Genomic DNA, 55,024 nt, shown 5'->3' with positions numbered 1-55,024 from the left:
GGGGGGTTGTTTTTTGGGGGGGGGGGGGGGGGGGGGGGGGGGGGGGGGGGGGGGGGGCCGCCGCGGGCGCCCCCCCCCCCCCAACCCCCCCACCCCATCCCGCCCCATACCCCCAACCCCCCTAGTACCCAGCCGTAAAGCGCGCCCTCCGGTGCCTCGGTCGCTCCACCTCATCCATCAGCGCCACCGCCAAGTCCTCCATCGAAATCGCCGAGTTGCCCTCCGCGTCGACCAGGAGTTCATCCGTCCCGACGCGGAACTTGCCCGTGCGGACGCCCGGTTCGAGTACGGCCGACGGGCTCAGGTACGTCCAGTCGACCTTCGTCTCCGCCGTTCGCACCGCGTCGTACTGGGCGTTGGACGCCTCCGCGATGTGCCGCCAGGCCGACGGGACGTACGCGGGATCGTCGATCGCGAGGATGCCCTCGCCGCCCGGGGCGAGCAGGCTGCCCGCCCCGCCCACTATCAGCAGTCGTACGCCGTCGATGCCGGCCAGGCCCGCCAGCAGCGACCTGCTGATGGCCGCGTGTTCGGGTTCGCGGCCCGGCGCCGGTCTGGTCGCGTTGACCACGACGTCCTGGCCCGCGCTCAACTCGGCCACCCGCTGCGGGTCCTGGGCGTTTCCGGTGACGTGGGCCGCGTCCGGGTGCAGTTCGGTGAAGCGGGCGGCGTCTCGGACGACCGCGGTGACCTCGTGGCCTCGGGTGAGGGCCTCTGCGACTACTCGGCTGCCGACGTTTCCGGCCGCTCCGAAGACGGTGATGCGCATGGGATCAGCTCCAAACAAGGTGGTGGGGTGATGTCAATGAGGGAGTAGTCGGTCAGGCGCGGCGCGATGAACGGCCCCGGCCGCTCTGGCCGAGCAGCACGCTCGCCACCACCAGGACCAGGCCGCCCACCTGCCACGGCGTCAGGGTCTGGCCCAGGAGCAGCAGGCCGGCGAGCGTCGCGACGACCGGGTTCGTCAGGCCGAGGAACGACACCGACGACGCGGGGAGCCGCTCGATGCCGCGGAACCACAGGGCGTACGCGATGGCCGTGCCGATGATGCCGAGGTAGGCGTATCCGGCGATGTTGGTGCCCGTGAGGTGGCCGGGCAGGCCCTCGAAGGAGAGGGCGATGGGGGCCAGGACCAGACCGCCCGCGGTCAGCTGCCAGCCGGTGAGGGCGAGCAGCGAGACACCCTCCGGGCGTCCCCAGCGCTTGCTCAGTACGACCGCCAGTGCCATCAGCGTGGTGGCGACCAGCATGGCCGCGATGCCCGCGAGGTCGAAGGCGGCGCTGCCGCGCAGCACGAGGAGCGCGACGCCTGCGACGCCGACGAGCCCGGCGATCAACGTACGGCGTGTGGGGCGCACCTTGAGTACGCCGATCCCGAAGCCGGCGACGAGCAGCGGCATGACCGCGCTGATCGTCGAGGCCACGCCGCCGGGGAGGTGGTAGGCGCCGAAGAAGAGGAGGGGGAAGAACGCCCCGAAGTTGAGGATGCCGAGCACCGCCGCCTTCCACCACCAGTCGCCGCTCGGGAGCCGGCGGGTCAGCGCGAGCAGGATCAGGCCGGCGGGGAGCGCGCGCAGGGCCGCGGCGAGCAACGGGCGGTCGGGGGGCAGCAGCTCGGTGGTGGTGACGTAGGTGGTGCCCCAGGTCGCGGGGCCGATGGCGGCCAGCGCGGCGATGCCGGCGGCGGCCTTGGCGGAGGTGCGGGGGCGGCCGGGCGTCTCCGGGGCGGCGGTGGTGCCGGCGACCCGGCGTGCCGTGCTGCTGATGGTGGACGTGGTGCTGGACATGGCGTGTTCCCCCTCGATGCGATTCCGCTGAACGCTGTTATTCTTAACGTTGAGATAAATATGCACCCCAGGGTCTACGAACGTCAAGTATCTGAACGTTGAGATAGTTGAGATGCCGGTTCGGGCGCTGGGACGAGGGAGGAGAACAGCCATGGCTGAGCAAGGGCCGGCGCCCGTCGAGGGCAGCGCCGAGGGCAGTGCCAAGGGCAGTGCCAAGGGCAGTGCCAAGGGCAGTGCCAAGGTCAGCGCCAAGGTCAGCGCCAAGGACAGTGCCGACGCCATCGACGAGCTCCGCGGTCAGTGGCGGCGCGAGCGTCCGGACCTGGATCTCGCCGCGCTGGACGCGATGGCCCTGGTCGGTCGCGTCAAGCGCGCCGATCATCTGCTGAGCAAGGGCATGAAACGGGTCTTCGTCGAGTACGGGCTGGAGTTCGCCGAGTTCGATGTTCTCGCGACCCTCCGCCGCGTGGGCGCACCGCACGAGCTGACCGCGGGCGGTCTCATCAAGACCGCGATGGTGACCTCCGGCGCCATCACCAACCGCCTCGACAAGCTGGAGCGCAAGGGTCTCATCGAGCGCAGGCCGGACCCCGCGGACCGCCGCGCCATCCGCGTCCGCCTCACCGACGCGGGGCTCGAACTCGTCGACCGCGCGGTCGTCGACCACATCGCCAACGAGGAGCGGATGCTGGCCGCTCTGACACCGGCCGACCGCGCGGCTCTTGACGGGGCGCTGCGGCGGCTCCTCGTCTCCCTGGGGGACACGCACCTGGGGTGAGCTCCGCACGGGCCCTCACCGACCGCCCCACCCCCACGTGAGAGCAAAGTTCCCCAGGGGTCACCGCGCGGCACAGGGCTGAAATGCGTTCTTCCTAGCTTCGGGTCATCAGCCGCTAGCTGTGGGAGATGCGGAGGCCTGACATGTCATGGATCCAGCGGTGGGACCCGGAGGACGAGGAGTTCTGGGCGCGGGGAGGGGAGCGGGTTGCCCGGCGGAATCTGGTGTTCTCGATTCTCTCCGAGCACATCGGGTTCTCCATCTGGACCCTCTGGTCCGTCATGGTGCTCTTCATGGGGCCCGAGTACGGGATCGACCCCGCCGGAAAGTTCTTCCTGGTGTCGATGGCGACGCTGGTGGGGGCCGTCGTCCGGGTTCCCTACACCTTCGCCGTCGCCCGCTTCGGCGGGCGCAACTGGACCATCATCGCGGCGAGCATGCTGCTCGTCCCGACCGTCGCCGCCTTCGTGGTCATGGAGCCCGGCACCTCCTACACCACCTTCATGCTGTGCGCCCTGCTCACCGGCGTCGGCGGCGGCAACTTCGCCTCCAGCATGACCAACATCAACTCCTTCTTCCCGCTCAGGAAGAAGGGATGGGCGCTCGGGCTCAACGCCGGTGGCGGCAACATCGGTGTGCCCGTCGTGCAGCTTGCCGGGCTCGCGGTCATCGGCGCCGGGGGCGGGCCCCGGGTGCTGCTCGGCGTCTACATCCCGCTCATCTTCGTCTCCGCCCTCTGCGCCGCCCTCTTCATGGACAACCTCGCCACCGTGAAGAACGACACCGGCGCCGCCAAGGAAGCCGTACGCGATCCGCACACCTGGATCATGGCCCTGCTGTACGTGGGGACCTTCGGGTCGTTCATCGGGTACAGCTTTGCCTTTGGGCTCGTGCTGCAGACCCAGTTCGGGCGTACGCCGTTGCAGGCCGCGTCCATCACCTTCATCGGGCCGCTCCTCGGCTCCCTCATCCGGCCCGTCGGCGGGCGGCTCGCCGACCGGCTCGGCGGGGCCCGCATCACCCTGTGGAACTTCGTCGGCATGGGCGTCGCCACGAGTGTCGTCGTCCTTGCCTCCGTGCGGGAATCCCTCGCCCTGTTCACCGTCGCCTTCATCGCGTTGTTCGTGCTCACGGGGCTCGGCAATGGGTCCACGTACAAGATGATTCCCGGGATCTTTCAGGCCAAGGCCGTGCAGATGGGGCTTGAGGGGGAGGCTGCCGCGGCTTACGGGCGGCGGCTCTCCGGGGCCTCCATGGGGCTCATCGGTGCCGTCGGCGCGCTCGGCGGGCTCGGCATCAACCTCGCCTTCCGGCAGTCCTTCCAGACCGTGGGGTCGGGGACCGGGGCCTTCATCGCCTTCCTCGCCTTCTACGCCGTGTGCTTCGTCGTCACCTGGGCCGTATACCTTCGGCGGCCCGCCGCGCCGGCCGCCGCGGAACCGGCCACCGAGGCAAAGCCCCAGCTCACGTACGCGGAAGTCTGAGCGGGGCGGCGCGAGAATCGGCGTAACACGTACGACATCATCGTGATCCGGGGCTGACACGGAGGCTTGGCAGTCTCGTTCAACCCCGGACCACACCACGGGGTACGCCGGACCGGACGCCGGCGCAGCACTAGCGGGACGAGAGCAGCCATGCACGCGAGCCAGCAGAACGGCCCCCTCGCCGGATTCACCGTCGGCGTCACCGCCGCCCGGCGCGCCGACGAGCTCGGCGCGCTGCTCCAGCGGCGCGGCGCGACCGTCCTGCACGCACCCGCGCTGCGGATCGTGCCGCTCGCCGACGACAGCGAACTGCTCTCCGCCACCAAGGAGTTGATCGACCACGCGCCCGACGTCGTGGTCGCCACCACCGCCATCGGATTCAGGGGGTGGGTCGCCGCCGCCGACGGGTGGGGGTACGGCGAGGCGCTGCTGCGATGTCTTCGGGGAGTCGAGCTGCTGGCCCGCGGGCCCAAGGTCAAAGGGGCCATCCGGGCCGCCGGGCTCACCGAGGAGTGGTCGCCGTCCTCCGAGTCCATGGCGGAGGTGCTCGACCGGCTGCTCGGGGAAGGCGTCGACGGCAAGCGCATCGCGCTCCAGCTGCACGGCGAGCCGCTGCCCGGCTTCGTCGAGTCGCTGCGGGCCGGGGGCGCGGAGGTCGTCGGTGTGCCCGTCTACCGGTGGATGCCGCCAGAGGACCTCGGCCCGGTCGACCGGCTCCTCGACGCCACCGTCGCCCGCGGCGTCGACGCCCTGACCTTCACCAGCGCGCCTGCCGCCGCCTCCCTCCTCGCCCGCGCCGAGGAGCGCGGCATGGCGATCGACCTCTTCGCCGCCCTCCGGCACGACGTCCTCGCCGCCTGCGTCGGACCGGTCACCGCGCTGCCGCTCCAGGCGCGCGGGGTCGACACCGTGCAGCCCGAGCGCTTCCGGCTCGGCCCCCTGGTCCAGGTGCTCTGCCAGGAGCTGCCCGCCCGCGCCCGTACGCTGCCCGTCGCCGGGCACCGCGTGGAGATACGGGGGCACGCGGTGCTGGTCGACGACGAGCTGCGGCCCGTGCCGCCGGCCGGGATGGCCCTGCTCCGGGCCCTGTCCCGCAGGCCCGGCTGGGTGGTCTCCCGCGCCGAACTGCTGCGGGCGCTGCCCGGCGCCGGACGCGACGAGCACGCGGTGGAAACGGCAATGGCCAGGCTGCGTACGGCACTTGGCGCACCGAAGCTGATCCAGACGGTGGTCAAGCGGGGCTACCGGCTGGCCTTGGATCCGGCCGCCGGGGCCAAGTACGCGGAGTGAGCGGGCCGTTCGCCCCGGCCCAGCAGTACCAGCGCCCGCGCCAGCAGGCCGACCGCGACCGTGGACAGCACCGCCCGCACCACGTTCCAGGCCAGCCACGCGTCCTCGAACTTCTCGCGCACGGCGGCCGGATCGGCGATCTTCGCCGGGTCGCCCGCGTCCGCGAGCTCGTCGTTCAGCGGTACGTTCACGACCGAGGTCAGCGCGAAGGCCAGGAGATACGCGACGAGCGCCGCGAGCACCCAGCGGTACGGGGCCGTCCCGCGCAGCTGCCACGCCGAGACCGCCGTCAGGATCAGCGCCCCGAAGAAGCTCGCGAAGAAGACCGGGTTGTTGAACGCGTCGTTGATGTCCTGCATCACCTCGATGTAGACGCGGTCGTCGCTGCGTGCGAGGCCCGGCATCACGCCGCAGGCGAAGATGTAGAACGCTCCGGAGATCAGGCCCATGGTCACGGTGGCCGCCGTCAGCACGGCACCGGTGGTGCGCTGTCCCCGCTTGTCGGTCACTCGGTTGTCCCTCATGTGATCGAGTCAACCGGGTGGACCGGCGCCGGACCATGGTTACGAAGCGCGCCCCCATAAGCGGGCGTCTCAGCCGCGCCCGTGCCCAGGGGTTCCCCGCCCGCCCTCGGCGAGGCACTGTAAGGGGGAGCACTCACCGGTAACCCCACAAGGCGGTGACAGGCGCATGGCGTTGGCCACGGATCACCCGGCCACGTACGAGCTGCGATTCGACTCCGGGCGGAGCTGCCTGGATCTCGTGGCGACGACCCATCCCGTGGAACGGCTCGACTCCGTGGACCGGCTGCGCGCCTGGCTCGCGGGTACCGGGCTCGTCCCGGACCGAACGGCGCTGCCGGGAGCGGGTCCCGGCTGGCTGGTCGGGTTCCGTGAACTGCGAGACCACATAGGGCAGTTGGTGCGCGGGGAACTGGAGGGGCGGTCCGCGGACGGCGCGCTCGCCCGGGTCAACGCGTTCGCCGCGGCGGCCCCGCCCGCTTCCCGGGCGATCCGCCGCCCCGACGGCACCCTCGTCCGCGTCCTCAACGGCGACCCCGGCTGCGCGGCGCTCCTCGCGGCCGTCGCCCGCGACGCCGTCGACCTGCTCACCGACCCGGCGGCACGCGCCCTCCTGCGCCAGTGCGAGGGCGACAACTGCCCCATCGTGTACCTGGACACGTCCCGCGGGCGCCGCCGCCGCTGGTGCTCCAGCGAGGTCTGCGGCAACCGCGAGCGGGTGGCCAGACACCGGCGCAGGGCGGCACTCGCCCGGGCGTGAACGGCCCTCGCCGGCCGTGATCCGAAAACTTCCGGGCGCGCTTGAACGCCCTCACCGTTCCGTACGTACATCCCCGGTGAGCGAGTCAAGAAGAGCCCGACGAAGTGCGGACACCGGAGGCAGACGTGCGCAAGGATTCCGCCGTGGCCGATGAGCGCCCGCAGGAACGCCCGCACCGACATCGCCTGGTCCAACGCGGCGGACCCGACGAGGAGTTGATGCGCGCGCTCTACCGCGAGCACGCGGGTCCACTTCTCGCCTATGTGCTCCGGCTTGTGGCGGGAGACCGGCAGCGCGCCGAAGATGTCGTACAGGAAACGCTCATCCGTGCCTGGAAGAACGCCGGTCAGCTCAACCGAGCTACCGGTTCGGTACGCCCCTGGCTGGTGACGGTCGCCCGGCGCATCGTCATCGACGGCCACCGCAGCCGGCAGGCCCGGCCGCAGGAGGTCGATCCGTCACCGCTGGAGGTCATCCCCGCGGAGGACGAGATCGACAAGGCGCTGTGGCTGATGACTCTCTCGGACGCGCTCGACGACCTGACCCCCGCGCACCGCGAGGTCCTCGTCGAGACCTATTTCAAGGGGCGTACGGTCAATGAGGCGGCCGAGACATTGGGTATACCCAGCGGGACGGTGCGCTCGCGGGTGTTCTACGCGCTGCGCTCGATGAAGCTGGCGCTGGAGGAGCGGGGGGTGACGGCATGAACGAGTTCCCGTACGAGTCGGCGGGCGGGCACAGTACGCCCGACGTGCACGAGACCGTCGGCGCCTACGCCCTCGGCATCCTGGACCCGGCGGAGGCGACCGCCTTCGAGGCGCATCTGGCCGGCTGCGAGTACTGCGCGCGGCAGCTGGAGGAGTTCTCCGGCATGGAGCCGATGCTGGCCGCGCTCGCCGACTTCCCCGGCGCCCGCGGCGTACGCCCCGTACCGGAGATCGGCGAACAGCTCGCCGCGAGGCCGAGCCCGCGGCTCGCGGAGCGCCTGGTGGACGAGGTCGCGGTCAAGCGCGCCCACAAGCGCAGGCGCGGCATGTACCTGGTCGCCGCGGCGGCCGCGCTGATCGTCGGCGGTCCGCTCACGGTCCTCGCGGTGAGCGACGACGACGGCGGCGGCACGAAGGACGTGGCGGGCGAACCGCATCCGACCAGCCCCGCCGAGGACGCCTTCTTCAACCACATGGACGACAAGATCCGGGCCACCGACCCCAGGACCAAGGTCAGCGCCACGGTCGGCACGGAGAAGAAGGCCTGGGGCACGCACACGGTCCTTGAGCTGAAGAACGTGAAGGGCCCGCTCAAGTGCTCCCTGGTCGCGGTCGGCAAGGACGGCGAGAAGGAGACGGTGACCACCTGGTCCGTCCCGAAGTGGGGCTACGGCATCGAGGACAGCCCGAACAAGTGGGCCCGTAACCCCCTGTACGTCCACGGGGGCGCCGCGATGGACCGGAACGACATCGACCACTTCGAGGTCACCACCTCCGACGGCGACCGTCTCGTGGAGGTGGACGCGTAGGAGTCGTGCAGGAGAAGTGCACATAGGGGCCCCCTTTCGCGTACGGTAGACGGCTGCTCGACAGGGCAGCTGCACGCAGGAAAGGGGCCTCGGTGGCCGACGTACGCGACCGCGAGATCAGCGTCGAACAGGAACATCTCGACCAGGTCTACCGGCGTCTCGAGGAGAAGATCCACGAGGCCGAGTTCCTGATGAACGACGCGGCCAAGCGCTCCCAGGTCGGTACGCCGGGCGCGCTGGCCGAGCGGGACGCGCAGGTCTTCCGCGCGGGCGTCCATCTCAACCGCCTGAACAACGAGTTCGAGGACTTCCTCTTCGGGCGCATCGACCTGCTGCTCGGCAAGGACGGCAAGAAGGGCCCGGACGGCGCGTACACGTCGGTCGAGCCGGCGGAGGACGCGGTCGGCGCGGACAACACCGCCGATATCGCCGAGACCCTGCACATCGGGCGGATCGGTGTCCTCGACGCGGACTACTCCCCGCTCGTCATCGACTGGCGGGCCCCGGCCGCCGCGCCCTTCTACCGCTCGACGCCGGTCGACCCCGGTCGTGTCGTACGCCGTCGGGTCATCCGCTCCAAGGGCCGCAAGGTACTCGGCGTCGAGGACGACCTGATGCGCCCCGAGCTGACGGCGTCCCTGAACGGCGAGACGCTGCCGGTCATCGGCGACGGCGCCCTGATGGCGGCCCTCGGCCAGGCCCGCAGCCACACGATGCGGGACATCGTGGCGTCCATCCAGGCCGAGCAGGACATGGTGATCCGGGCGCCCGCAGCCTCGGTGACGTACGTCGAGGGCGGGCCCGGCACCGGAAAGACCGCGGTCGCGCTGCACCGCGCGGCCTACCTCCTCTACCAGGACCGCCGCCGGTACGCGGGCGGCATCCTGATCGTCTCGCCGACCCCGCTCCTGGTGGCGTACACGGAAGGCGTCCTGCCCTCGCTCGGCGAGGAGGGCCAGGTCGCGATCCGCGCGGTGGGCTCCCTGGCCGACGAGGCGGCGGGCGAGGAGGCCACGGTCTACGACTCCCCGGCGGTGGCGCGGGTCAAGGGCTCGTCGCGGATGCTGAATGTGCTGCGGAAAGCGGCGCGGGGAGCGCTGGAGAGCGCTCCCGCCGCGGCCGGCCCCACCCCGCAGGCCGCCCCGGCCGACGCGGAGCAGCTCACCTTCGGGGAGGAGGAAGCAGAGGTCCAGGCCCCCGCCGCGACCCCCACCCGGCTCCGCGTCGTCGCCTTCGGCCGCCGCCTGGAGCTGGAATCCGACCAGCTCAAGCGGATCCGCCGCGCCGCACTCGGCGGCACGGCCCCCGTGAACCTGCTGCGCCCCCGCGCGAGGAAGCTCCTCCTGGACGCCCTGTGGTCCCAGTCCGGCGCCGCGGGCCGGCACAGCGACCCCGAACTCGCCGCCGAACTCCGCTCCTCCTTCGACGACGACATCACCTCCGAGGACGACTTCATCCGCTTCCTCGACGCCTGGTGGCCCGAGCTGACCCCGCGCGGCGTGCTCTCGGCGATGGCCGACGAGAGGCGTCTTGGCCGCTGGGCCCGCCGCGTCCTGAACCCCGGCGAGGTCCGCAAGGTCGCCCGCTCGCTCAAGCGCGACGCCCTCTCCGTGCACGACGTGGCGCTCCTCGACGAGCTGCAGGCGATCCTCGGTACGCCGCACAGGCCCCGCAAGAAGAAGGACCTGGACCCGTTGGACCTGCTGACCGGCCTCGACGAGCTGATGCCGCAGCGCGAGGAGTCCCAGCGGGAGCGCGCCGAGCGGCTCGCGGCGGAGCGCACCGAGTACGCGCACGTCATCGTCGACGAGGCGCAGGACCTCACCCCGATGCAGTGGCGCATGGTGGGCCGCCGCGGCCGGCACGCCACCTGGACGGTCGTCGGCGACCCCGCGCAGTCCTCCTGGTCCGACCCGGACGAGGCGGCGGCGGCCCGCGACGAGGCCCTCGGCACCCGCCCGCGCCGCCGCTTCACCCTCACGGTCAACTACCGCAACCCCGCCGAGATCGCCGAACTCGCCGCCAAGGTGCTCGCCCTGGCGATGCCGGGCTCCGAGTCGCCGTCAGCCGTCCGGTCCACTGGTGTCGAGCCACGTTTCGCGACAGCGAACAATGGACACAGCGCCGTCGTACGTGACGGGGATCTCGGCGCCTCCGTGCGCGCCGAGGCTGCGCGCCTGCTCGACCAGGTCGACGGCACGGTGGGCGTCGTCGTGGCGATGGGCCGCCGCGAACAGGCGGCCCGCTGGCTGGCCGGGCTCGGCGAACGGGTGGTCGCGCTGGGCAGCCTGGAGGCCAAGGGCCTGGAGTACGACGCGACGGTCGTCGTCTCTCCGGCGGAGATCGCGGACGAGTCCCCGGCCGGTCTGCGGGTCCTGTACGTGGCGCTGACGCGGGCGACCCAGCAGCTCACGGTGTTGTCCGGCGAGCGAGACGAGCCGGACGCGGCGGGGGTGCCCGACCTGCTGCGGGACTGACGTCCGGCTGATCCCCGGCTGGTCCGGGACTCGCACCGCGGCTGATCCGCGAAGTTCTTTCCGGGACGGGAATTGCCTTGCGGGGATCGTTTGTTACCTTGGACGTGGCACCGGCTCGATCCAAGCCCCCGGGCCCAACCTTCGTCGCTACGAGCGACCACTTGCCGCGAGGCGAGCATGGCGGGTCGGTGTCATGAACGTAGGAGAGGTCCTCGTCACCCAGTGACGAGGACCTCTTTCCGTTTTCCGTTTTCCCCGCCCGCCCCTCTACCGGCACCCCGTAACTTCTCGTATGGTGGAAACAAGTTTCCGAAAACCTCGTGAACGAAACGTTCGCAATCCGGGGCGGCTACCACGTACTTACGGGTAGGTGCGACGATCGGACGGCAAGAGCTACACGGTGAAAGCAGAGGAAGTCGGCCATGGCAACGGCGCCCAGCGTCTCCTACTCGAACACGGTCCGGTTGGAGGTGCCCGCGAGCGGCACGGCGGTCTCCCAGATCACCACGGCCGTCGAGTCCCACGGAGGCTCGGTGACCGGCCTCGACGTCACGGCTTCCGGGCATGAGGCACTCCGGATCGACGTCACGATCGCCGCGACCTCCACCACGCACGCGGACGAGATCGTCGAGCAGCTGCGCACCATCGAGGGCGTGAACGTCGGCAAGGTCTCCGACCGTACGTTCCTGATGCACCTCGGCGGCAAGATCGAGATGGCGTCGAAGCACCCCATCCGCAACCGTGACGACCTGTCCATGGTCTACACCCCGGGCGTGGCCCGCGTGTGCATGGCGATCGCCGAGAACCCCGAGGACGCCCGCCGCCTCACCATCAAGCGCAACTCCGTTGCGGTCGTAACGGACGGTTCAGCTGTTCTTGGCCTGGGGAACATCGGCCCGAAGGCCGCGCTCCCGGTCATGGAGGGCAAGGCGGCCCTCTTCAAGCGCTTCGCCGGCATCGACGCCTGGCCGCTCTGCCTGGACACCCAGGACACCGACGCGATCGTCGAGATCGTCAAGGCCATCGCCCCCGGCTTCGCGGGCATCAACCTGGAGGACATCTCGGCGCCCCGCTGCTTCGAGATCGAGGCCCGCCTGCGCGAGGCCCTGGACATCCCCGTCTTCCACGACGACCAGCACGGCACCGCGATCGTCGTGCTCGCCGCGCTGACCAACGCGCTGCGCGTGGTGGGCAAGGGAATCGGCGACGTACGGGTCGTGATGTCCGGCGCCGGCGCGGCCGGTACGGCCATCCTCAAGCTGCTGCTCGCGGCGGGCGTCAAGCACGCCGTCGTGGCCGACATCCACGGCGTCGTGCACGCCGACCGCGAGGACCTCGTGGACGCCGCGGTGGACTCGCCGCTGCGCTGGATCGCCGACAACACCAACCCCGAGGGCGCCCGCGGCACCCTCAAGGAAGCGGTCGTCGGCGCCGACGTCTTCATCGGCGTATCGGCTCCGAACGTGCTGGGCGGCGACGATGTCGCGGCCATGGCGGACGGCGCCATCGTGTTCGCGCTCGCGAACCCGGACCCCGAGGTGGACCCCGCAATCGCCCGCCAGACGGCGGCAGTTGTGGCCACCGGCCGCTCGGACTTCCCGAACCAGATCAACAACGTCCTGGTCTTCCCGGGCGTGTTCCGCGGACTGCTCGACGCCCAGTCGCGGACCGTGAACACGGAGATGATGCTGGCCGCGGCCGGCGCCCTCGCGGACGTCGTCGCCGAGGACGAGCTCAACCCGAACTACATCATCCCCAGCGTCTTCAACGACAAGGTCGCGGGTGCCGTCGCCGGCGCCGTGCGCACCGCGGCGAAGGCGGCGGGGGCGGCTGTGACGGGAGCCACGGCCCAGTAGTACGGCGCGTCGTGGAACGCAGGGCCCGTGCCCGCCCTCTAGGGTGGCGGGCACGCGAGCCTTCCAGGCCCTGCGGTCCGCTGCCGGGAGCGGACGGAGCGTCACCAATTCGAGGCAGTGGCGCTTTTCGTGTGACTCCCATGGGTGCCGGATTGGCTTTCCCGCCGCAGGTGGGGGCAGGATGCCTTTCTGGGCGCGAGGGTCTGACGACGGACCCGGGCCCGGGTCCCGACCAGGACCCTGGCAGCATCGGCTTCGCTGTGCCCAACATGCGGCTCCGCCGCGTGGCACGCCTCAACGGCAAGAAGAACACGGGAGTACAAACATGAACCGCAGTGAGCTGGTGGCCGCGCTGGCCGACCGCGCCGAGGTGACCCGCAAGGACGCCGACGCCGTGCTGGCCGCGTTCGCCGAGACCGTCGGCGAGATCGTTGCCAAGGGCGACGAGAAGGTCACCATCCCCGGCTTCCTGACCTTCGAGCGCACCCACCGTGCCGCTCGCACCGCCCGGAACCCGCAGACCGGCGAGCCGATCAACATCCCGGCCGGCTTCAGCGTCAAGGTTTCCGCCGGCTCCAAGCTGAAGGAAGCCGCCAAGGGCAAGTAAGCCTCAGGCAGCACGCAGAAGGGGCGGCCACCCGGTTCGGGTGGCCGCCCCTTCTGCGTACCGAGAAGCCCTACAGCTTCGCGCGCCCCGGCAGCTCGACCTTCGCGCCGAGCTCCACGAGCTTGTCCATGAAGTTCTCGTAGCCGCGGTTGATCAGGTCGATGCCGTGCACGCGGGACGTGCCCTGCGCCGCCAGGGCCGCGATCAGGTACGAGAAGCCGCCGCGCAGGTCGGGGATGACCAGATCGGCGCCCTGCAGCTTCGTGGGGCCGCTGACGACCGCCGAGTGCAGGAAGTTGCGCTGGCCGAAGCGGCAGTCGGAGCCGCCCAGGCACTCGCGGTAGAGCTGGATGTGCGCGCCCATCTGGTTGAGCGCGGAGGTGAAGCCGAGGCGGGACTCGTAGACCGTCTCGTGGACGATGGAGAGGCCCGCGGCCTGCGTCAGGGCCACGACCAGGGGCTGCTGCCAGTCGGTCTGGAAACCGGGGTGTACGTCCGTCTCCAGGGCGATGGCGTTGAGCGAGCCGCCCGGGTGCCAGAAGCGGATGCCCTCGTCGTCGATCTCGAAGGCACCGCCCACCTTCCGGTAGGTGTTCAGGAACGTCATCATCGAGCGCTGCTGGGCGCCGCGGACGTAGATGTTGCCCTCGGTCGCCAGGGCCGCGGAAGCCCAGGAGGCGGCCTCCAGGCGGTCCGACAGGGCGTGGTGGTTGTACCCGCCCAGGCTGTCGACGCCGGTGATCCTTATGGTCCGGTCGGTGTCCATCGCGATGATCGCGCCCATTTTCTGCAGCACGCAGATGAGGTCTTCGATCTCGGGCTCGACCGCGGCGTTCGAGAGCTCGGTCACACCTTCGGCGAGTACGGCCGTCAGGAGCACCTGCTCGGTGGCGCCGACGGACGGGTACGGCAGCCGGATCTTGGTGCCGCGCAGGCGCTGCGGGGCCTCCAGGTACTGGCCGCCCTCGCGCTTCTCGATGGTGGCGCCGAACTGGCGGAGCACCTCGAAGTGGAAGTCGATCGGCCGGCCGCCGATGTCGCAGCCGCCGAGGCCGGGGATGAAGGCGTGGCCGAGGCGGTGCAGGAGCGGCCCGCAGAACAGGATCGGGATGCGCGACGACCCGGCGTGGGCGTCGATGTCCGCGACGTTGGCGCTCTCCACGTGCGAGGGGTCCATGACCAGCTCGCCCGGCTCGTCGCCGGGGCGGACCGTGACGCCATGCAGCTGTAGCAGCCCGCGTACGACACGGACGTCCCGGATGTCCGGGACATTGCGCAGCCTGCTCGGGGCGCTGCCGAGCAGCGCGGCGACCATGGCCTTGGGCACGAGGTTCTTCGCGCCGCGGACACGGATCTCGCCCTCCAGCGGGGTTCCGCCGTGGACAAGCAGTACATCGTCGGTGACGGTCATGAATCTCGCGTTCCGATGAGATGGACGGGTGGACCAAAGGGCAAGCGTAATGGCCGCGTACCCCCCTTCCGTAAGGCCAAGTGCGCGCCAAACCTGTCAGAAGTCCGTGACAACACGAACCGTTCGGAACCGGACACTCCGGGTCACCGTCCACGGCGTGCGCTCGCGGCGCTTCTTTGCGCCCTGAGCTGCATTCACTCGCATACGCCCATTGCCTCCCCCCGCGAGTGAAAGATGCGGGATCATGTGGTCCATGACCGAGGTGTCCTCGCTCACAGGGCGGCTGCTCGTGGCCACGCCTGCCCTGGCGGACCCGAACTTCGACCGCGCGGTGGTGCTGCTCCTCGACCACGACGAGGAGGGCTCGCTCGGCGTGGTCCTCAACCGGCCGACGCCGGTGGAGGTCGCGGACATCCTGGAGGGCTGGGGCGATCTGGCCGGCTCGCCCGGGGTGGTCTTCCAGGGCGGCCCGGTCTCGCTCGACTCGGCGCTCGGCGTGGCGGTGATCCCCGGCGACGAGGGCCCGCTGGCCTGGCGCCGGGTGCACGGCGCGATCGGCCTGGTCGACCTGGACGCCCCGCCCGAGCTGCTCGCGCCCGCCCTGGGCTCCCTGCGGATCTTCGCGGGTTACGCGGGCTGGGGCCCGGGCCAGTTGGAGGACGAGCTGGCCGAGGGCGCCTGGTACGTCGTCGAGTCGGAGCCGGGAGACGTGTCGTCCCCGGACCCGGAGCGGCTGTGGCGGTCGGTGCTGCGCAGACAGCGCAGTGAGCTGGCGATGGTGGCGACGTATCCGGATGATCCGTCCCTGAACTGACCCCCGGGCGGGGAACCGTCTGTTCCACCGATAACGTCCTGACGCGTACGTGACATTCAGGCGTCGTCGAAGTGGGTGTGGGAGTTGGCTGCTGAGGAGCAGGACGGGGCGAAGTCTTCCGAGGGCTCCGGGAAGTCGGAGGGGTTCACCGTCTCCGACTGGATCGAGGGCGCCGTGATCCTCGTCATCATCGGCGCGGCGCTGTACAAGTTCCTGGGCTGACCCGCGCGTTGAGCAGGTAGCGCGCCGCCAGCGGATGCGCGTCCCGCGCCGGGACCGCCAAGTGCACCGCCACCGGCGGCGCGTTCTTCAGGCGTACGTGACGCAGCGCGGGGTGGGTGTGTCTGCGGGCCACCGGTTCCGGGGCCACGCCGACGCCGTGGCCCGCCGCCACCGCCTCCAGCCACTCGTCGAAGTTGTCGGCGGTGCAGGCCGGTTCGGGGCGGCGTCCTTCGGGCCACAGGTCGGGGCGGGTGGTGCCGGTGACCGTGTTCACCACCAGGGGGACGTCGGCCAGCTCCGCCCAGTCCACGACGCGGCGGCCGGCCAGCTCCTTCGCGCCGCGTGCCACCACGGCGACGCGCGGCTCGTGCAGGAGCAGCCGGGTGCGGACGGCCGCGCCGGGCGGGATGTCGCCCCGTACGACCGCGATGTCGCAGGCGCCCGACTCCAGGCCCGCAAGGGGTGTGTCGCGCCGCACCAGGCGGACGCCGGTGCCGGTCGCCGCCTTGAAGGCGGAGGTCAGCGCGACACAGGCCTCGGGCAGCACGGAGGTGAAGCCGAGCCGGAGCGGGGCCGGTTCTGCGAGGGGCGCGCGCAGCGCGGCGTCCAGGCGGGTCAGCAGCGGGGCGAGGTCGTCCCGCAGCCGGCGGCCCGCCTCGGTGAGGACGACGCGGCGCGTGGTGCGGTCCAGGAGCCGTGCGCCGACGGCCTCTTCGAGGGCGCGCACGGTCCGGGTGAGCGCGGGCTGTCCGATACGGAGCCGGTCGGCGGCGTGCGTGAAGCTCAGCTCTTCGGCGACGGCGAGGAAGCCCCGCAGATGCCGCAGTTCGACGGTCTCGACCAGTGGCGTCGCGGCGGGTGGGTGGTCCATGCCGACCCAGCATAAGGATCCATGCCGCACCGGCATAAACGCACGCCACGGGCATTTCCCCGGTGATGCGGAGGCTGCCTACGTTTCCCTCGGATGACGTGATGACGCGATGACGTCACGGACGTATGAGGGAGCTGAGTGCCGTGCGCAAGGTGTGGCTGTTGATGCTGGGGAGCTTCACATTGGGGCTCGATGCCTATGTGATGGCCGGGCTGCTGCCGGTCGTCGCCGGGGACTTGGGGACGAGCGTCTCCCTCGCGGGGCAGATGGTCACCGTCTTCACCCTCGCGTACGCCGTGAGCGCGCCGCTCGTCGCGGGGCTCGCGTCAGGCGTACGCCCCCGCGTGCTCATCATCGCCGCGCTCGGCGTCTTCACCCTCGGCAACGCCCTGACCGCCCTCGCGCCGGGCCTCGCGATGCTGCTCCTGTCCCGCGCCGTCGCGGGTGCCGGGGCCGGGGTCTACTCCGCCCTGTCCACCGCTGCCGCCGCCGCGCTCGTGCCGGGGGAGCGGCGCGGGCGTGCGCTCGCCCTGGTGATGGGCGGGATGAGTTCGGGCACCGTGCTGGGGGTGCCGCTCGGGGTGCTGCTGGCCGGACACGCCGGGTGGCGGGCCACGATGTGGGGCGTGACCGGGCTCGGCGTGATCGCGCTCGCGGGGCTCCTCGTGTGGCTGCCGCCCGTGCCCGCCGACCCGCCGGTGGCCGCGCGGGCCCGGCTCGGCGCGCTCACCGACCGCGGCGTCGTACCCGTCGTCGGGGTCTCCTTCCTCGGCGCGATCGCGAGCCTGGGCCTGTACACCTACCTCGCTCCGGTGCTCGACGCGGCGGGCGGCGTGGGGGAGGGCGACGTCGCGCCCTATCTGTGGGCCTGGGGCATCGGCGGGGTGATCGGCAGCGTCGCCGCCGGGCCGCTCGTGGACCGTACGGGGAAGGCGGTCGCGCTGGTCGGCGGGCTGATGGCGGCGCTGGTGCTCGCCGTCGGCACGCTGCCGCTGCTCGGCGCCGCGGCCTTCCCCGCGCTCGTCGTGTGGGGTGCGGCCGGCTGGGCCCTCCAAGTCCCCCAGCAGCACCGCCTGCTGTCCCTGCGCGCGGAACGCGGGACGGTGGCCCTGGCCCTCAACAACTCCGCGCTGTACCTGGGCAGCGCGGTGGGCTCGGGCCTGGCCGGTCTGGCCCTGTCGGCGGGGCTGCCCGCCGACCGGCTGCCCTGGGCGGCGGCCGCGGTCGCGGCGGCGGGCCTGCTGCTGCACGCCGTCACCGGTGCGGCCGCCCGATACGGGCGCAGCCGATGCCCGGACCCGGCGGGCGTAGGTACCCTTGGATGCCATGAGCACTCTTGAGCCCGAGCCCGAGCGCGGGGCAGGTACGGGGACCCTCGTAGAGCCGACGCCGAAGGTGTCGCACGGTGACGGCGACCACGAGCGCTACGCGCACTACGTCCAGAAGGACAAGATCATGGCGAGCGCGCTGGACGGTACGCCCGTCGTGGCGCTCTGCGGCAAGGTGTGGGTGCCGGGTCGCGACCCGAAGAAGTACCCCGTCTGCCCCATGTGCAAGGAGATCTACGAGTCCATGGGCGCCGGCGGCGACAAGGACAAGGGCGGCAAGGACGGCAAGGGCGGCGGCAAGAAGTAGCCACGCCGGACCGGTCCACGGCCCGCAGGGCAGAGGGGCGTTGCGCGTGCCGCAACGCCCCTTTTGCGTCGCGCAATCGCGTGGAAGTCTCGCGGCATGACCTTTGAGGAACTCATCCCGGCGCCCGCACGCGCCGAGGGCCCGCAGGGCGAAGGCTTCATCCTCGACCAGTCGACCGTTCTCCACGCCGCCCCCGGCACCGGGTCCGCCGAGCGCTGGCTGCGCTCGACGTTCGGTGCCGCGCTCGGGCTGCCGCTCGCGCCCGGCACCGGGAGCGGCGCCATCTCGCTGTCCGTCGACGACTCCCTCGCGCCCGAGGCGTACCGGCTCACCGTCGCCGAAGGGGGCGTGGAGATCCGGGGCGGCGCCGCCCCCGGCGTCTCCTGGGGCGCGCAGACCCTGCGGCAGCTCATCGGGCCCGAGGCCTACCGCCGGGCGCCGCTGCGGCCGGACGCGACGCACACCGTCCCGGGGTGCGTCATCGAGGACGCACCCCGCTTCCGCTGGCGCGGCATGATGCTCGACGTGTCCCGGCACTTCATGCCCAAGGAAGGCGTGCTGCGCTACCTGGACCTGCTCGCCGCCCACAAGCTGAACGTCTTCCACTTCCATCTCACCGACGACCAGGGCTGGCGCATCGAGATCAAGCGCTACCCGAAGCTCACCGAGGTCGGCTCCTGGCGGCCGCGGTCCAAGTGGGGGCACCGCGCGTCCGAGCTGTGGAACGAGACGCCGCACGGCGGGTTCTACACACAGGACGACATCCGCGAGATCGTCGCGTACGCCCACGCCCGGCACATCGCCGTCGTACCGGAGATCGACATTCCAGGCCACTCGCAGGCCGCCATCGCCGCGTACCCGGAACTCGGCAACACCGACGTCGTCGACACCGAGGCGCTCGGCGTCTGGGACACCTGGGGCGTCAACCCGAACGTCCTGGCACCGACCGAGGACGTACTGCGCTTCTACGAAGGGGTCTTCGAGGAGGTCCTCGACCTCTTCCCCTCCACCTTCATCCACGTCGGCGGCGACGAGTGCCCCAAGGACCAGTGGCGGCAGTCGCCCGCCGCCCAGGCCCGCATCAAGGAGCTGGGGGTCGGCGACGAGGACGGGCTGCAGAGCTGGTTCATCCGGCACTTCGACACGTGGCTGACCGCGCGCGGGCGGCGGCTCATCGGCTGGGACGAGATCCTCGAGGGCGGCCTCGCGGAGGGCGCGACCGTCTCGTCCTGGCGCGGCTACGGCGGCGGCATCGCGGCCGCGCGGGCCGGGCACGACGTCGTCATGTGCCCCGAGCAGCAGGTGTACTTCGACCACCGGCAGCACGCGGGAGCCGACGAGCCCGCCCCCATCGGGTACGTGCGCACGCTCGAGGACGTCTACCGTTTCGAGCCACTTCCGCCCGAGCTCGACGAGGCCGGGCGCCGGCACGTCCTCGGTACGCAGGCCAACGTCTGGACCGAGGTGATGGAGTACCACGCACGCGTGGACTACCAGGTGTTCCCGCGTCTCGCCGCCTTCGCGGAGGTCGCCTGGAGCACGCTCCCCGACCCCGCGGAACGCGACTTCGCGGACTTCGGACGGCGAATGACCGCGCACTACGCGCGACTTGACGCACTCGGCGTCGACTATCGGCCGCCCGGTGGCCCGTTGCCGTGGCAGCGACGCCCCGGTGTGCTCGGACGCCCGATCGACGGGTCGCCCCCAAACGTGTGAGGCGCACCCCATAGTGCGCGTGTCCGGCCGCCCGCGCTGGGACCGTGGGCGGCCGGAAGGAAGCCGTACAAGGATCACCGAAGGGTGGCAATTCCCGCCCACCGGTGAGGGCGTGCGAAACCGGCACATCCCCCGGTTCTGCGGATGAATGCCTCCTAGCGGACCCCCGCGCCGGGGCCCGGGGAAGATGTGCCAGAGTTGCCACGTCCGGGCAGTGAGCACGTACCGTACGGCGGAACAGGCGTAACGGTGGGAACGGCGAGAAAGCCGCCGGGCATCGGGAAGGGGCAGCCGGTTTTGACCACGCACGCACCGCAGGCGGCGCTGACCGCGCACACGGCGAAGCTGCCTGGGACGCTCGACGAGGCGGTGGAGGCGCTCGCCGCGCTGCCCGCCGCCGTGCCCGTCGCCGGCGGCACCGATCTCATGGCGGCCGTCAACAAGGGACTCCTGCGCCCCGCCGCGCTCGTCGGCCTCGGCCGCATCAGCGAGATCCGCGGCTGGCAGTACCAGGACGGTCACGCGCTGCTCGGCGCCGGGCTCACCCACGCGCGCATGGGGCGCCCCGACTTCGCTGCCCTGATCCCGGCGCTCGCCGCCGCCGCGCGCGCCGCGGGACCGCCGCAGATCCGCAACGCGGGCACGCTCGGCGGCAACATCGCGAGCGCGGGGCCCGCCGGTGACACGCTGCCCGTGCTCGCCGCGCTCGAAGCCGTCCTGGTCATCGCGGGCCCCGGCGGCGCACGCCGTGAGGCCCCCGTCGCGCATCTGCTCGCCGGGATGGACATGCTCAGGCCCGGCGAACTCATCGGCTTCGTGCGGGTGCCGCTGCTGCACGCCCCGCAGGTCTTCCTGAAGGCGACCGGACGTACGGGACCCGGCCGGGCCGTCGCCTCGGTCGCGCTCGTGCTCGATCCCGCACGGCGCGGTGTGCGCTGTGCGGTCGGCGCCGTCGCGCCGATGCCGCTGCGGCCCCTGGAGGCCGAGCAGTGGGTCGCCTCGCTGATCGACTGGGACGGCGACCGGGCGATCGTCCCGGAGGCGCTCACGGCCTTCGGCGAGTACGTCGCAGCCGCGTGTATCCCCGACCAGCCATCGGCACAGGACGGCTCCCCGCAGCCGCTGCCGCCCGCCGTACTGCACCTGCGGCGCACGGTCGCCGCGCTGGCCCGACGAGCACTGGGGAGGGCGCTGTCGTGAGCGACGACCAGGAGAACGGAAACGGCGGCTGGCAGCCGCACCCGCAGGGCGAGTACGACTCGGACGCCACGGCCTTCGTGCAGTTGCCGGAAGGCCTCCTGGACGGCTCGCCGCTCGCCGCGCCGGGGCACGGCTATGTGCCGCCGCAGATAACGGTCACCCCGACGTCGGCCGACGCGACGGACCCGGCGGCCACCGGGACGTGGGTCATGCCGTCCGATGCGACCGGGGCGGCCTCCGGTGCGCAGGGCGTGCAGAACGTGCAGTGGCCCGCCGCCGGCGAGGTGCACGAGGCGCCGCACGTGCCGGAGCAGGCGTACGACCCCGGGGCCACCTCGCAGTGGAACTTCCATGAGGCCGAGGGCGGCCTCCCGGCGCCCGCGCCCGCGGATGTCACCGGGCAGTGGTCGATTCCGGTCGCCGATGGTGATCTTCCGGACGAATCGGGCGAGTTCACCACGTCTTCGCTCGCCCAACAGTGGGGCGGCACGCCGCCCGCGACACTGCCGGGCGGGGCGGCGGCTCCGTGGGCGACGGGGGGCGCCGGGGCGGGGGCGCCTTGGGCTCCGGAGCCGGTGGCGGAACCGGTGGCGGAACCGGTGGCGGAGCCTCTGCCGGAGCGGGTGGCCCATGAGGTTCCTGTGGCGCCCGAGGTGCCGGTCGCGCAGTTCGAGTCCGTCGAGTCCGTCGAGTCCGTCGAGCCCGAGGCTGCGCCTCCGGTTGCGCAGGAGGTCGTCGAGCACGAGCCGGAGCCCGAGCCCGAAGCCGAGGCGCCGGAACCGCAGCCCGAAGCGGAGGCTGCTCCCGAGGCAGTCCCCGAAGCCGAGCCCGAGCCCGAGGCCGACGCCGAAGTCGCCCCGCGGGACTCCGCCTTCCCCGACGAGCACCCCCTCTGCTCGTACGTCCTGCGCGTCAACGGCACCGACCGCCCCGTCACCGACGCCTGGATCGGCGAGTCCCTGCTCTACGTGCTGCGCGAGCGCCTCGGCCTCGCGGGCGCCAAGGACGGCTGCTCGCAGGGCGAGTGCGGTGCCTGCAACGTCCAGGTGGACGGGCGGCTCGTCGCCTCCTGCCTGGTGCCCGCGGCCACCGCCGCCGGCAGCGAGGTGCGCACCGTCGAGGGTCTCGCCGCCGACGGCCAGCCCTCCGACGTGCAGCGCGCCCTCGCCAAGTGCGGTGCCGTCCAGTGCGGCTTCTGCGTGCCCGGCATGGCGATGACCCTGCACGACCTCCTGGAGGGCAACCCCGCCCCCACCGACCTGGAGACCCGCCGCGCCCTGTGCGGCAACCTCTGCCGCTGCTCCGGCTACCGGGGTGTGCTCGATGCCGTGCACGAGGTGGTCGCCGAGCGCGAGGCCTCCGCGGCCGCCGCCGAGCCCACGGCAGCCGACGCCCCGCCGGACGAGCCGCGCATCCCGCACCAGGCGGGCCCCGGTGCCGGCGGGGTCAACCCGGCGGCACAGGACGGAACGTACGAAGGACCATACGGCCAGGACGGAGGCCAGGCGTGAGCAACGAAGCCGCGGGGGGCGCGAGCACCGCGACCGCAGCGGAGCCGCAGCCCGGCCCCGAACCCCTGCCGCACGGCATCGGTGCCTCGCTGCCGTCCGCCGAGTCGCGCGCCAAGACGGAGGGCACGTTCCCGTACGCGTCCGACCTGTGGGCGGAGGGCCTGCTCTGGGCGGCCGTCCTGCGCTCGCCGCACGCGCACGCGCGCATCGTGTCGATCGACACCTCCGGGGCCCGTGAGATGCCGGGCGTGCGAGCCGTCGTCACGCACGAGGACGTGCCCGGCGAGGCGCTGCTGGGCCGCAAGACCCCGGACCGTCCGGTCTTCGCCTCCGACGTCGTACGCCACCACGGCGAGCCCATCGCGGCCGTCGCCGCCGATCACCCGGACACGGCACGGATGGCCGCCGCGGCGATCTTCGTCGAGTACGAGATCCTTGATCCCGTCACCGACCCGGAGAAGGCCTTCGCGGCCGAACCCCTGCACCCCGACGGCAACTTGATCCGGCACATCCCGCTGCGGCACGGCGACCCGGAGGCGGCGGGCGAGCTCGTCGTCGAGGGGCTCTACCGCATCGGCCGCCAGGACCCGGCGCCGATCGGCGCGGAGGCGGGTCTCGCCGTCCCCCGTCCGGACGGCGGCGTGGAGCTCTACATCGCCTCCACCGACCCGCACACCGACCGCGACATGGCCGCCGCCTGCTACGGCATCGACCCCGGCATCGTGAAGGTCGTCGTCACGGGCGTCCCCGGCGCGACCGGCGACCGCGAGGACGCCAGCTTCCACCTCCCGCTCGGTCTGCTCGCCCTGCAGACCGGCTGCCCGGTAAAGCTGACGGCGACCCGCGAGGAGTCCTTCCTGGGGCATGCGCACCGCCACCCGACGCTGCTCCGCTACCGCCACCACGCGGACGCCGAGGGCAAGTTGGTGAAGGTGGAGGCGCAGGTCCTGCTCGACGCGGGCGCGTACGCGGACACGTCGTCGGACGCGCTCGCGGCGGCCGTCTCCTTCGCCTGCGGTCCCTACGTCGTGCCGAACGCCTTCATCGAGGGCTGGGCGGTGCGCACCAACAACCCGCCGTCCGGGCATGTCCGGGGCGAGGGCGCGATGCAGGTGTGCGCGGCGTACGAAGCCCAGATGGACAAGATCGCGAAGAAGCTGGGCATCGACCCGGCGGAACTGCGGCTGCGCAATGTGATGGCCACGGGCGACATCCTGCCCACCGGCCAGACCGTGACGTGCCCGGCGCCGGTCGCCGAACTCCTCACCGCCGTACGGGACTTCCCGCTTCCCGAGCTGCCGAAGGACACCCCCGAGGACGAGTGGCTGCTGCCCGGCGGTCCCGAGGGCGCGGGCGATCCGGCAGCCGTGCGGCGGGGCGTCGGCTACGGCCTCGGGATGGTCCAACTCCTGGGCGCGGAGGGCGCGGACGAGGTCTCCACGGCCACCGTGAAGGTGCAGGACGGCGTCGCCACGGTGATCTGCGCGGCCGTCGAGACGGGCCAGGGCTTCACGACGCTGGCCCGGCAGATCGTCCAGGAGACGCTGGGCATCGACGACGTGCGCGTGGCCCCCGTCGACACGGATCAGCCCCCGGCGGGCCCGAGTTGCCACGGCCGCCACACCTGGGTTTCCGGCGGCGCGGTGGAACGTGCGGCGAAGATGGTCAGGACGCAGCTCCTCCAGCCCCTGGCGCACAAGTTCGGCATGTCGACGGAGCTGCTCCAGATCACCGACGGCAAGATCACGTCGTACGACGGTGTGCTCTCGACCACCGTCACGGAGGCGATGGACGGCAAGGAGCTGTGGGCGACGGCGCAATGCCGCCCGCATCCCACCGAGCCGCTCGACGAGGCCGGCCAGGGCGACGCGTTCGTGGGGATGGCGTTCTGCGCGATCCGCGCGGTGGTCGACGTCGACATCGAGATCGGTGCGGTACGGGTCGTGGAGCTGGCCGTGGCGCAGGACGTGGGCCGCATCCTCAACCCGGCCCAGCTGAAGACGCGTATCGAGGCGGGCGTCACGATGGGCGTGGGCGCGGCGCTGACGGAGAACCTCCGCACGCCCCGCGGTCTCGTCCGGCACCCCGACCTGACGGGCTACGCCCTGCCGACGGCCCTGGACATCCCCGACATCCGCATCGTGAAGCTGGTGGAGGAGCGTGACGTCGTCGCCCCCTTCGGTGCGAAGGCGGCCAGCGCGGTGCCGGTCGTGACGTCCCCGGCGGCGATCGCGTCGGCGGTCCGCGCGGCGACGGGCCGCCCGGTCAACCGTCTGCCGATCCGCCCGCAGGCGGCGGTGGCGACGTGACGGCGCCTCTTGAGGGCGGCGTCGTCGTCATCACGGGCATCATGGCGTCCGGCAAGTCCACGGTGGCGCAGGCGCTGGCCGAGCGGCTGCCGCGGGCCGCGCATGTGCGGGGCGATGTGTTCCGCCGGATGATCGTGTCGGGCGGCCAGGAGTACGAGCCCGGCGCGTCGCCGGAGGCGGAGGCCCAACTCCGGCTCCGCTACGGCCTGTCGGCGTCCACGGCGGACGCCTACGCGGCGGCGGGCTTCGTCGCGGTCGTCCAGGACGTCATCCTGGGCGAGGAGTTGAAGTCGTACGTCGAGCTGCTGCGCACACGTCCCGTGTACGTCGTCGTGCTGGCCCCGAGGCCGGACGCGGTCGCGGCGCGTGAGGCCGCCCGAGGCAAGACGGGCTACGGCGCGTGGACGGTGGAGGACCTGGACGCGGGCCTGCGCTCCGGAACCCCGCGGCTGGGCCTGTGGCTGGACAGTTCGGACCTGACGGTCGACGAGACGGTGGACGCGATCCTGGCCGGCCTTGCAAAGGCGCGGGTCCTGGCCGTCTGAGGCTCCATGGAGTCGCGGGGGCGGGGCCGCTGGTGCGGACCCGCCCCCGCGGACGTTCAGCAGGCGGCCCTTTCCGTCACCCTTCTGCGGTCGGCGAGCTGGGGGACGTGCCGGACGCACAACGGGTCCGTGCACAACGCGTGATGGAGCAGCACGGAGACGACCGCCGCCTCCAGCCGCGAGGGCAGCGCCAGCTTGTCCAGCACCCTGGCCGTGTGCGCCTTCACCGTTCTCTCGGCGATTCCCAGGGACTTGGCCAACTCGCGGTTGTTCATGCCCGTACCGAGGAACAGCAGTACCTGCCGCTCTCTGACCGTCAAGGCCCCGAGATCGACCGTCTCGGCGATCGGGTCTTTTCTGGGGGCCCGGTACGGGCACCTGGAACTGGTCTTGCGGGAACGTATTTCAGCCATGAGGCGCGGTCCTTCTGACGCCGCTCGTCCCAGCAGAGCCCCGTGCCCTGGGTGTTGCGGCGTCCTTCTCAACCTAACCGAATCGCCTGACGTGTACACGCTTTTGATACAAGTCGGTTACTCAGCGTGTGCACGAAAAGGCAGTGCACAAAGGGGCATTGCACAAAAGGGCAGTGCACCAAAAGGCAATGCCTCAAAAGGTGATGCCTGACCGGACACTGCACGTCAAGGCAGCGCCCCAACATCCAATATCGCTCAACTGGCCGAATTCCTAGGCTGGTTCACGAACGAGATCGAAGAGCCAGCAAGGAGAAACCGTGCAGCAGCGTTCCACCCTCCGTATCGCCGCCGTCTCCGGCGTCGCCGCCCTCGCCGTCCTCGCCCCCGCGGCCGGCGCGTTCGCCGACGGCCACGCCGGCGCCGCCCCGGCCTCCCACAGCATTCAGGCCAAGAAGCCGGCCCAGCTCACCGTCAAGGGCTACGTCAAGTACCTCAAGACGCAGAAGACCCCGGCCGCGAAGCAGACGCTGGCCAAGTTCAACAAGCTCAACGGCAAGCAGAAGTACACCTTCGTCAAGCTGCTCCAGAACCGCGGCGTCCACCTCGCCCTCAAGGGCTCCCTCGAGGGCCGGGCCGACAAGACCTTCACCAAGCGTGTGAACTCGGCCGTCACCGTCACCCGCGCCGCCGACACCCAGCGCAACGACAAGTTCGGCAGCCGCCAGGTCACCTACTCGGTGACCGAGTCCATCTACAAGATCCCGGTCACCACGGAGTCCGTGACCGTCAAGTACCGCCTCAAGGGCAAGAAGGTGATCAAGCCCGCCGCGACCTCCGCCGTCACCAACACCAACGCGGCCGTCACCGTGACCCCGAAGAAGACCACTCGCCTGGTCGTGAAGGGCACCAACGTGCGCGGCGAGCAGACCTTCACCAGCACGGGCAACGTCAAGTCCTTCGGCAAGAAGGTCGTCAAGAAGGGCGCGGTCCGCGCCCACGGCAAGTCCTACACCGGGATCCTGGCCAACCGCTGACCCGGCTGACTCCGCTGACTTCGAGGGCGCCCGCCGTGCGGCGGGCGCCCGTCCCTGTTCCCGTCCTGCCCCGCGAAAGTCCGTTGCGGGGTGAGGCGGGGCGGCGGACAGTGAAGGCATGAGTGCCCCCATCGCTCTGCCGCCGGGGATGACCGTGCGGTCGGCGACCTTCGACGACGCGGCGGCGGTCTGCTCGCTGCTCAATGAGATCGACCTGATCGAGATCGGCCGCGCCGAGAACCAACTGGCCGACATCCAGGCCGACTTGAAGCATCCGGAGACGGATCTGCGGCGTGACTCCTGGCTGCTCCTCGACGGGCGGCGGCTCGTCGGGTACGGGCTGTTCTGGGACGAGTCCGGCGGCGAGCGCGTCGACATCGACCACTACTCCCTGCCCGGCCACCCCCAAGGCGCCCTGCATCTCCTCGACCTGATGCAGGCCCGCGCCTTCGAACAGGCCGCCGCCAACGGCGCGGACCGGGCCGTGCTGCACATGACCCTCAGCGTGAATCCCACCCTGGACCTGCGGGCCGCGCGGCGGCGGGGCTGGCGTGTGGTGCGCCGGTACCACGTCATGGTGCGCCCGCTGTCCGCGGCGGACGACCCGCCGGCGACGCCGCCGCCCGGTGTGACGCTGCGCCCCTGCCTCGACGAGGCGGACCGGCGCCGCGCCCACGCGCTGATCCAGGAGTCCTTCGCCGACCACTTCGACTTCCACCCGAGGACGTACGCACAGTGGCTGGACGACCTCGACGCCGAGCGCGTCGACTGGTCGCTGATCTGGATCGCCCATGTCGACGGCATCGGCGACGCGGCCGTGCTGCGCACCCACGACGACCGCGCCTCCATGGCCTGGATCGGCCACCTCGGCGTACTGCGCCACGCCAGGGGCCGCGGCCTCGGCGGTCACCTCCTGCGCCACGCCTTCGGGCACTACGCGGCACGGGGCCGCGACCAGATCGGCCTCGGGGTCGATACTGCCAACACCACCGGCGCGCCGGCCCTGTACGAACGCCACGGCATGACACTCGACTTCGCCCTCGACACCTGGGAGCTGACCCTTCCGATGAGTTCTGCCGTGAGCCGGGGTCTGTAGTGCACAGGCAGATGCCGCAACGAGAAATCTGGAGACCTTGAGATGCGCACCCTGATCAGCACCGCCTTCGTCTCGCTCGACGGCGTCGTGGAGGCGCCGGGCGGCGAGCCCGGTTACCGGAACTCCGGGTGGACCTTCAAGGACATCGAGTTCGTCCCTGAGGCGTACGAGATCAAGGGCCGGGAGCAGGAGGAAGCCACCGCGATGCTGTTCGGCCGGGCGAGCTACGAGGCGTTCAGCCCCGTCTGGCCGGGCATGAAGGAGTTCGCGGACTACAAGGAGATGCCGAAGTACGTGGTCTCCACCACCCTCTCCGAGGACGCGCTGGTCGACGGCTGGGGCGAGCAGACGATCCTGCGCTCGCTCGACGAGGTCGCCGCGCTCAAGGAGACCGAGGGCGGGCCGATCATCATGCACGGCAGCGCCGCCCTGAACCGGAGCCTCTCCGACGCCGGTCTCATCGACCGCTACCACCTGCTGGTCTTCCCGCTCCTGCTCGGCGCGGGCAAGCGCCTGTTCAGCACCACGGACAAGGACGCCCAGAAGCTGAAGCTGGTGGAGCACGAGGCGTACTCCAACGGCATCCAGAAGAACGTCTTCGACGTCGTCCGGTAGCCATGGAGGCCGTGGCGGGAATCGAACCCGCGTTACTGGATTTGCAGTCCAGCCCCTGAACCACTCGGGCACACGGCCAAGCTCACGTCCCGACCGTAGGCCGCCGCCGGCGGCCCGCTCAAGACCGTCGCGGCCCCCGCAACGGGACTGCCACACGCCGTTCACGAACGGCCCGGGCGGTCCCGCGGTCGTACGACCAAGGGACCAGCCGCACACCCACCTCTGGACAGGGGTCAAATCACGGCACGCCCCTTACGCTGGCCCTCATGAGCGCCCTGGAACCGCGCGACACCGCTGTCGCAGACGAGCACATGGCCACACCGCCGCCACAAGGCGGCGGTGTGCTGCGCAAGCCGTACCGAGCCCTGAGCCTCGGCATCGTCTCCGTGGTCCTGCTCATCGCCTTCGAGGCGACCGCCGTCGGAACCGCCATGCCCGTCGCGGCCCGCGAACTGGACGGCGTCCCGCTCTACGCCTTCGCCTTCTCCGCGTACTTCACCACCAGCCTCTTCGGCATGGTCCTCGCCGGTCAGTGGGCCGACCGGCGAGGGCCGCTCGGGCCGCTCGCCACCGGGATCGCCGCCTTCGCCGCGGGGCTGCTGCTCGCCGGGACCGCCGGGGCCATGTGGATGTTCATCCTCGGGCGGGCCGTGCAGGGACTCGGCGGCGGGCTGGTGATCGTCGCCTTGTACGTCGTCGTCAGCCGCGCCTATCCGGAACATCTGCGCCCGTCGATCCTCGCCGCGTTCGCGGCCAGCTGGGTCGTGCCGTCCGTCGTGGGGCCGTTGGTCTCCGGGACCGTGACCGAGCACCTGGGCTGGCGCTGGGTCTTCGTCGGGATCCCCGTCCTTGTCGTCGGGCCGCTCGCCCTCGCGCTGCCCGCGATCCGGCGCACCGCCTCCGGGCCCGTCGACCCCTCCGCCCCCGTCGAGGCCTTCGACCGGCGGCGCATCCGCCTCGCGCTCGGGATCTCGCTGGGGGCGGGACTCCTCCAGTACGCGGGTCAGGACCTGCGCTGGCTCTCGCTGCTGCCCGCGGCCGTCGGCGCCGCCGTACTCGTCCCGGCCGTGCTCGGGCTGCTGCCCCGCGGCACCTACCGGGCCGTCCGCGGGCTGCCCTCCGTCGTGCTCCTTCGCGGCATCGCCGCCGGGTCCTTCATCGCCGCGGAGTCCTTCGTGCCGCTGATGCTGGTCACCGAGCGGGGGCTCAGCCCGACCCTGGCCGGGCTCTCCCTGGCGGTCGGCGGCGCGACCTGGGCGCTCGGCTCCTACGTACAGTCGCGGCCGCGCATGGAGCCGCACCGGAGCAAGCTGATGGTGGTCGGGATGGTGCTCGTCGCCGCCGCCATCGCCGCCGCGCCCAGCGTTCTCGTCCACGCCGTTCCCGTGTGGACCGTCGGCGTCGCCTGGGGCTTCGGCTGCTTCGGCATGGGCATGGTCATCGCATCGACCAGCGTGCTGCTGCTCAGGCTCTCCCCACCGCAGGACGCGGGCGCCAACTCCGCCGCCCTGCAGATCTCCGACGGCCTCTCCAACGCCCTGCTGCTCGCCGTCGGCGGCGCCGCGTTCGCCGCGCTCGGCGGCGGAATGGTGGGCGCGGGGCACGGCGTGGGCGAGGCGAGCGGGTCCCATCCGGGGGCCTTCGTCGCCGTGTTCCTGCCGATGGCGGCGGTCGCGCTGGTGGGGGCCTGGGTGGGTACGCGGCTGAAGGAACGTACCTCCTGAAAGGTCGTGTGACCCCTGTCGCACAGCTCTCCCCGCCCGCGCCGTTCCCTCCGGCACGTCAACCCGCACCGGTAAGGTGGCCCGGTTGTCGTACGTACCCGCGAGTCAAAAACCGGAGACCGTGACTACCACCGCCGCCGCCAACTCCTCCTCCCACCACCTCTCTCCCGCCTTCCCCGGCCGCGCCCCCTGGGGCACCGCCAACAAGCTGCGTGCCTGGCAGCAGGGTGCGATGGAGCGGTATCTGCAGGAGCAGCCGCGTGACTTCCTCGCCGTCGCGACGCCCGGCGCCGGCAAGACGACCTTCGCGCTGACGCTCGCGTCGTGGCTCCTGCACCACCACGTCGTGCAGCAGGTGACGGTGGTCGCGCCGACCGAGCACCTGAAGAAGCAGTGGGCCGAGGCCGCCGCGCGTATCGGCATCAAGCTGGACCCGGAGTACAGCGCGGGCCCGCTGAGCAAGGAGTACCAGGGCGTCGCGATCACGTACGCCGGTGTCGGCGTGCGGCCGATGCTGCACCGCAACCGCGTCGAGCAGCGCAAGACCCTCGTCATCCTCGACGAGATCCACCACGCCGGTGACTCGAAGTCCTGGGGCGAGGCCTGCCTGGAGGCCTTCGAGCCCGCCACGCGGCGCCTCGCGCTGACGGGTACGCCGTTCAGGTCCGACACCAACCCGATCCCCTTCGTCACGTACGAGGAGGGCAACGACGGCATCCGGCGGTCCTCCGCCGACTACACCTACGGCTACGGCAGCGCGCTCGGCGACGGCGTCGTGCGGCCCGTCATCTTCCTCTCCTACTCCGGCAACATGCGGTGGCGGACCAAGGCCGGTGACGAGATCGCGGCGCGGCTCGGCGAGCCGATGACGAAGGACGCCGTCTCGCAGGCCTGGCGCACGGCGCTCGACCCGCGCGGCGAGTGGATGCCGAACGTGCTCAAGGCCGCCGACCAGCGCCTCACCGAGGTCCGGAAGGCGATCCCGGACGCGGGCGGTCTGGTGATCGCCTCCGACCAGGACTCGGCCCGCGCCTACGCCAAGCTGATCCGCGAGATCACCGGGACGAAGGCGACGGTCGTCCTCTCCGACGACACGGGCGCCTCGCAGCGCATCGACGACTTCAGCGGCGGCGACGACCGCTGGATGGTCGCGGTCCGCATGGTGTCCGAGGGCGTCGACGTGCCGCGCCTCGCGGTCGGCGTGTACGCGACGACGATCTCGACCCCGCTGTTCTTCGCGCAGGCCGTCGGCCGTTTCGTGCGTTCCCGCAGGCGTGGCGAGACGGCCTCCGTCTTCCTGCCCACGGTCCCGGACCTGCTCGGCTTCGCCAACGAGATGGAGGTCGAGCGCGACCACGTACTCGACAAGCCGAAGAAGGAGGGGGAAGAGGACCCCTACGCCGAGTCCGAGAAGGAGATGGACGAGGCGAACAAGGAGCAGGACGAGGACACGGGGGAGCAGGAGCAGTTCTCCTTCGAGGCACTGGAGTCCGACGCCGTCTTCGACCGGGTCCTCTTCGACGGCGCCGAATTCGGCATGCAGGCGCATCCGGGCAGCGAGGAGGAGCAGGACTACCTCGGCATCCCGGGTCTGCTCGAACCCGACCAGGTGCAGATGCTGCTCCAGAAGCGGCAGGCCCGGCAGATCGCGCACAGCAAGAAGCGGCCGGACGAGGAGGCGGACCTCCTCGAACTCCCCGCCGAGCGGCGGCCGGTGGTCTCCCACAAGGAGCTGCTCGAACTGCGCAAGCAGCTCAACACGATGGTCGGCGCGTACGTCCACCAGAGCGGGAAGCCGCACGGCGTGATCCACACCGAGCTGCGCCGCACCTGCGGCGGCCCGCCCAGCGCCGAGGCGACGGCGGGCCAGCTGCGGCAGCGCATCGCGAAGGTCGGGGAGTGGGCGACCCGCATGCGCTGAGGCCCTCGCCGCGGCCTGCCACGGAAGGGTGTGTTCCGTGTGGAGAGGTGGTGAGCGGTGCGCCGGGCGCGCCCCGCGTAATGGGGCAATGGGGGGCGCAGCGCGCATCGTGATGCCCGGATTCTGGACGGAGTCTTCCGCTGAGCGGGACGGCCTCGCTAATGTCCCCGCAACATAAACGCCCCGTGGCAGCGCCGCCGCGGAGCGCAGCCGGAGTTCCGACCGGCGGCCTCTGACGCGCGTCGCCCACGGGACCGGCGACGCAACCGCCGCGTCAACGGGCCGTCGACCCTCACCGAAGGAGTGGGCGTCGTGACCGCGGAGACTTCCCAGACGCTCGACCGAGGACTGCGCGTCCTCAAGCTGTTGGCCGACACCGATCATGGCCTCACCGTCACCGAGCTGTCGAACAAGCTCGGTGTGAACCGCACCGTGGTGTACCGCCTGCTCGCCACGTTGGAGCAGCACGCCCTGGTCCGCCGGGACCTGGGCGGCCGGGCCCGCGTCGGGCTCGGGGTGCTGCGGCTCGGCCGCCAGGTGCATCCGCTGGTGCGGGAGGCCGCGCTGCCGGCGCTGCGCTCCCTCGCCGAGGACATAGGCGCCACCGCGCATCTGACCCTGGTCGACGGCACGGAGGCCCTCGCGGTCGCCGTCGTCGAGCCGACCTGGACGGATTACCACGTGGCCTACCGCACCGGCTTCCGGCATCCCCTGGACCGGGGCGCCGCGGGGCGGGCCATCCTCGCCGCCCGGCAGGGCTCGGCCACCGACCCCGGCTATGCGCTGACCCACGGCGAGCTGGAGGCCGGGGCGAGCGGGGCCGCCGCGCCGCTGGTCGGCGTGACCGGCATAGAGGGGAGCGTGGGCGTCGTCATGCTCGCGGACTCCGTGCCGGAGCGGGTGGGGCCGCGGGTGGTGGACGCGGCACGTGAGGTGGCGGACGCGTTGAGGTGAGGCGAGAGCGTTGAGGGTGTCACGTTAGATTGATCCCGTGTTCTCCCTCTCCAGCCTCACGCGCCCCAAGGCCCTCGCCGTCTGTGCCGTCCCCGTGGTCGCCCTGCTCGCCGTCGCTGGGCTCGCGCCGCTGCCGTTCGCCGTGGCCCAGCCGGGGTCGACGGCGAACGTACTCGGGAAGAGCGAGGGCAGGCAGGTCATCACGATCACCGGTACGCCGACCAGGGAGCCCAAGGGTCAGCTGCGGATGACGACGATCGTGGCGACCGGGCCCGAGATGGACGTGAGCCTGGGCGACGTGGTCGACGCCTGGTTCCGCACCGACCGCTCCGTGATGCCCAAGGACTCGGTCTACCCGACCGGCGACGACGTGAAGGAAGTCGAGAAGCACAATCTCGGCGACATGAAGAAGTCGCAGGACACGGCGACGAAGGCCGCTCTCGCCTATCTGAAGGAGAGCGGGGTCGACGGCACGGAGAAGGTGAAGGTCGACGTCGACCTCGGCAAGATCGGCGGCCCCAGCGCGGGCCTCTTCCTCTCCCTCGGCATCATCGACCTGATCGACGGCAACGGCAGCGGTGGCGACCTCACCGGCGGCCACGACATCGCGGGCACCGGCACCATCTCCGCCGACGGCAAGGTCGGCCCGGTCGGCGGTGTCTCCATGAAGACGCAGGCCGCCAAGCGCGACGGGGCGACCGTCTTCCTGGTCCCGGAGGCCGAGTGCGCGGACGCCGAGGCCGAGAAGCCGAAGGGGCTTCAGCTGATCCCGGTCACGACACTGAAGGGCACGATCGATGCGCTGCGGGCCCTTGAGAAGGGCGGGAAAGTTCCGCGCTGTTGACCAGCCAGAGGCCCAACTCGACCATCCGCCAGCCGAGTTGGGTACGCAGCTGGGGGCGGGGATTCCTTGACGGCGCCGCACGGTGCAGTTCGGCGGCGCGGGTGTGGTGCAGGAGCAGATGTACGTCGGGGTGCATGGCTGAGGCCTCTCACTCGGTGTAGTGCGTCGGGAAGGTGTGGGTGTGCAGGCGCACCCTGGCGGAGCCCGGGGTGTCCTCGTCGACCGCCGACTCCCGGTAACTCTCGATGAGTTCGTGCATCTTCTCGGCCAGCTCGGCGGTCGTCTCGGGCGTCAGGCGCAGGGTGTAGTCGCTGATGTCCGAGCTCTCCGACCACTCCTCGGGCCAGTCGTGCTGCGTACCGATCCAGGTGGACAGCTCCTCGGCGTGGAACGACGCCACCTCGTGCAGATAGACGCCGACCGCGCCGCGCACCGCCGGATCAGGGTCGTGCATCAGCGACTCGTCGAGCCGCGTCCCCTGGTGCGCCGACTGCCACCACCGCTCACGCCCCTTGCCCCGGTCCGGCGCGTCCTCGACGAAGCCGTGCGCGGCGAGCTGGCGCAGGTGGTAGCTGGTCGCCCCGCTGGACTCGCCCAGGCGGGCGGCCAGTTGGGAGGCGGTCGCTGGACCGTCCCGGCGCAGCGAGATGAGCAACTGCATCCGCAGGGGGTGCGCGAGCCCGCGCAGGGAGCGGGGGGTGAGGGTGTGGACCTTGCGGGGCTCGGGGTCCGTCGTACCGTCCGTGCTGCCGTCCGTCATGCCTTCAGAGTAGGCATGCAAAGACTCTGTTGCAACGGTTTCTTTGCAACAGAGTCTTTGTAACTTCAGCGGAGTCTCTGTGACTCATGGAGGCTGTGACTCATGGAGGCTGTGCCTCCGGAAGGCGCCCCGCCGGGCTACTCCTTCACGAACCCCTCCTCGACGAGCCAGTCCTTCGCCACCTCGTGCGGGTCCTCTCCGTCCACGTCCACCTTGGAGTTCAGCTCCTGGGCGACCGTGTTGTTCAGCTTCTTCGTGATGGGGTCCAGGACCTCCGCGATCTCCGGATGCTCCTTCAGCGCCTTGCTGTTGATCTCCGGGGCCGCGTTGTAGTTGGGGAAGAAGTGCTTGTCGTCCTCCGTCACCGTCAGGTCCATCGCCTTGATGCGGCCGTCCGTCGTGAAGACCTCGCCGAAGGTGCAACTCCCTTTCGCCGTCTCGGTGTAGACGATGCCGGTGTCCATCTTGGTGATGTTGGAGGCCGGGATCTTCATCCCGTACGCCTTCTGCATGCCCGGCAGTCCGTCCTCACGCGAGGCGAACTCGCTCTCCACGCACAGCGTGACCGCCTTGGGGTCCGACTTGGAGAGCGCCGCCACGTCGGACAGGGTCTTCGTCTTGTACTTGGCCTCGTTCTTCTGGTTGAGGGCCAGCGCGTAGGTGTTGTTGAGCGTGGCGGGCGGCAGCCAGGTGATGCCGTTCTTCAGGTCGGCGTCGTGCACCGCCTGCCACTGCTTCTGCGGGTTGTCGATGGGTTCGGTGTTGCCCTGGTACGTGATCCAGGCGGTGCCCGTGTACTCGTACATGGCGTCCGCGTCGCCGCTCTTGACGGCCTCGCGGGCGCCGATCGAGCCCTGGATTCCCGTGCGGTCCAGGACGTCCGCGCCGGCCGCCTCGAAGGCGATGCCCATGATCGCGCCGAGGATCAGCTGCTCGGTGAACTCCTTGGAGGTGACGGTGAGATCGGCGCCCTTCAGGGGAAGCCCCTTGCCGATCGTGCCCGGCTTGACGTCGTCCACCATCGGGCTGCCGCTGGTGAGCCCGCAGCTCACCAGCAGGGCCCCGCCGATGACCGCCACGGCCGTCGTGCGCAACGTAACCCTCATGACCCGACCTCCAACCCGCGCGGACGCAGGAACAGTTCGGCCAGGGAAGCCAGCCAGTCCACCAGGAGCGCCAGCGCGATCGTCAGGATCGAGCCGAGCATGAGCACCGGCATCCGCTGGTTGGTGATGCCGGTGGTGATCAGGTCGCCGAGCCCGCCGCCACCGCCGAACGTGGCCAGCGTCGCCGTGCCCACGTTCAGGACGAGTGCCGTCCGCACACCGGCGAGGATCAGCGGTACGGCCAGCGGAAGTTCGACCTTCCCCAGGACGCCGAGCGGCGACATGCCGATCCCTCTGGCGGCCTCCAGGAGGGTGGGATCGTTCGCCTTCAGGCCCGCGATCGTGTTGGAGAGCACCGGCAGGATCGCGTAGATGATGATGCCGATCAGGGCGGCTTTCTCGCCGATGCCCATCCAGATCACCAGGAGGGCGAGCAGACCGATCGCCGGGGTCGCCTGGCCGATGTTGGCCAGGGCCATCGCGACGGGCGCCGCCTTGCGGAGCTTCTTGCGGGTCAGCAGGATGCCCAGCGGGATGGCGATGATCAGCACGAAGAAGGTGGAGATCACCGTCAGCTGGATGTGCTGGCGGAGCCTGAGCCAGACGTTCCCGTCCGCGAGCGCGTTCCTGGAGATCGAGTCCAGGTCGGCCTGCTCGAACCACCACCAGGTCAGCAGCAGCACGAGGACGAGGAACGCGGGCAGGAAGGTCAGCTTCTGCCAGCCGACCCGCCGCCCCTTTCCCGTGTCCGCCGGGGGCGGCGGCTCCTGCTCGCCGTCGCCGCTGTCGCGGAACGGATGGCCCTTGACGTCGTGCTCGCCCTCGGGGCGGGTGTCGGAGCCGTCGCCGGGGGACGCCTTGCGCTCGGGGATCCGGGGGTTGCTTCCGGGGATGCCGCTCACGCCTTCGCCTCCCCTCCGTCGCTGCCCTCCTGCTCGTGGTGGGTCAACTGGGCGCGCTGCTCCTCCAGTTCGTGCTGGTGCTCCATGGCGTCGAGCCGGTCGGCCTCCAGCATCTCCTGGACCGAGTTCATCAGCGTCTCCATGTCGACGACGCCCGTGTACTCGCCGCGCCGCCCGGTCACCGCGACCCGCCCCGCGTTGTCCGTGAGGACCGCCTCCAGGGCGTCGCGCAACGTGGCGTCGCGGGTCACCGTGTCGTGCACCAGCGTGCCCGCGCGGGCCAGCGAGCCCTTGGCGCGCATCAGGTCGCCGCGCCGCAGCCACTTGTAGGGGCGGCCGCGCTTGTCGAGCAGCAGCAGTTCGTTGGTGCCGCTCGCCCGCAGCTTGTTGAAGATGTCCTGCAGCGGATCGTCCACGGTGACCGTCGCGAAGTCGGCGATCTCCACATCGCGTACGCGGGTGAGATTGAGCCGCTTCAGGGCCGCCCCCGCGCCCACGAACCCCGACACGAAGTCGTCGGCGGGGTTGGTGAGGATCGCCTCCGGGGTGTCGAACTGCGCGATGTGCGAGCGCTCCCGGAGGACCGCGATCCGGTCTCCCAGCTTGATCGCCTCGTCGAAGTCGTGCGTGACGAAGACGATCGTCTTGTGCAGCTCGTGCTGGAGCCGGATCAGCTCGTCCTGGAGGTGGTCGCGGGTGATCGGGTCGACGGCGCCGAACGGCTCGTCCATCAGCAGCACGGGCGGATCGGCCGCCAACGCCCGCGCCACGCCCACGCGTTGCTGCTGGCCGCCGGAGAGCTGACGCGGATAGCGTCCGTGGAACTCGCCCGGATCGAGCCCGACGAGGTCGAGCATCTCCTCGATGCGCTCCTTGATCCGCGACTTCCCCCAGCCGATCATCTTCGGTACGAGGGCGATGTTCTGGGCGACCGTCATGTGCGGGAAGAGCCCGGACGACTGGATCGCGTACCCGACCTTGCGGCGCAGCTTCACCGGGTCGATGTCGGTGACGTCCTCGCCGTTGATGCGGATACGGCCGCCGGTCGGCTCGATCAGCCGGTTGATCATCTTGAGCGTGGTCGACTTCCCGCAGCCGGACGGGCCCACGAAGATCACGATCTCGCCCGCCTTGATCTCCATGCTGACGCTGTCCACGGCGGGCTCGCTGCTGCCCGGATAGCGCTTGGTGAGGTTCTCCAGCTCGATCGTCGCACCGGTCGCGGCACCCCCGGCGGAGGTCTCGTCCGGGGTCGGCTCGGCGGCGGTGGTCTCGGACGTCTCAGACACGGATACCCCTCGGAATCGTCAGCCGGCCGATCAGGACGTACGCGGCGTCGAAGAGCAGCGCCAGGACGATGATCCCGAGCGTGCCCGCGAGCACCTGGTTGAGCGCGTTCTTGGAGCCGAGCGAGCCGATGCCGCGGAAGATCTCGTTGCCGAGGCCGGGGCCCGACGCGTACGCGGCGATGGCCGCGATGCCCATCAGCATCTGGGTGGAGACCCGGATGCCGGTCAGGATCGGCGGCCAGGCGAGCGGCAGTTCCACCCGCACGAGCCGGGCGAGGCGCGACATCCCGATGCCCTTGGCCGCGTCGACCAGGGACGGGTCGACGCCGCGCAGGCCGACGATGGCGTTGCGCACGATCGGAAGCAGCCCGTACAGGGTCAGCGCGATGACGGTCGGCGGGACGCCGAGGCCGACGATCGGGATCAGCAGACCGATCATGGCGAGCGAGGGGACGGTCAGGATGGTGGAGGTGGCGGTCGTGGCCAGATTGCCCGCCCATTCGCTGCGGTACGTGACGATGCCGATCAGTACTCCGATGACGGTCGCGACGACCATGCACTGGAATACCGCGCTCGCGTGCTGGTACGCGTCCGTCAGCAACTGCTGGTGGCGGTTGCCGAGGTAGTCCCAGAAGTTCACTGCACTGCTCACCTCGCCCAGGCGCGGTCCGGACGGTGCCGGGAGTTCCCGGCACCCGCGTGCTGTGCTCTGTTCGTCGTGCGATTGCTGTCTACCCGCGTCAGGAGTCCCCTGACGCCTGTTCGACCAGCGGGATGATCCGCAGCGGAACAGGGTTCTCCATGACGATCGCCGTGGAAGCCCGGACGATGCCATCAAAGCCCACCACCCGGTCGATCACACGTTGGAGATCCGCGTTCGAGCGGGCGACGAGACGGCAGAGCATGTCGCCGTGACCGGTGATCGTGTGCAGTTCGAGCACCTCGGCGACGGTCGCCAAATGCGCCCGTACGTCTGCTCCCTGACCCTGTTTGATCTCCAGCGTGGCGAAGGCCGTGACGGGGTAGCCGAGGGCCGCCGGGTCGACCTCGGGACCGAAGCCGCGGATGACTCCGTTCGACTGAAGGCGGTCCATCCGGGCCTGCACGGTGCCGCGCGCGACGCCGAGCCGCCGGGACGCCTCCAGGACGCCGATGCGGGGCTCGCGGGCGAGCAGCACGATGAGCCGCCCGTCCAGATGATCGATCGTCACGGTTTCACGCTCCGTCTCTTCTCCGATGGTGGTCATGATGTACAGATAGCCCGCCGATCCCGGCGGCTCGCTGGTCATATTGCCCAGCGAATACGCGAACTATTGCGCACCTTGCGATACGGCGGGAGCCTGCCGATATGGCAGCTACCGCGAACACCCAGCCCACCGCCACCTCCGGCACCCCCCACACCGCGCGCGAGGCAGATCCCTTCCCGGTCAAGGGAATGGACGCGGTCGTCTTCGCCGTGGGCAACGCCAAGCAGGCGGCCCACTACTACTCGACGGCCTTCGGCATGAAACTCGTGGCGTACTCCGGTCCGGAGACGGGCAGCCGCGAGACCGCCTCCTACGTCCTGACCAACGGCTCGGCCCGATTCGTCCTCACCTCAGTGATCAAGGCGGCCACGGACTGGGGCCACTTCCTCGAGGGGCATGTCGCCGAGCACGGCGACGGCGTGGTCGACCTCGCCATCGAGGTGCCGGACGCGCGGGCGGCGTACGCGTACGCCGTCGAGCACGGCGCGCGCGGCATCACCGAGCCGTACGAGGAGAAGGACGAGAACGGCACGGTGGTGCGCGCCGCGATCGCGACGTACGGCAAGACCCGCCACACGCTGGTCGAGCGCTCCGGGTACGACGGTCCCTACCTGCCCGGGTTCGTCGCCGCGCAGCCGATCGTGGAGCCGCCGGCCAAGCGGACCTTCCAGGCGATCGACCACTGCGTCGGCAATGTCGAGCTCGGCAAGATGAACGAGTGGGTCGCCTTCTACAACAAGGTCATGGGCTTCACGAACATGAAGGAGTTCGTGGGCGACGACATCGCGACGGAGTACTCGGCGCTGATGTCCAAGGTGGTCGCGGACGGCACCCTGAAGGTGAAGTTCCCCATCAACGAGCCGGCGATCGCCAAGAAGAAGTCCCAGATCGACGAGTACCTGGAGTTCTACGGCGGCGCGGGCGTCCAGCACATCGCGCTCGCCACGAACGACATCGTGGAGTCGGTGCGCACGATGCGCGCTGCCGGGGTCCAGTTCCTGGACACCCCGGACTCCTACTACGACACCCTCGGCGAGTGGGCGGGCGAGACCCGCGTCCCCGTGGAGACCCTCCGCGAGCTGAAGATCCTGGTCGACCGCGACGAGGACGGCTACCTGCTCCAGATCTTCACCAAGCCGGTCCAGGACCGCCCGACGGTCTTCTTCGAAATGATCGAACGCCACGGCTCGATGGGCTTCGGCAAGGGCAACTTCAAGGCCCTCTTCGAGGCGATCGAGCGGGAGCAGGAGAAGCGGGGCAACCTCTAGCGGTACGGGGTGCCCTCCGGGCGGGTTGGCCGGGGTGCGGCGGGCCCGGGGGGTCGCCGCACCTCGGCGCTCCGCGCGGGATGCTTCCCACCGGCCCGCCTGCCCTGTCCCGGCGCTTCGCGCCGGATGTCTCCCGCCCACCCGCCCGATTGCCCCGCGACTGCCTTCCCGCTGTCCCGGCGGGGCTCGGGTGAGTCGGCGCCTGCCTTGTCCCGGCGCTTCGCGCCGGATGTCTCCCGCCCACCCGCCCGATTGCCCCGCGACTGCCCACCCTCCCCGCGCGCCCCCCGTCACCCGTTGCCGGGATCGGGTGGGTGGGTGGGAAAGATCCGCCGCGGAGCGGCGGGGCAGGGCGGGACGGTCCGCAGTCGAAGTGCCCTTGCCCCGACGCCGGTTCAGCCCTGCTGGGAAGGCGGCCGAGGGGAGGATGACGGGCGGGGGCTGCTCGGTGCCGCCCCCGCTCCCTGCCGCCTCGGGGCCGGCGCGTACATCTGTTCCGGGCCGCCCTCCGGGGGATCGCCCAGGGACTCCAGGGCCGACTCCGCCGCCGGGGTGAGCAGGGGCGAGAAGTACGGGTTGAGGCGGAGGGCCTCGGCGATGTGGCGGCGGGCCGCGCCGTACTTGCCCAGTTCGCGTTCGATCTCGCCCCGGTGGTAGGAGAGCAGCGCGCTCCGCGGGCCCTTGTCCGTGGCCCGTGTCGCGTACTTCAGGGCCTCCTCGTTCTCGTCCGCGCGGTGCAGCGCCCAGCCCAGCGCGTCCGCCACCTCCGGGCTTCCGTGGCGTTTGAACTCCGCCCGAAGACGCCGTACCGCCTCGTCCGGGTCTCCGTGGTCCGCTTCGAAGAGGCCGAGGATCCGTTCTTCGTTGACGCCGTTGACCCCTTCCTGCTTCACCCGGGTCCGCAGGACGTCGTACTGAGCGCGCGCAGCCGGCATCAGGCGCAGGGACTCGTACAACTCCCCGAGCGCCAGGGCGTATTCGGGCGCCGGCTGCTTCACCAGCGCGCTCCGGTAGGCGTTCAGCGCCTCCGTCGTACGGCCCAGCGCGGCCAGCGCACGGCCCTTGCCCGCCAGCGACGGGTGATGGTCCGGGTCCGCCGCCAGCGCCGCCTCCTGGTAGCGCAGGGCCTCCGCCGGCTCCCCCCGCTCCCACGCCAGCTCACCCACCCGGTGCAGGCACACCGCCTGCTCCGCGGGCGACGAGGCCAGCGCCGCCGCGTCCGCCAGCGTCGCCGCTGCGTCCTCCCGCCAGCCCCGGTCCCGGTACACCTGCCCGGCCCGCGCCATGACCGCGCTGCCCGAGTGCAGTTCCTGCAAGGTCTCCAGCGCCCTGCCCACCGCCTTCGCGTTGCCCAGGCCGCGGTACGCGTCGATCAGGACGGGGTACGTCGTCCACCGCTTCGGCGACTGCTTCACCGCCGCCTCGCCCCACTTCCGCGCGCCCCGGAAGTCGTGCCGCGCGTTCGCCAGCGCCGCGAGCCCCGTCAGGGCCTCCACATTCCCCGCGGGCCGAGCCTTCAGCGACGTACGCAACGCGCGGTCGGCCTTGGGGTAGTACGCGCTGTCCGCGGTCCGCCGGCCCCGCTCCACGTAGGCGGCCCCGAGCACCGCCCACGAGTGGTCGTCCGCCGGATGCGCCCGCAGATGCGCCTCGCGCTCCCCGATCAGCACCGCCAGGTCCGGCAGCGCGGCCGGCACCCCGGTGCCCACCGCCGCCTGCGCCCGCCCGGCGGGCCCCAGCGCGGGCGGCGCCGCCTTTCCGTCCCGCTCGGACGGCAGCACGACGAGTGCGGCGCCGCCGAGCACCACGCACCCGGCGACGGAGGCGACCAGCACGCGCTTCACCGAAGGCTTCATGACGCTCACTGTGCGGCAAAGACTTCAATACGAAGAGCACATCCCGGCGGCACGGAACGGCGTCGCACACGGGTTCACACCGATGGCCCCGGGTGCGAGGCTGTGATCATGAGCCGCACACTCATCGAACTCCTCCGTGCCGGCAGCGACGCCCTCCCCGGCGACGCCGTCCTCACGGACCCCGACGTCACCGCCTCGTACGCGAACGACATGGCGAGCTTCTGCGACGCCGGCACCCCCGCGGTCGTGGTCCTGCCCCGCACGGTCGAGCAGGTCCAGCACGTCATGCGCACGGCGACCGAACTACGGATCCCGGTGGTCCCGCAGGGCGCCCGTACGGGCCTCTCCGGCGGCGCCAACGCCAGCGAGGGCTGCATCGTGCTCTCCCTGGTCAAGATGGACCGCATCCTGGAGATCAGCCCCGTCGACCGCATCGCCGTGGTCGAGCCGGGCGTCGTCAACGCCACCCTCTCCCGCGCCGTGAACGAACACGGGCTCTACTACCCGCCGGACCCGTCGAGCTGGGAGACCTGCACCATCGGCGGGAACATCGGCACGGCGTCGGGCGGCCTGTGCTGCGTCAAGTACGGGGTGACGGCGGAGTACGTGCTCGGACTTGACGTCGTGCTCGCCGACGGGCGGCTCATGAGCACGGGGCGGCGTACGGCAAAGGGCGTCGCGGGCTACGACCTCACGCGCCTCTTCGTCGGCTCCGAGGGCAGCCTCGGTATCGTCGTCCGCGCGACCCTCGCGCTGAAGCCGCAGCCGCCCCAACAGCTGGTCCTGGCGGCCGAGTTCGGATCGGCGCAGGCCGCCTGTGACGCCGTATGCAGGATCATGGAAGGGGGCCACGTCCCCTCGCTCCTGGAACTGATGGACCGTACGACCATCAGGGCCGTGAACGCGCTGGCGAACATGGGCCTCCCCGAGACCACCGAGGCGCTGCTCCTCGCCGCCTTCGACACCCCGGACCCGGCATCCGACCTCGCCGCCGTCGGCGCGCTCTGCGAGGCCGCGGGCGCCACCCAGGTCGTCCCCGCCGAGGACGCCGCCGAGTCCGAACTCCTGCTCCAGGCACGGCGGCTCTCCCTCACCGCGCTGGAGGCCGTCAAGGGCACGACGATGATCGACGACGTCTGCGTGCCGCGCTCGAGGCTCGCGGACATGCTCGAAGGCGTCGAGCGCATCGCCGACAAGTACAGCCTCACGATCGGGGTCTGCGCGCACGCGGGCGACGGCAACACCCACCCCACCGTCTGCTTCGACGCGGCAGACCCCGACGAGGGCCGGCGCGCCCGCGAATCCTTCGACGAGATCATGGCCCTCGGTCTCGAACTCGGCGGCACGATCACCGGCGAGCACGGCGTGGGCGTCCTCAAGAAGGAGTGGCTGGCGCGCGAGATCGGCCCGGTGGGCGTGGAGATGCAGCGCGCCATCAAGACGGCGTTCGACCCGCTCTCCCTGCTCAATCCGGGCAAGCTCTTCTGACGTTCCAAAAGCTCTGGCTCCGCTGTCGCCCCCGTGGCGGCGGAGCTCACTCACCGTCCTTGGACTCGTCGCTCGGCCACGGGTCGCGCAGCCAGAGGTCGTCGGCCGGGGTCGGTGTGAGCAGCTCGGCGAGGCCGTCGTCGATGCCGAGCCGCTCAGCCTCAGAGCCCGGAGGGACCACCCGCAGCGTGCGCTCGAGCCAGGCGGAGACGGCGGGCGCGGGCGCCTCCAGGAGGGCGTCACCGTCGGGTGAACTCAGCGCCATCAGGACGACGCTGCGCCCCTCCACCTTCGTCGGCCAGACCCGGACGTCTCCGTGGCCGCAGGGCCTGAACACCCCCTCGACCAGGAGCTCGCGGGCGAACGTCCAGTTCACCGGGTGCTCGGAGCCGATGTGGAAGGCGATGTGGACGGCGTACGGGTCGTCGGTGCGGTAGGTCAGCCGGGCCGGGACGGGGATGGCCCGCTCCGGGGAGAGGACGAGTTTGAGTTCGAGCTCGCGTTCCACCACGGTGTGCATGACGGTCGTTCCTTCCTTGTCGGGGCCCTGGGAGCGGACCCGTGCAAGGAGAGAGCGCGAGGTGGGCACAGCATTACGCGACTTCCGGAAACTTTTTTCGCGGATCCTGAAGTGTCCCTGAATGCGGAGCCTGAAGTGTCCCCGGATAGGGGGCGGTCGGGCGGGACCCGCGCAGGCACGGGCGGAGGTCTGATAGATGTGGAGCCTCAAAAAGACCCCCGAGCAGATACGGGACGACGGACATGAGCGCCCCAACTCCGGCCCCAGGTGACGACAGGCCCCGCGAAGGCTACTACCCCGATCCGTCCATTCCCGGATATGTCCGGTACTGGAACGGCGGGTCCTGGGTGCCCGGTACGAGTCGTCCCGCCCCGTCCGACGGCGAACCGCTGCCCGCACCGCCCGGCGCGGCGGCGGCACCGGTGATTCCGGCGGCCGCCACGCCGCCCGCGACGCCGGCCGCGTCCGCCGAGGCCCCCGCCGAGGAGACCGGTCCGGTCTTCTTCGACGAGGAGCCGATGCCGGAGCCGCCCGCGTCCGACGCCCAGCACGGCGCGCGGCCCGAGCCCGCATCCGCGTGGCAGGCCGACGCGGCGCGGCAGGCGGGGCTCGGCGGCGAGCAGGACCGCAAGGTGTCGTGGGGCGCGGCCGGGCAGGGCGAGCCGCGGGACCCGCGCGTCCCGAGCGAGCGCCCGGCCCGGCCGGAGGCTTCGGGTGAGCACGGCCCCGGCACGGTGCAGATCCGCGCGATCAAGCCGGGCGGCGCGAAGGCCAAGCCGGACGCCGCTGCCTCCGCTGCCCCCACTGCCCCCACTGCCCCCGCCGCCCCCGCCAGGCCGACGCCTCCGCCGACCGACGGGACCGTCACGTTCCGCAGGCCCAGCGGCCCGGTGCGGCCCGCCGGAGCGAGCGAGGAGCCGTCGCCCGGCACGGAGGGCACGATGGCGATCAGGGCGCTGCGTCCGGGCCAGGGCAACCGGCAGTCGGCGGTGCCTCCGCAGCAGTCCGCGGCACCCGCACCCGCACCGGCACCTGCCCCCGCCCCGACGCCGTCCCCGACGCCGTCCCAGGCCCCCGCCCAGCCGTCCGTTCCGCAGCAGGGCGGCGCGCACGGCGGTATGCCCTCGCCGGTGACCTCCGGGCCCGGTGGCGGCTCGCCCTCCTGGGCCCAGCAGGTCCATCAGCTCGCCGAGGCCGACGACCAGGCGCAGCAGCAGCCCGTGGTGCCGTGGAAGCCGGTCGCCGACGACCCGTTCCTCGCGGCGGCGCAGGCGCAGGCGGCGGCGCGTCCGGCGGGGCTCGGCAAGCGGTTCGCGGCGCGGCTCATCGACACGGTCGTACTGGCGGCGGTGACCGGGGCGGCGGCGCTGCCGCTCGGCACGAAGGCGGCGGACCACGTCGACAGCAAGATCGACGCGGCGAAGATGTCCGGCGAGCAGGTCACGGTCTGGCTCCTGGACGGCACCACGGCGGGCTACCTGGGCATGGTCCTCGCGGTCCTGCTCGTCTTCGGCGTCCTCTACGAAGCCCTGCCGACGGCCAAGTGGGGCCGCACGCTGGGCAAGAAGCTGCTGGGGCTCGAGGTGCGGGACATGGGCGAGCACGAGGCCCCGTCGTTCGGGGCGGCGCTGAAGCGGTGGCTGGTGTACGCGGTGCCGGGTGTGCTTGTGATCGGCGTGGTGGGCGTCCTGTGGGCGGTCTTCGACCGTCCGTGGCGCCAGGCCTGGCACGACAAGGCGGCGGGAACGTTCGTGGCGGGGTGACCCTGGGATTCCGGTCCGTCCTGCGGGGCCAGGGCCTGTCCGGCGGATCTTGCCCGGGACGCGGCGGCCCGGCACGCGCAGCTGCGGCGTTGTCGTCAGTCACCATCGCTGTCGTCAGTCACCATCGCTCCGCGATGCCTCGATCCTCCGCCTTGCGGCTGCACGCACCAGACCACCGCTCACCGGCAGAGACAAGGCACCGCCCACAGCAGTCGGCCGGATCCGCCGGACAGGCCCTAACCCGTACAGCCCCTCGCCGGATGCGCCCGCATTCCCTTCGGGGTCGACTCGGCCCATGAGTACCGAACCGCCGCCCTATCCGCCGCCCCCGGACGACGACAACGACCCGTTCAAGAAGCAGCCGCCGCCGTCCGGCGGCGGGTCTCCCTACGACGCTCCGCCGCCGCCGTACGCAGGTGACCCCTACGGCGGCCGTGCCGGGTACGGGGCGCAGGATCCGCTCGCCGGGATGCCGCCGCTGGGGGACAGCGGGAAGCGGGTGCTCGCCCGCATCATCGACATGATCCTCGTCGGCGTCGTCGTCTGGCTGCTCTCCTGGCTCTTCGGCACCAACGAGTTCGACGTCGACCCCGACGACGTCGAGTACGGCAAGAGCTTCGGCCAGTCCCTGCTCGCCGCCGTGCTCTACATCGCGTACGACAGCTTCCTGATCTCGAAGACGGGCCAGACCCTCGGCAAGAAGTGGCTCGGGCTGAGGGTCGCGAACCTCAACGACGGGGCGACCCCCACCCTGCAGACCGCGCTCGCCCGCGCGGCCGTCCTGTGGATCCCGTTCGCGTTCTGCTGTGCCTGCATCTGGACGGCCATCTGCGGCGGCTGGAGCTTCTTCGACAAGCCCTACAAGCAGGGCCTGCACGACAAGGCGGCCAAGACGGTGGTGGTCAGCACCACCTAGGTCCGGTCGGCACCACCCGGCGGCGGCACCGACAGCGGGCCCGTGAACCTCACGGGCCCGCTGGTTCGCGTACGGACTCGGCGAGCACGGGAGCCGCGGCCCGCTGGACCGGCACCCGCTCCTCGGCGGCACGGACGACGGGGGCGGCGGGCGCCGCGGGTTTCGGCTGGGGCACCGTCATCGCCACCAGTAACCCGAGGCCGAGCGCGGCGACGGCTATCACCGCCACCCCGATTCCCGAACTCGTCTGGGAGAGCAGCAGCATGGCGAGCGTCGAGAAGACGACGGTCACCGTGCCGTAGGTGAGCTGGGCGGGGGTGGGACGAGGCAGCGGCATGGGACGAGGCATGGCGTCATCAGTCCTCGGAAAAAGCGGATGCGGAGGGGGTGTCGAACCGTATGAGTCGTGCTGTATAACGATGGACCCAAAGTGCTGTACACGAATCAAAGGGTGCTGGGCGACGGCGACTTGGGAAGTGCTGTCACGCGCTGTAGCACGCCGTCGATTGACTCTATTCCGCTGCATGCCCGACGGGAACGAGCGGTAAGCGTGACCTAACCCACGGTGCCGCAGCACAGGGGGCGCACGGGTTCATGGCGTCCACCAAGTGGACGTCGGGGCGCGCCCATTGGTCATCCGGGGGTCATGCGGGAGGGGAGTCCGCGCATGTCCGCATAGCGGATCTCCGCGCCTGCATAGTGCACTTGGCCTGTTCAAGTCAAGGTCTGTCTTTTCTCTGGCATCTCCGGTCGAATGTCGTCACTTGTGACGCGTATCGCGCGCGGACCTCCTCCGACCGGGATTCGTCCGCCCCCGCGCGGACGCGGGGGAGGACAGCATCAAGTGACAGTCAGAAGACGGACGTTCAGAGCCACCGCGGCCGCAGTGGCGATGGCCGCAGCAGCCGCCACGTTCTCGGCCGCCACCGCATCGGCCGAGGACGGCGATCAGGCATCGGGTGCGCCGGCCATCGACCGGCAGGACCCGGGCAGGGCCAAGGCTCAGGTCGACCACGACCTCGAAGGGCCGTTCAGCAAGGAGCAGGCCAAGCAGCGCGAGGCGGCCCTGGAGCAGGTCATCGCGGGCGACGCCAAGGTCCAGAAGCGCGACGGCTCCCAGGTCGTGAAGCTCGACGACAAGAAGTACGTCGAGCTCGGCCGGGAGAAGACCGACAAGATCTTCACGATCCTGGTGGAGTTCGGGGACAAGGTGGACGACACCACCATGTACGACCCCGACGGTCCCGACGGCCCCGAGGCGCCGGTCAAGAAGTACGGCGGCAAGCCGGGCCCGGCGCACAACAAGATAGCCGAGCCGGACCGTGCCAAGGACAACAGCACGGCCTGGCAGAAGGACTACAACCAGAAGCACTTCCAGGACCTCTACTTCGGTGAGGGCAAGGACGCGGACGGCAAGACCAAGCACTCCCTCAAGACCTACTACGAGAAGACCTCCTCCGGCCGGTACTCGGTCGACGGCGAGGTCTCCGACTGGGTCAAGGTCGACTACAACGAGGCGCGCTACGGCTCCAATTACTGCGGCGACACCAACTGCGCCAACGTCTGGGACGCGGTGAAGGACGGCGTCACCGCCTGGACCAAGGACCAGAAGGCCCAGGGCCGCACGGACGCCCAGATCAAGGCCGACCTCGCCAAGTACGACCTGTGGGACCGCTACGACTTCGACGGCGACGGCAACTTCAACGAGCCCGACGGGTACATCGACCACTTCCAGATCGTGCACGCCGGCGAGGACGAGTCGGCCGGCGGCGGCGCCGAGGGCAAGAACGCCCTCTGGGCGCACCGCTGGTACGCGTACGGCAACGACGCGGGCAAGACCGGTCCGGCCGACAACAAGGCGGGCGGCACGCAGATCGGCGACTCGGGCATCTGGGTCGGCGACTACACGATGCAGCCGGAGAACGGCGGCCTCGGCGTCTTCGCCCACGAGTACGGCCACGACCTCGGTCTGCCGGACCTGTACGACACCACGGGCAAGGCCGAGAACTCGGTCGGCTTCTGGTCGTTGATGTCGGCCGGTTCCTGGCTCGGCACCGGCAAGGACGCCATCGGTGACCTGCCCGGCGACATGACCGCCTGGGACAAGTTCCAGCTGGGCTGGCTCGACTACGCCAAGGCGAAGGCGGCGACCAAGTCGACGCACAAGCTGGGTGTCGCGGAGTACAACACCAGGAACAAGCAGGCGCTCGTCGTCGAGCTGCCCAAGAAGAAGGTCACCACCACGGTCGTGAAGCCCACCGAGGGCTCCAAGCAGTGGTGGAGCGACCAGGGCGACGACCTCAAGAACACCCTGACCCGGTCGGTCGACCTGACCGGCAAGACCAAGGCCGAGCTGACGCTCGACGGTTGGTGGGACATCGAGGCCAACTACGACTGGCTCTACACCGAGGTCTCGACGGACGGCGGCGCCAACTACACGCCCGTGGACGGCACCGCGGACGGCAAGGCCATCCCGCGCGACGCCGGTGACAAGCCCGCGTTGACGGGTCCCTCGGGCGCGTACAAGAAGCTGGTCTTCCCGCTCGACGCGTACGCCGGCAACAAGATCGACATCCGTTTCCGGTACGCGACGGACGGCGGCGCCGGTGGCAAGGGCTTCGCCGCCGACAACCTCGCCGTGACGGCGGACGGCGCGAAGGTCTTCGAGGACGGCGCCGAGGGCGACGACAACGGCTGGACGGCCAAGGGCTTTTCGCGCATCGGCGAGTCCTTCACCAAGGACTACGACCAGTACTACCTCGCGGAGAACCGCCAGTACGTGTCGTACGACAAGACCCTGAAGGTCGGCCCGTACAACTTCGGCTTCTCCAAGACCCGTCCGGACTGGGTCGAGCACTACGCGTACCAGACCGGCCTGATGGTCTGGCAGTGGGACACCTCGCAGAAGGACAACAACGTCAGCACGCACCCCGGCCAGGGTCTGATCCTGCCGGTGGACGCGCACGCCAAGCCGCTGAAGTGGGCGGACGGCACGTTGCTCCGCAACAAGATCCAGCCGTTCGACGCGCCGTTCTCCAAGTACGGGACGGCCGCGTTCACGCTCCACAACGCGGACGTGGCGCTGAAGATCAAGTCCCAGAAGGGCGTCCCGGTCTTCGACGACCACAAGGGCACCTACTGGTTCAAGGAGAACCCCACGGGAAGCGTGAAGGTCACTGACACCAACACCCAGATCAAGATCGTCAAGCAGCCGAAGGATGGCTCCTCGATCACGGTCCAGGTGGCTCCCTCGGTGAAGTAGTTCGCGTTTTCGCAGGTCAAACCATGATCGGCCGTCGCCCTCTAGCGGGCGGCGGCCGATCGTGTTTAGGTGCGTGCTGTGGATTTCTTATTGACGCGGGGTCCGGCCAGGGGCTCCGTGCGATGTCTCACGGGGGTGTGATCAGCCATGTCCGCAGGAGGTTTCAGCAGGCTGCCGAACGGCACCGTGGTGGTGGCCATGACACTGCCGAGCCCGTCGGCGGGCGGCGGCAACGTCCGCATCATCGTGCACGCGGTGAACCGGGCCAGGGCGCTGACGCGGCTGCGGAACCTGGGCCTGCGCGCGGTCTATCTCCGCGGCAACGCGGAGCCGCCTACTCCGGATGAGATCACGGCGGTCCTTCATCATCCCGACGGGTTGATATGGCGTACGGCGCCGGACGGCGCCGAGGAGCTGTGGCACCCCATCAGAGCCCTGATGCGGCAGAGACCGGGGTTCCGGCCGTCGGAGGTGTGACAAGCCGCCGGGAGGCTAGACGACCGGCTTCCCGGTCAGCTCCACCCCCGCCTCCCGCAGCTCCTCCAGCGCCCGCTCGGTCGTCTCCTTCGAGACGCCCGCCGTGAGGTCCAGGAGGACCACCGTGTGGAAGCCCTCGCGGGCCGCGTCCAGGGCCGTGGCCCGTACGCAGTGGTCCGTGGCGATGCCCACCACGTCCACCTCGGTGATCTGCCGGGCCCGCAGCCAGTCCGCCAGCGGGACGTCGTTCTCGTCGACGCCCTCGAAACCGCTGTAGGCGGCCGTGTAGGCCCCCTTGTCGAAGACCGCTTCGATCGCCCCGGAGGCGACGACCGGCGCGAAGTTCGGGTGGAAGCCGACGCCCTCCGTCCCCGCCACGCAGTGCCGGGGCCAGGAGCGGACGTAGTCCGGGTGCTCGGAGAAGTGGTCGCCCGGCTCGATGTGGTGGTCGCGGGTGGCCACCACGTGGCGGTAGCCCGCCGGGGCCTGGCCGATCAGCTCGGTGATGGCGGCGGCCACGTCGGCGCCCCCGGCGACCGCGAGGCTGCCGCCCTCGCAGAAGTCGTTCTGCACATCGACGACGATCAGAGCGCGGCGCATCGGGTGTCCTTCGGTCGGCAGGGCTGGCTGGTAGGTGCGGGGACTCGGCCGGATGAACCGAGCGTAGAGACTTCCGTTCCGTTGCGGGAGGGGGCGTTCGGCTGCCCCGGCGTACGAGGCGCCGAACGTACTCCGCGGCGGTCAGACGTACTCCGTGGGAATGACCGCCTCGCCCTTCGACAGCTGCGTGGCCGAGAGCGGAAGGCGGGCGCGGGCCGCCGCGTGCCGGTCGCGGACCGCGTCCAGCGGCTCGCGGGCCACCACCTCGCCGCCCTTGACCAGCTCGACGAGGAGCTGGTGGTCGGCGAGCTCCACCGGCACCGGTCCGGTGCCGATCACCTCGGCCTCGGCGACCCCGTGCTCGTCGGGCCGCCGCGCGGCCCACTTGCGGCCGCCGATCGACGTCTTGCCGCCCGACGACTTCTTGGCCACCGGCTCCAGTGGGGCCTTGGGGTCCGCGGAGTGCGCGCGGGCCACCAGTTTGTAGACCATCGAGCAGGTCGGGTGCCCGGACCCGGTGACCAGCTGGGTGCCCACGCCGTACGCGTCCACCGGCGCCGCGGCGAGCGAGGCGATGGCGTACTCGTCGAGGTCGGAGGTGACCACGATCTTGGTCTTCGTGGCGCCCAGCTCGTCCAGCTGCTGACGCACCCGGTGCGCGACCAGGAGCAGGTCGCCCGAGTCGATGCGGACCGCGCCAAGATCGGGCCCGGCGACCTCGACGGCCGTGCGGACGGCCTCGGTCACGTCGTACGTGTCGACGAGCAGCGTCGTGCCGGGGCCGAGCGAGGCGACCTGGGCCTCGAAGGCGTCGCGTTCGTTGTCGTGCAGCAGGGTGAAGGCGTGCGCGGACGTGCCGACCGTGGGGATGTCGTAGCGGAAGCCGGCCGCCAGGTCGGATGTGGTGGTGAAGCCTCCGACGTACGCGGCACGCGAGGCGGCGACGGCGGCCAGCTCGTGCGTACGCCGTGCGCCCATCTCGATCAGCGGGCGCTCACCGGCGGCCGAGGCCATCCGGGAGGCGGCGGCCGCGATCGCCGAGTCGTGGTTGAGGATGGAGAGGATCACCGTCTCCAGGAGCACGCACTCGGCGAAGGAGCCCTCGACGCGCAGCACCGGCGAGCCGGGGAAGTAGACCTCGCCCTCCGGGTAGCCCCAGATGTCACCGCGGAAGCGGTACGAGGCGAGCCACTGCAGGGTCTCCTCGTCGACGACGCGCCGCTCGCGCAGGAAGCCGATGACGTCCGCGTCGAAGCGGAAGTTCTCCACGGCGTCCAGGACCCGGCCGGTTCCGGCCACCACTCCATAGCGCCGCCCCTCGGGCAGTCTGCGGGTGAAGACCTCGAAGACGGAGCGCCGGTCGGCGGTGCCGGCCTTCAGCGCGGCCTGCAGCATCGTCAGCTCGTAGTGGTCGGTGAAGAGCGCCGTCGACGGAACATCCACCGGCAGCCCAAGGTCCGCTGTGTTCATATGAGGGATGCTACCCCGCATCTCGTCACTCTGACGATTTCCTGGGCCCATTTGTGCGAGGCCCCCCTACGGGTGGCAGCATGGGTCAAGTGAGTACGGCTCCCGCAGAGATCACACGCCCGGAATCGGACGAAGAGACGTTCGCCGTCCCCGAACCGGACGTCCCCTGGATCACGCTCGTGCACAACGACCCGGTCAACCTGATGAGCTACGTGACGTACGTGTTCCAGACGTACTTCGGGTACTCGAAGGACAAGGCCACGAAGCTGATGATGGATGTGCACCACAAGGGCCGGGCCGTCGTGTCCACCGGCACGCGCGAGGAGATGGAGCGCGACGTGCAGGCCATGCACGGATACGGGCTGTGGGCCACCCTCCAGCAGGACCGCAAGTAGCGGTCCTCCCCAGCAGGACCGCAGACAGCAGGCCGACAGCAGCAGTGGACCGGAAGCAGCGACGCATCTGATGCCAGGACAATTCGAAGCGATCCCCGGGGGCGGCGCCGCCGTCGCGCTCGACGAGGTCGAGATCTCGATCATCCGTTCCCTCGCCGTCCAGCTCCTGGAGCTGATCGGTCCGGGCCCGGCCGAGGACGCCTCCGACGACCCGCTCGCCGAGCTGTTCGCGGAGGGCCCCAGCGAGCCGCCGACCGATCCGGTGCTGCAGCGGCTGCTTCCCGACGCATACGGCGGTCCGGGCAGCGAGAAGGACGACGGCGACGAACTGCGGGCGTACTCCGCGGAGTTCAGGCGCTTCACCGAGAACGACCTGCGGGCCAAGAAGCGCGACGACGCCCTGGCCGTGATCCGTTCCCTGGACTCCATGACGGCGGCGGGCGACGGCGGGGCCGTCCTGAAGCTGTCCGCGGAGGAGTCCCGGCACTGGCTCGGCGCCCTCAACGACCTGCGGCTCGCGATCGGCGCTCGCCTCGAGGTCACCGACGAGGAGGACACGGACCTCCTCTATCAGCTGCCGGACTCCGATCCGCGCAAACCGATGGTGATGGCCTATTTGTGGCTGGGTGGTCTGCAGGAAACGCTGGTCAGCACGTTGCTGGTGTGACCGGCGGTGCGGTCGGCGGTGCGGTCGGCGGTGCGGTCGGCGGTGTGACGAGGACGGCACCGCGCGGCCGGAAATCGATGTAGTCGGCACCTTTTAACAGGTGTTCGCTCAGCGGATCCTCAAATCCGGATAACGATCGCGTCACTTCAATGCCCGCGTATGCCACACCAAGGGAATTTTGTCCGCTTCTTCCAGTGGTGTGCGCCACACGCCGCTCAGTCGATCACTGTCACGGCCGTGATAAATCTTCACGACCACTCGGTGACGCCACCCATGTCGCCGAGGGCGCTCGGACCGGCAGACCGCCGGTAGCACTCCATCCATATCCGGGGGGATCAGGACCTGATCCGTGGCCATACGCAGACTGCGGGCACGGATCAGCGTGGAGAAAGGCGTCACCATGACCTCAGTGCAGGTCGAAGAGCATCACGACGGCAATGAGGCCGTAAAGGCCGGTTCGGACGGCACGTCCGGCGAGGGCTATCAGCGCGGGCTCGGAGCCCGGCAGATCCAGATGATCGCGATCGGCGGTGCCATCGGCACCGGCCTGTTCCTCGGCGCGGGCAAGGCCATTCACAAGGCCGGTCCGAGCCTCATCCTGGCGTACGCCATCGCCGGCCTCGTCATCTTCTTCATCATGCGCGCCCTGGGCGAGCTGCTCATGTACCGCGCGGTGTCGGGCTCCTTCTCGGAGTACGCGCGCGAGTTCATCGGCCCCTTCTTCGGCTACGTGACCGGCTGGACGTACTGGCTCTTCTGGGTCGTCACCGGCATCACGGAAGTCACGGCGGCCGCCCAGTACATGCAGTTCTGGACACATGACTCCATTCCGCAATGGGCGTACGCGCTGATCTTCACGGTCATCCTGTACGGCGCCAACCTGATCTCCGTGAAGCTCTTCGGCGAGCTCGAGTTCTGGTTCTCGATGGTCAAGGTCACCGCGATCATCGGCATGATCCTCATCTGCGCCGGCATCCTCACCATCGGCTTCTCCGACGCCGGTGACACCGCCTCCGTGACCCACCTGTGGGACCAGGGCGGCTTCTTCCCGAACGGCATCGGCTCCACGCTGATGACGCTGCAGATCGTGATGTTCGCCTTCCTCGCCGTCGAGCTGGTCGGCGTCA

Annotated in this window: 51 protein-coding genes and 1 tRNA gene (1 of these 52 cut by a window edge); 34 read left to right on the top strand and 18 right to left on the bottom strand. The window is 70.8% G+C overall.

Annotation, left to right across the window (positions count from 1 at the left end; all coding sequences use genetic code 11):
- Positions 1–121 precede the first annotated feature (121 nt).
- Positions 122–769 (bottom strand): NAD(P)H-binding protein, encoded by a 648-nt coding sequence (locus ACIBKX_RS06590; protein WP_363272012.1) that lies wholly within the window; start codon positions 767–769, stop codon positions 122–124.
- Positions 770–821: 52 nt separating this feature from the next.
- Positions 822–1,787, bottom strand: coding sequence for an EamA family transporter (locus tag ACIBKX_RS06585; RefSeq protein WP_363272011.1), 966 nt, complete (start codon positions 1,785–1,787; stop codon positions 822–824).
- 151 nt (positions 1,788–1,938) lie between these two features.
- On the opposite strand from ACIBKX_RS06585, the gene ACIBKX_RS06580 reads away from it, so the two are divergent.
- The 3 genes from ACIBKX_RS06580 to ACIBKX_RS06570 all read left to right on the top strand — a co-directional run bounded on the left by ACIBKX_RS06580 (position 1,939) and on the right by ACIBKX_RS06570 (position 5,339).
- Positions 1,939–2,565 (top strand): MarR family transcriptional regulator, encoded by a 627-nt coding sequence (locus ACIBKX_RS06580; RefSeq protein WP_363272010.1) that lies wholly within the window; start codon positions 1,939–1,941, stop codon positions 2,563–2,565.
- A 143-nt stretch (positions 2,566–2,708) separates the two neighbouring features.
- The gene (locus ACIBKX_RS06575) at positions 2,709–4,049 is read left to right on the top strand and encodes a nitrate/nitrite transporter (RefSeq protein WP_363272009.1); all 1,341 of its coding nucleotides are present in this window, start codon (positions 2,709–2,711) and stop codon (positions 4,047–4,049) included.
- A gap of 150 nt (positions 4,050–4,199) precedes the next feature.
- The gene (locus tag ACIBKX_RS06570) at positions 4,200–5,339 is read left to right on the top strand and encodes a uroporphyrinogen-III synthase (protein ID WP_363272008.1); all 1,140 of its coding nucleotides are present in this window, start codon (positions 4,200–4,202) and stop codon (positions 5,337–5,339) included.
- Here the strand turns inward: ACIBKX_RS06570 and ACIBKX_RS06565 are convergent.
- A complete protein-coding gene (locus tag ACIBKX_RS06565) occupies positions 5,291–5,863 on the bottom strand; it encodes an anthrone oxygenase family protein (RefSeq protein ID WP_363272007.1) in 573 nt (190 codons plus the stop codon). The two genes, ACIBKX_RS06570 and ACIBKX_RS06565, sit on opposite strands and share 49 nt — an antisense overlap.
- A 166-nt stretch (positions 5,864–6,029) precedes the next feature.
- Here ACIBKX_RS06565 and ACIBKX_RS06560 point away from each other — a divergent pair, with 166 nt between their 5' ends.
- The 6 genes from ACIBKX_RS06560 (at position 6,030) to ACIBKX_RS06535 (ending at position 13,076) form a co-directional block, all read left to right on the top strand.
- The gene (locus ACIBKX_RS06560) at positions 6,030–6,620 is read left to right on the top strand and encodes a CGNR zinc finger domain-containing protein (RefSeq protein WP_363272006.1); all 591 of its coding nucleotides are present in this window, start codon (positions 6,030–6,032) and stop codon (positions 6,618–6,620) included.
- Positions 6,621–6,745: 125 nt separating this feature from the next.
- Positions 6,746–7,327, top strand: a complete 582-nt coding sequence (locus ACIBKX_RS06555) for a sigma-70 family RNA polymerase sigma factor (RefSeq protein WP_363272005.1) — start codon at positions 6,746–6,748, stop codon at positions 7,325–7,327.
- A complete protein-coding gene (locus ACIBKX_RS06550) occupies positions 7,324–8,136 on the top strand; it encodes a zf-HC2 domain-containing protein (protein ID WP_363272004.1) in 813 nt (270 codons plus the stop codon). The genes ACIBKX_RS06555 and ACIBKX_RS06550 overlap by 4 nt, the downstream gene beginning before the upstream one ends.
- A 92-nt stretch (positions 8,137–8,228) precedes the next feature.
- Positions 8,229–10,613 carry a UvrD-helicase domain-containing protein gene (locus ACIBKX_RS06545; protein ID WP_363272003.1) on the top strand — a complete coding sequence of 795 codons (2,385 nt, stop codon included), beginning with the start codon at positions 8,229–8,231 and terminating at the stop codon, positions 10,611–10,613.
- Positions 10,614–11,035: 422 nt separating this feature from the next.
- The gene (locus ACIBKX_RS06540; RefSeq protein ID WP_363272002.1) at positions 11,036–12,469 is read left to right on the top strand and encodes an NAD-dependent malic enzyme; all 1,434 of its coding nucleotides are present in this window, start codon (positions 11,036–11,038) and stop codon (positions 12,467–12,469) included.
- A 325-nt stretch (positions 12,470–12,794) separates the two neighbouring features.
- Positions 12,795–13,076: an HU family DNA-binding protein gene (locus tag ACIBKX_RS06535; RefSeq protein WP_030680681.1), complete on the top strand. Its 282-nt coding sequence runs from the start codon at positions 12,795–12,797 to the stop codon at positions 13,074–13,076.
- Between the two features lie 70 nt (positions 13,077–13,146).
- Here ACIBKX_RS06535 and murA read toward each other — a convergent pair whose 3' ends face one another.
- Positions 13,147–14,487: a UDP-N-acetylglucosamine 1-carboxyvinyltransferase gene (gene murA / locus ACIBKX_RS06530; protein WP_363272001.1), complete on the bottom strand. Its 1,341-nt coding sequence runs from the start codon at positions 14,485–14,487 to the stop codon at positions 13,147–13,149.
- Positions 14,488–14,740: 253 nt separating this feature from the next.
- Here murA and ACIBKX_RS06525 point away from each other — a divergent pair, with 253 nt between their 5' ends.
- Entirely contained in the window at positions 14,741–15,301 is a 561-nt protein-coding gene (locus ACIBKX_RS06525; protein ID WP_363272000.1) for a YqgE/AlgH family protein, read from the top strand.
- A gap of 84 nt (positions 15,302–15,385) precedes the next feature.
- Positions 15,386–15,523, top strand: coding sequence for a hypothetical protein (locus ACIBKX_RS06520; RefSeq protein ID WP_363271999.1), 138 nt, complete (start codon positions 15,386–15,388; stop codon positions 15,521–15,523).
- Here ACIBKX_RS06520 and ACIBKX_RS06515 read toward each other — a convergent pair.
- Entirely contained in the window at positions 15,489–16,394 is a 906-nt protein-coding gene (locus ACIBKX_RS06515) for a LysR family transcriptional regulator (RefSeq protein WP_363271998.1), read from the bottom strand. The genes ACIBKX_RS06520 and ACIBKX_RS06515 overlap by 35 nt on opposite strands.
- Positions 16,395–16,519: 125 nt before the next feature.
- On the opposite strand from ACIBKX_RS06515, the gene ACIBKX_RS06510 reads away from it, so the two are divergent.
- The 7 genes from ACIBKX_RS06510 to ACIBKX_RS06480 all read left to right on the top strand — a co-directional run bounded on the left by ACIBKX_RS06510 (position 16,520) and on the right by ACIBKX_RS06480 (position 25,310).
- A complete protein-coding gene (locus ACIBKX_RS06510) occupies positions 16,520–17,734 on the top strand; it encodes an MFS transporter (RefSeq protein ID WP_363271997.1) in 1,215 nt (404 codons plus the stop codon).
- Positions 17,721–18,029: a DUF3039 domain-containing protein gene (locus ACIBKX_RS06505; protein WP_363271996.1), complete on the top strand. Its 309-nt coding sequence runs from the start codon at positions 17,721–17,723 to the stop codon at positions 18,027–18,029. Before ACIBKX_RS06510 ends, ACIBKX_RS06505 begins: the two co-directional genes overlap by 14 nt.
- Before the next feature lie 96 nt (positions 18,030–18,125).
- A complete protein-coding gene (locus tag ACIBKX_RS06500) occupies positions 18,126–19,745 on the top strand; it encodes a beta-N-acetylhexosaminidase (RefSeq protein WP_363271995.1) in 1,620 nt (539 codons plus the stop codon).
- Positions 19,746–20,042: 297 nt separating this feature from the next.
- Positions 20,043–20,945, top strand: a complete 903-nt coding sequence (locus ACIBKX_RS06495) for an FAD binding domain-containing protein (protein ID WP_363271994.1) — start codon at positions 20,043–20,045, stop codon at positions 20,943–20,945.
- The gene (locus tag ACIBKX_RS06490; RefSeq protein ID WP_363271993.1) at positions 20,942–22,456 is read left to right on the top strand and encodes a 2Fe-2S iron-sulfur cluster-binding protein; all 1,515 of its coding nucleotides are present in this window, start codon (positions 20,942–20,944) and stop codon (positions 22,454–22,456) included. The genes ACIBKX_RS06495 and ACIBKX_RS06490 overlap by 4 nt, the downstream gene beginning before the upstream one ends.
- The gene (locus tag ACIBKX_RS06485) at positions 22,453–24,765 is read left to right on the top strand and encodes a molybdopterin cofactor-binding domain-containing protein (protein ID WP_363271992.1); all 2,313 of its coding nucleotides are present in this window, start codon (positions 22,453–22,455) and stop codon (positions 24,763–24,765) included. The genes ACIBKX_RS06490 and ACIBKX_RS06485 overlap by 4 nt, the downstream gene beginning before the upstream one ends.
- A complete protein-coding gene (locus tag ACIBKX_RS06480; protein WP_363271991.1) occupies positions 24,762–25,310 on the top strand; it encodes an AAA family ATPase in 549 nt (182 codons plus the stop codon). The genes ACIBKX_RS06485 and ACIBKX_RS06480 overlap by 4 nt, the downstream gene beginning before the upstream one ends.
- A gap of 56 nt (positions 25,311–25,366) precedes the next feature.
- Here ACIBKX_RS06480 and ACIBKX_RS06475 read toward each other — a convergent pair whose 3' ends face one another.
- Positions 25,367–25,723, bottom strand: coding sequence for a helix-turn-helix transcriptional regulator (locus ACIBKX_RS06475; protein ID WP_363271990.1), 357 nt, complete (start codon positions 25,721–25,723; stop codon positions 25,367–25,369).
- A gap of 317 nt (positions 25,724–26,040) precedes the next feature.
- Between ACIBKX_RS06475 and ACIBKX_RS06470 the strand changes: the two genes are divergently transcribed.
- From ACIBKX_RS06470 to ACIBKX_RS06460, 3 genes are all read left to right on the top strand, one after another.
- Complete coding sequence (locus tag ACIBKX_RS06470; RefSeq protein WP_363271989.1) at positions 26,041–26,757, top strand: hypothetical protein; 717 nt, start codon at positions 26,041–26,043, stop codon at positions 26,755–26,757.
- 118 nt (positions 26,758–26,875) lie between these two features.
- A complete protein-coding gene (locus ACIBKX_RS06465; protein ID WP_363271988.1) occupies positions 26,876–27,853 on the top strand; it encodes a GNAT family N-acetyltransferase in 978 nt (325 codons plus the stop codon).
- Positions 27,854–27,895: 42 nt separating this feature from the next.
- The gene (locus tag ACIBKX_RS06460; RefSeq protein WP_363271987.1) at positions 27,896–28,468 is read left to right on the top strand and encodes a dihydrofolate reductase family protein; all 573 of its coding nucleotides are present in this window, start codon (positions 27,896–27,898) and stop codon (positions 28,466–28,468) included.
- 3 nt (positions 28,469–28,471) lie between these two features.
- Here the strand turns inward: ACIBKX_RS06460 and ACIBKX_RS06455 are convergent.
- Positions 28,472–28,546 (bottom strand) — tRNA-Cys (locus ACIBKX_RS06455).
- Positions 28,547–28,734: 188 nt separating this feature from the next.
- Here ACIBKX_RS06455 and ACIBKX_RS06450 point away from each other — a divergent pair.
- The 4 genes from ACIBKX_RS06450 to ACIBKX_RS06435 all read left to right on the top strand — a co-directional run bounded on the left by ACIBKX_RS06450 (position 28,735) and on the right by ACIBKX_RS06435 (position 33,911).
- On the top strand, positions 28,735–30,192 hold the full coding sequence (locus ACIBKX_RS06450) for an MFS transporter (RefSeq protein WP_363271986.1): 1,458 nt from the start codon (positions 28,735–28,737) through the stop codon (positions 30,190–30,192).
- Between the two features lie 121 nt (positions 30,193–30,313).
- Positions 30,314–32,113 carry a DEAD/DEAH box helicase gene (locus tag ACIBKX_RS06445; RefSeq protein WP_363271985.1) on the top strand — a complete coding sequence of 600 codons (1,800 nt, stop codon included), beginning with the start codon at positions 30,314–30,316 and terminating at the stop codon, positions 32,111–32,113.
- 312 nt (positions 32,114–32,425) lie between these two features.
- On the top strand, positions 32,426–33,067 hold the full coding sequence (locus ACIBKX_RS06440) for a helix-turn-helix domain-containing protein (RefSeq protein WP_363271984.1): 642 nt from the start codon (positions 32,426–32,428) through the stop codon (positions 33,065–33,067).
- A gap of 37 nt (positions 33,068–33,104) precedes the next feature.
- Entirely contained in the window at positions 33,105–33,911 is an 807-nt protein-coding gene (locus ACIBKX_RS06435; protein WP_363271983.1) for a S16 family serine protease, read from the top strand.
- Positions 33,912–34,059: 148 nt separating this feature from the next.
- On the opposite strand, the gene ACIBKX_RS06430 is transcribed toward ACIBKX_RS06435, so the two are convergent.
- From ACIBKX_RS06430 to ACIBKX_RS06405, 6 genes are all read right to left on the bottom strand, one after another.
- Positions 34,060–34,671, bottom strand: coding sequence for a winged helix-turn-helix domain-containing protein (locus ACIBKX_RS06430; RefSeq protein WP_363271982.1), 612 nt, complete (start codon positions 34,669–34,671; stop codon positions 34,060–34,062).
- Between the two features lie 137 nt (positions 34,672–34,808).
- Complete coding sequence (locus tag ACIBKX_RS06425) at positions 34,809–35,777, bottom strand: glycine betaine ABC transporter substrate-binding protein (RefSeq protein ID WP_363271981.1); 969 nt, start codon at positions 35,775–35,777, stop codon at positions 34,809–34,811.
- Positions 35,774–36,649, bottom strand: a complete 876-nt coding sequence (locus ACIBKX_RS06420) for an ABC transporter permease (RefSeq protein WP_363272062.1) — start codon at positions 36,647–36,649, stop codon at positions 35,774–35,776. Before ACIBKX_RS06420 ends, ACIBKX_RS06425 begins: the two co-directional genes overlap by 4 nt.
- A gap of 26 nt (positions 36,650–36,675) precedes the next feature.
- Positions 36,676–37,968 (bottom strand): betaine/proline/choline family ABC transporter ATP-binding protein, encoded by a 1,293-nt coding sequence (locus ACIBKX_RS06415; RefSeq protein ID WP_399375652.1) that lies wholly within the window; start codon positions 37,966–37,968, stop codon positions 36,676–36,678.
- Positions 37,961–38,608, bottom strand: coding sequence for an ABC transporter permease (locus ACIBKX_RS06410; protein ID WP_363272060.1), 648 nt, complete (start codon positions 38,606–38,608; stop codon positions 37,961–37,963). The genes ACIBKX_RS06415 and ACIBKX_RS06410 overlap by 8 nt, the downstream gene beginning before the upstream one ends.
- 100 nt (positions 38,609–38,708) lie before the next feature.
- Positions 38,709–39,179, bottom strand: a complete 471-nt coding sequence (locus ACIBKX_RS06405; protein WP_363272059.1) for an Lrp/AsnC family transcriptional regulator — start codon at positions 39,177–39,179, stop codon at positions 38,709–38,711.
- A gap of 137 nt (positions 39,180–39,316) precedes the next feature.
- Here ACIBKX_RS06405 and hppD point away from each other — a divergent pair, with 137 nt between their 5' ends.
- Positions 39,317–40,483: a 4-hydroxyphenylpyruvate dioxygenase gene (hppD, locus tag ACIBKX_RS06400; RefSeq protein WP_363271980.1), complete on the top strand. Its 1,167-nt coding sequence runs from the start codon at positions 39,317–39,319 to the stop codon at positions 40,481–40,483.
- Between the two features lie 395 nt (positions 40,484–40,878).
- On the opposite strand, the gene ACIBKX_RS06395 is transcribed toward hppD, so the two are convergent.
- Positions 40,879–42,339 (bottom strand): tetratricopeptide repeat protein, encoded by a 1,461-nt coding sequence (locus tag ACIBKX_RS06395; protein WP_363271979.1) that lies wholly within the window; start codon positions 42,337–42,339, stop codon positions 40,879–40,881.
- Between the two features lie 108 nt (positions 42,340–42,447).
- Between ACIBKX_RS06395 and ACIBKX_RS06390 the strand changes: the two genes are divergently transcribed.
- Complete coding sequence (locus ACIBKX_RS06390) at positions 42,448–43,827, top strand: FAD-linked oxidase C-terminal domain-containing protein (protein WP_363271978.1); 1,380 nt, start codon at positions 42,448–42,450, stop codon at positions 43,825–43,827.
- Between the two features lie 46 nt (positions 43,828–43,873).
- Here the strand turns inward: ACIBKX_RS06390 and ACIBKX_RS06385 are convergent, their stop codons facing one another.
- Positions 43,874–44,347: an SsgA family sporulation/cell division regulator gene (locus ACIBKX_RS06385; RefSeq protein WP_135330846.1), complete on the bottom strand. Its 474-nt coding sequence runs from the start codon at positions 44,345–44,347 to the stop codon at positions 43,874–43,876.
- Positions 44,348–44,589: 242 nt separating this feature from the next.
- Between ACIBKX_RS06385 and ACIBKX_RS06380 the strand changes: the two genes are divergently transcribed.
- Positions 44,590–46,110 (top strand): RDD family protein, encoded by a 1,521-nt coding sequence (locus ACIBKX_RS06380; protein WP_363271977.1) that lies wholly within the window; start codon positions 44,590–44,592, stop codon positions 46,108–46,110.
- 295 nt (positions 46,111–46,405) lie between these two features.
- Complete coding sequence (locus tag ACIBKX_RS06375; RefSeq protein WP_363271976.1) at positions 46,406–47,026, top strand: RDD family protein; 621 nt, start codon at positions 46,406–46,408, stop codon at positions 47,024–47,026.
- 49 nt (positions 47,027–47,075) lie between these two features.
- Here the strand turns inward: ACIBKX_RS06375 and ACIBKX_RS06370 are convergent, their stop codons facing one another.
- Entirely contained in the window at positions 47,076–47,357 is a 282-nt protein-coding gene (locus tag ACIBKX_RS06370) for a hypothetical protein (RefSeq protein WP_363272058.1), read from the bottom strand.
- Positions 47,358–47,870: 513 nt separating this feature from the next.
- Between ACIBKX_RS06370 and ACIBKX_RS06365 the strand changes: the two genes are divergently transcribed.
- Together ACIBKX_RS06365 and ACIBKX_RS06360 are read left to right on the top strand one after the other, a co-directional pair.
- On the top strand, positions 47,871–50,288 hold the full coding sequence (locus tag ACIBKX_RS06365) for an immune inhibitor A domain-containing protein (RefSeq protein WP_363271975.1): 2,418 nt from the start codon (positions 47,871–47,873) through the stop codon (positions 50,286–50,288).
- A gap of 147 nt (positions 50,289–50,435) precedes the next feature.
- Complete coding sequence (locus ACIBKX_RS06360; protein WP_363271974.1) at positions 50,436–50,765, top strand: hypothetical protein; 330 nt, start codon at positions 50,436–50,438, stop codon at positions 50,763–50,765.
- Between the two features lie 15 nt (positions 50,766–50,780).
- Here the strand turns inward: ACIBKX_RS06360 and ACIBKX_RS06355 are convergent, their stop codons facing one another.
- Together ACIBKX_RS06355 and ACIBKX_RS06350 are read right to left on the bottom strand one after the other, a co-directional pair.
- Entirely contained in the window at positions 50,781–51,365 is a 585-nt protein-coding gene (locus tag ACIBKX_RS06355; protein ID WP_363271973.1) for an isochorismatase family protein, read from the bottom strand.
- Between the two features lie 141 nt (positions 51,366–51,506).
- Positions 51,507–52,835, bottom strand: a complete 1,329-nt coding sequence (locus ACIBKX_RS06350; RefSeq protein ID WP_363271972.1) for a nicotinate phosphoribosyltransferase — start codon at positions 52,833–52,835, stop codon at positions 51,507–51,509.
- A gap of 80 nt (positions 52,836–52,915) precedes the next feature.
- On the opposite strand from ACIBKX_RS06350, the gene clpS reads away from it, so the two are divergent.
- The 3 genes from clpS to ACIBKX_RS06335 all read left to right on the top strand — a co-directional run.
- A complete protein-coding gene (clpS, locus tag ACIBKX_RS06345; RefSeq protein WP_363271971.1) occupies positions 52,916–53,230 on the top strand; it encodes an ATP-dependent Clp protease adapter ClpS in 315 nt (104 codons plus the stop codon).
- Between the two features lie 70 nt (positions 53,231–53,300).
- A complete protein-coding gene (locus ACIBKX_RS06340) occupies positions 53,301–53,897 on the top strand; it encodes a DUF2017 domain-containing protein (RefSeq protein ID WP_363271970.1) in 597 nt (198 codons plus the stop codon).
- Positions 53,898–54,297: 400 nt separating this feature from the next.
- A protein-coding gene (locus tag ACIBKX_RS06335) for an amino acid permease (protein ID WP_363271969.1) crosses the window boundary here: on the top strand, positions 54,298–55,024 show its 5' end (the start). The gene runs 743 nt beyond the window's last position; the window shows 727 of its 1,470 coding nt (coding positions 1–727); its start codon is at positions 54,298–54,300; its stop codon lies off the right edge, out of view.

This window comes from Streptomyces sp. NPDC050658 (assembly GCF_044457025.1).
Taxonomy (GTDB): domain Bacteria; phylum Actinomycetota; class Actinomycetes; order Streptomycetales; family Streptomycetaceae; genus Streptomyces.
This window is presented reverse-complemented; position numbering and strand designations above follow the sequence as displayed.

Excerpts from the sequence above, each read along its gene's own strand:
- ACIBKX_RS06540 (WP_363272002.1), top strand. The coding sequence starts at position 11,036 with ATGGCAACGGCGCCCAGCGTCTCCTACTCGAACACGGTCCGGTTGGAG.
- ACIBKX_RS06575 (WP_363272009.1), top strand. The coding sequence starts at position 2,709 with ATGTCATGGATCCAGCGGTGGGACCCGGAGGACGAGGAGTTCTGGGCG.
- ACIBKX_RS06465 (WP_363271988.1), top strand. The coding sequence starts at position 26,876 with ATGAGTGCCCCCATCGCTCTGCCGCCGGGGATGACCGTGCGGTCGGCG.
- ACIBKX_RS06340 (WP_363271970.1), top strand. The coding sequence starts at position 53,301 with ATGCCAGGACAATTCGAAGCGATCCCCGGGGGCGGCGCCGCCGTCGCG.
- ACIBKX_RS06380 (WP_363271977.1), top strand. The coding sequence starts at position 44,590 with ATGAGCGCCCCAACTCCGGCCCCAGGTGACGACAGGCCCCGCGAAGGC.
- ACIBKX_RS06550 (WP_363272004.1), top strand. The coding sequence starts at position 7,324 with ATGAACGAGTTCCCGTACGAGTCGGCGGGCGGGCACAGTACGCCCGAC.
- ACIBKX_RS06450 (WP_363271986.1), top strand. The coding sequence starts at position 28,735 with ATGAGCGCCCTGGAACCGCGCGACACCGCTGTCGCAGACGAGCACATG.
- ACIBKX_RS06510 (WP_363271997.1), top strand. The coding sequence starts at position 16,520 with ATGAGGGAGCTGAGTGCCGTGCGCAAGGTGTGGCTGTTGATGCTGGGG.
- ACIBKX_RS06525 (WP_363272000.1), top strand. The coding sequence starts at position 14,741 with ATGACCGAGGTGTCCTCGCTCACAGGGCGGCTGCTCGTGGCCACGCCT.
- ACIBKX_RS06535 (WP_030680681.1), top strand. The coding sequence starts at position 12,795 with ATGAACCGCAGTGAGCTGGTGGCCGCGCTGGCCGACCGCGCCGAGGTG.
- ACIBKX_RS06395 (WP_363271979.1), bottom strand. The coding sequence starts at position 42,339 with ATGAAGCCTTCGGTGAAGCGCGTGCTGGTCGCCTCCGTCGCCGGGTGC.
- ACIBKX_RS06460 (WP_363271987.1), top strand. The coding sequence starts at position 27,896 with ATGCGCACCCTGATCAGCACCGCCTTCGTCTCGCTCGACGGCGTCGTG.
- ACIBKX_RS06360 (WP_363271974.1), top strand. The coding sequence starts at position 50,436 with ATGTCCGCAGGAGGTTTCAGCAGGCTGCCGAACGGCACCGTGGTGGTG.
- ACIBKX_RS06560 (WP_363272006.1), top strand. The coding sequence starts at position 6,030 with ATGGCGTTGGCCACGGATCACCCGGCCACGTACGAGCTGCGATTCGAC.
- ACIBKX_RS06375 (WP_363271976.1), top strand. The coding sequence starts at position 46,406 with ATGAGTACCGAACCGCCGCCCTATCCGCCGCCCCCGGACGACGACAAC.
- ACIBKX_RS06350 (WP_363271972.1), bottom strand. The coding sequence starts at position 52,835 with ATGAACACAGCGGACCTTGGGCTGCCGGTGGATGTTCCGTCGACGGCG.
- ACIBKX_RS06425 (WP_363271981.1), bottom strand. The coding sequence starts at position 35,777 with ATGAGGGTTACGTTGCGCACGACGGCCGTGGCGGTCATCGGCGGGGCC.
- ACIBKX_RS06475 (WP_363271990.1), bottom strand. The coding sequence starts at position 25,723 with ATGGCTGAAATACGTTCCCGCAAGACCAGTTCCAGGTGCCCGTACCGG.
- ACIBKX_RS06390 (WP_363271978.1), top strand. The coding sequence starts at position 42,448 with ATGAGCCGCACACTCATCGAACTCCTCCGTGCCGGCAGCGACGCCCTC.
- hppD (WP_363271980.1), top strand. The coding sequence starts at position 39,317 with ATGGCAGCTACCGCGAACACCCAGCCCACCGCCACCTCCGGCACCCCC.
- ACIBKX_RS06585 (WP_363272011.1), bottom strand. The coding sequence starts at position 1,787 with ATGTCCAGCACCACGTCCACCATCAGCAGCACGGCACGCCGGGTCGCC.
- clpS (WP_363271971.1), top strand. The coding sequence starts at position 52,916 with ATGGGTCAAGTGAGTACGGCTCCCGCAGAGATCACACGCCCGGAATCG.
- ACIBKX_RS06500 (WP_363271995.1), top strand. The coding sequence starts at position 18,126 with ATGACCTTTGAGGAACTCATCCCGGCGCCCGCACGCGCCGAGGGCCCG.
- ACIBKX_RS06385 (WP_135330846.1), bottom strand. The coding sequence starts at position 44,347 with ATGCACACCGTGGTGGAACGCGAGCTCGAACTCAAACTCGTCCTCTCC.
- ACIBKX_RS06590 (WP_363272012.1), bottom strand. The coding sequence starts at position 769 with ATGCGCATCACCGTCTTCGGAGCGGCCGGAAACGTCGGCAGCCGAGTA.
- ACIBKX_RS06515 (WP_363271998.1), bottom strand. The coding sequence starts at position 16,394 with ATGGACCACCCACCCGCCGCGACGCCACTGGTCGAGACCGTCGAACTG.
- ACIBKX_RS06355 (WP_363271973.1), bottom strand. The coding sequence starts at position 51,365 with ATGCGCCGCGCTCTGATCGTCGTCGATGTGCAGAACGACTTCTGCGAG.
- ACIBKX_RS06580 (WP_363272010.1), top strand. The coding sequence starts at position 1,939 with ATGGCTGAGCAAGGGCCGGCGCCCGTCGAGGGCAGCGCCGAGGGCAGT.
- ACIBKX_RS06570 (WP_363272008.1), top strand. The coding sequence starts at position 4,200 with ATGCACGCGAGCCAGCAGAACGGCCCCCTCGCCGGATTCACCGTCGGC.
- ACIBKX_RS06505 (WP_363271996.1), top strand. The coding sequence starts at position 17,721 with ATGAGCACTCTTGAGCCCGAGCCCGAGCGCGGGGCAGGTACGGGGACC.
- ACIBKX_RS06430 (WP_363271982.1), bottom strand. The coding sequence starts at position 34,671 with ATGACGGACGGCAGCACGGACGGTACGACGGACCCCGAGCCCCGCAAG.
- ACIBKX_RS06565 (WP_363272007.1), bottom strand. The coding sequence starts at position 5,863 with ATGAGGGACAACCGAGTGACCGACAAGCGGGGACAGCGCACCACCGGT.
- murA (WP_363272001.1), bottom strand. The coding sequence starts at position 14,487 with ATGACCGTCACCGACGATGTACTGCTTGTCCACGGCGGAACCCCGCTG.